Origin of the sequence: Paraburkholderia sp. (assembly GCF_050742655.1) — a bacterium.
Lineage (GTDB): Bacteria > Pseudomonadota > Gammaproteobacteria > Burkholderiales > Burkholderiaceae > Paraburkholderia.
On record NZ_JBOIGG010000002.1, the window covers coordinates 516115 to 573785 of the forward strand.

The 57671-nt window shown below is 62.5% G+C and carries 50 protein-coding genes (2 of these 50 only partly in view); 34 read left to right on the forward strand and 16 right to left on the reverse strand.

Going from position 1 to position 57671, the window contains the following annotated elements; translation table 11 throughout:
* The 5 genes in view from nirB to ACREXZ_RS04915 are tightly spaced (at most 26 nt apart) and all read left to right on the forward strand, a layout consistent with a single transcriptional unit that may run on beyond the window.
* On the forward strand, nucleotides 1–326 hold the end of the coding sequence (gene nirB, locus ACREXZ_RS04895; protein WP_431762904.1) for a nitrite reductase large subunit NirB. The gene continues 2107 nt to the left of window position 1, outside the view; 326 of the gene's 2433 nt are visible here — the last part of the coding sequence; the start codon falls outside the window, past its left edge; it ends in the stop codon at nucleotides 324–326.
* Nucleotides 323–682 carry a nitrite reductase small subunit NirD gene (gene nirD, locus ACREXZ_RS04900; RefSeq protein WP_431762905.1) on the forward strand — a complete coding sequence of 120 codons (360 nt, stop codon included), beginning with the start codon at nucleotides 323–325 and terminating at the stop codon, nucleotides 680–682. The genes nirB and nirD overlap by 4 nt, the downstream gene beginning before the upstream one ends.
* 20 nt (nucleotides 683–702) lie before the next feature.
* Nucleotides 703–3393, forward strand: a complete 2691-nt coding sequence (locus ACREXZ_RS04905) for a molybdopterin-dependent oxidoreductase (RefSeq protein ID WP_431762906.1) — start codon at nucleotides 703–705, stop codon at nucleotides 3391–3393.
* Nucleotides 3394–3419: 26 nt separating this feature from the next.
* Entirely contained in the window at nucleotides 3420–3992 is a 573-nt protein-coding gene (locus ACREXZ_RS04910; protein WP_431762907.1) for an ANTAR domain-containing response regulator, read from the forward strand.
* Between the two features lie 13 nt (nucleotides 3993–4005).
* Nucleotides 4006–5112, forward strand: coding sequence for a CmpA/NrtA family ABC transporter substrate-binding protein (locus ACREXZ_RS04915; protein ID WP_431762908.1), 1107 nt, complete (start codon nucleotides 4006–4008; stop codon nucleotides 5110–5112).
* Here the strand turns inward: ACREXZ_RS04915 and ACREXZ_RS04920 are convergent.
* Together ACREXZ_RS04920 and ACREXZ_RS04925 are read right to left on the reverse strand one after the other, a co-directional pair.
* On the reverse strand, nucleotides 5078–6484 hold the full coding sequence (locus tag ACREXZ_RS04920; protein ID WP_431762909.1) for a sensor histidine kinase N-terminal domain-containing protein: 1407 nt from the start codon (nucleotides 6482–6484) through the stop codon (nucleotides 5078–5080). The two genes, ACREXZ_RS04915 and ACREXZ_RS04920, sit on opposite strands and share 35 nt — an antisense overlap.
* Nucleotides 6481–7152 (reverse strand): response regulator, encoded by a 672-nt coding sequence (locus ACREXZ_RS04925; RefSeq protein ID WP_431762910.1) that lies wholly within the window; start codon nucleotides 7150–7152, stop codon nucleotides 6481–6483. The genes ACREXZ_RS04920 and ACREXZ_RS04925 overlap by 4 nt, the downstream gene beginning before the upstream one ends.
* Before the next feature lie 137 nt (nucleotides 7153–7289).
* Here ACREXZ_RS04925 and ACREXZ_RS04930 point away from each other — a divergent pair, with 137 nt between their 5' ends.
* The 4 genes from ACREXZ_RS04930 (at nucleotide 7290) to ACREXZ_RS04945 (ending at nucleotide 12520) form a co-directional block, all read left to right on the forward strand.
* The gene (locus ACREXZ_RS04930) at nucleotides 7290–8387 is read left to right on the forward strand and encodes an ABC transporter substrate-binding protein (RefSeq protein ID WP_431762911.1); all 1098 of its coding nucleotides are present in this window, start codon (nucleotides 7290–7292) and stop codon (nucleotides 8385–8387) included.
* 118 nt (nucleotides 8388–8505) lie between these two features.
* A complete protein-coding gene (locus ACREXZ_RS04935; protein ID WP_431762912.1) occupies nucleotides 8506–10290 on the forward strand; it encodes an ABC transporter permease in 1785 nt (594 codons plus the stop codon).
* Nucleotides 10283–11350 (forward strand): ABC transporter ATP-binding protein, encoded by a 1068-nt coding sequence (locus ACREXZ_RS04940; protein ID WP_431762913.1) that lies wholly within the window; start codon nucleotides 10283–10285, stop codon nucleotides 11348–11350. The genes ACREXZ_RS04935 and ACREXZ_RS04940 overlap by 8 nt, the downstream gene beginning before the upstream one ends.
* A gap of 93 nt (nucleotides 11351–11443) precedes the next feature.
* A complete protein-coding gene (locus ACREXZ_RS04945) occupies nucleotides 11444–12520 on the forward strand; it encodes a porin (RefSeq protein WP_431762914.1) in 1077 nt (358 codons plus the stop codon).
* Between the two features lie 30 nt (nucleotides 12521–12550).
* Here ACREXZ_RS04945 and ACREXZ_RS04950 read toward each other — a convergent pair whose 3' ends face one another.
* The 7 genes from ACREXZ_RS04950 to ACREXZ_RS04980 all read right to left on the reverse strand — a co-directional run bounded on the left by ACREXZ_RS04950 (nucleotide 12551) and on the right by ACREXZ_RS04980 (nucleotide 18855).
* Nucleotides 12551–12820 (reverse strand): Txe/YoeB family addiction module toxin, encoded by a 270-nt coding sequence (locus ACREXZ_RS04950; RefSeq protein ID WP_431762915.1) that lies wholly within the window; start codon nucleotides 12818–12820, stop codon nucleotides 12551–12553.
* A complete protein-coding gene (locus tag ACREXZ_RS04955) occupies nucleotides 12817–13077 on the reverse strand; it encodes a type II toxin-antitoxin system Phd/YefM family antitoxin (RefSeq protein ID WP_431762916.1) in 261 nt (86 codons plus the stop codon). Before ACREXZ_RS04955 ends, ACREXZ_RS04950 begins: the two co-directional genes overlap by 4 nt.
* A 197-nt stretch (nucleotides 13078–13274) precedes the next feature.
* Complete coding sequence (locus ACREXZ_RS04960) at nucleotides 13275–14216, reverse strand: choline ABC transporter substrate-binding protein (protein ID WP_431762917.1); 942 nt, start codon at nucleotides 14214–14216, stop codon at nucleotides 13275–13277.
* Between the two features lie 23 nt (nucleotides 14217–14239).
* Nucleotides 14240–15229: a GlxA family transcriptional regulator gene (locus ACREXZ_RS04965; protein ID WP_431762918.1), complete on the reverse strand. Its 990-nt coding sequence runs from the start codon at nucleotides 15227–15229 to the stop codon at nucleotides 14240–14242.
* A gap of 105 nt (nucleotides 15230–15334) precedes the next feature.
* Complete coding sequence (choW, locus tag ACREXZ_RS04970; RefSeq protein WP_431762919.1) at nucleotides 15335–16237, reverse strand: choline ABC transporter permease subunit; 903 nt, start codon at nucleotides 16235–16237, stop codon at nucleotides 15335–15337.
* Nucleotides 16230–17399: a quaternary amine ABC transporter ATP-binding protein gene (locus tag ACREXZ_RS04975; protein WP_431762920.1), complete on the reverse strand. Its 1170-nt coding sequence runs from the start codon at nucleotides 17397–17399 to the stop codon at nucleotides 16230–16232. The genes choW and ACREXZ_RS04975 overlap by 8 nt, the downstream gene beginning before the upstream one ends.
* Before the next feature lie 430 nt (nucleotides 17400–17829).
* Nucleotides 17830–18855, reverse strand: a complete 1026-nt coding sequence (locus tag ACREXZ_RS04980) for a succinylglutamate desuccinylase/aspartoacylase family protein (protein WP_431762921.1) — start codon at nucleotides 18853–18855, stop codon at nucleotides 17830–17832.
* 417 nt (nucleotides 18856–19272) lie between these two features.
* Between ACREXZ_RS04980 and ACREXZ_RS04985 the strand changes: the two genes are divergently transcribed.
* The 5 genes from ACREXZ_RS04985 to ACREXZ_RS05005 all read left to right on the forward strand — a co-directional run bounded on the left by ACREXZ_RS04985 (nucleotide 19273) and on the right by ACREXZ_RS05005 (nucleotide 24257).
* The gene (locus ACREXZ_RS04985; RefSeq protein WP_431762922.1) at nucleotides 19273–19968 is read left to right on the forward strand and encodes an NADPH-dependent FMN reductase; all 696 of its coding nucleotides are present in this window, start codon (nucleotides 19273–19275) and stop codon (nucleotides 19966–19968) included.
* Nucleotides 19969–20305: 337 nt separating this feature from the next.
* Nucleotides 20306–20521 carry a transcriptional regulator gene (locus tag ACREXZ_RS04990; protein WP_431762923.1) on the forward strand — a complete coding sequence of 72 codons (216 nt, stop codon included), beginning with the start codon at nucleotides 20306–20308 and terminating at the stop codon, nucleotides 20519–20521.
* 267 nt (nucleotides 20522–20788) lie between these two features.
* Entirely contained in the window at nucleotides 20789–22243 is a 1455-nt protein-coding gene (iaaH, locus tag ACREXZ_RS04995) for an indoleacetamide hydrolase (protein ID WP_431762924.1), read from the forward strand.
* Nucleotides 22244–22246: 3 nt separating this feature from the next.
* Nucleotides 22247–23062, forward strand: coding sequence for a CDP-diacylglycerol diphosphatase (locus ACREXZ_RS05000; protein ID WP_431762925.1), 816 nt, complete (start codon nucleotides 22247–22249; stop codon nucleotides 23060–23062).
* Nucleotides 23063–23249: 187 nt separating this feature from the next.
* Nucleotides 23250–24257, forward strand: a complete 1008-nt coding sequence (locus ACREXZ_RS05005) for a fatty acid desaturase (RefSeq protein WP_431762926.1) — start codon at nucleotides 23250–23252, stop codon at nucleotides 24255–24257.
* Between the two features lie 18 nt (nucleotides 24258–24275).
* Here the strand turns inward: ACREXZ_RS05005 and ACREXZ_RS05010 are convergent, their stop codons facing one another.
* The gene (locus ACREXZ_RS05010) at nucleotides 24276–24623 is read right to left on the reverse strand and encodes a hypothetical protein (RefSeq protein ID WP_431762927.1); all 348 of its coding nucleotides are present in this window, start codon (nucleotides 24621–24623) and stop codon (nucleotides 24276–24278) included.
* A 246-nt stretch (nucleotides 24624–24869) separates the two neighbouring features.
* Between ACREXZ_RS05010 and ACREXZ_RS05015 the strand changes: the two genes are divergently transcribed.
* The 13 genes from ACREXZ_RS05015 (at nucleotide 24870) to ACREXZ_RS05075 (ending at nucleotide 42650) form a co-directional block, all read left to right on the forward strand.
* Entirely contained in the window at nucleotides 24870–26501 is a 1632-nt protein-coding gene (locus tag ACREXZ_RS05015; protein ID WP_431762928.1) for an ATP-dependent acyl-CoA ligase, read from the forward strand.
* 75 nt (nucleotides 26502–26576) lie between these two features.
* Nucleotides 26577–27911, forward strand: a complete 1335-nt coding sequence (locus ACREXZ_RS05020; RefSeq protein ID WP_431762929.1) for an MFS transporter — start codon at nucleotides 26577–26579, stop codon at nucleotides 27909–27911.
* A gap of 2 nt (nucleotides 27912–27913) precedes the next feature.
* Nucleotides 27914–29083 carry a thiolase family protein gene (locus tag ACREXZ_RS05025; RefSeq protein ID WP_431762970.1) on the forward strand — a complete coding sequence of 390 codons (1170 nt, stop codon included), beginning with the start codon at nucleotides 27914–27916 and terminating at the stop codon, nucleotides 29081–29083.
* Nucleotides 29080–29388 (forward strand): Zn-ribbon domain-containing OB-fold protein, encoded by a 309-nt coding sequence (locus ACREXZ_RS05030; protein ID WP_431762930.1) that lies wholly within the window; start codon nucleotides 29080–29082, stop codon nucleotides 29386–29388. Before ACREXZ_RS05025 ends, ACREXZ_RS05030 begins: the two co-directional genes overlap by 4 nt.
* Before the next feature lie 47 nt (nucleotides 29389–29435).
* The gene (locus ACREXZ_RS05035) at nucleotides 29436–30554 is read left to right on the forward strand and encodes a porin (protein WP_431762931.1); all 1119 of its coding nucleotides are present in this window, start codon (nucleotides 29436–29438) and stop codon (nucleotides 30552–30554) included.
* A 67-nt stretch (nucleotides 30555–30621) separates the two neighbouring features.
* Nucleotides 30622–31530, forward strand: a complete 909-nt coding sequence (locus tag ACREXZ_RS05040) for a LysR family transcriptional regulator (RefSeq protein ID WP_431762932.1) — start codon at nucleotides 30622–30624, stop codon at nucleotides 31528–31530.
* Between the two features lie 134 nt (nucleotides 31531–31664).
* On the forward strand, nucleotides 31665–33845 hold the full coding sequence (locus tag ACREXZ_RS05045; protein WP_431762933.1) for a thiamine pyrophosphate-dependent enzyme: 2181 nt from the start codon (nucleotides 31665–31667) through the stop codon (nucleotides 33843–33845).
* A 14-nt stretch (nucleotides 33846–33859) separates the two neighbouring features.
* A complete protein-coding gene (locus tag ACREXZ_RS05050; protein WP_431762934.1) occupies nucleotides 33860–35404 on the forward strand; it encodes an indolepyruvate oxidoreductase subunit beta family protein in 1545 nt (514 codons plus the stop codon).
* 102 nt (nucleotides 35405–35506) lie between these two features.
* On the forward strand, nucleotides 35507–36286 hold the full coding sequence (locus ACREXZ_RS05055) for a cyclase family protein (protein ID WP_431762935.1): 780 nt from the start codon (nucleotides 35507–35509) through the stop codon (nucleotides 36284–36286).
* Nucleotides 36287–36524: 238 nt separating this feature from the next.
* Nucleotides 36525–37085, forward strand: coding sequence for a transposase (locus tag ACREXZ_RS05060; RefSeq protein ID WP_431762936.1), 561 nt, complete (start codon nucleotides 36525–36527; stop codon nucleotides 37083–37085).
* Nucleotides 37086–37478: 393 nt separating this feature from the next.
* Complete coding sequence (locus ACREXZ_RS05065; protein WP_431762937.1) at nucleotides 37479–38942, forward strand: hypothetical protein; 1464 nt, start codon at nucleotides 37479–37481, stop codon at nucleotides 38940–38942.
* A gap of 582 nt (nucleotides 38943–39524) precedes the next feature.
* Nucleotides 39525–41144, forward strand: a complete 1620-nt coding sequence (locus ACREXZ_RS05070; RefSeq protein WP_431762938.1) for an LVIVD repeat-containing protein — start codon at nucleotides 39525–39527, stop codon at nucleotides 41142–41144.
* A gap of 69 nt (nucleotides 41145–41213) precedes the next feature.
* The gene (locus tag ACREXZ_RS05075; protein ID WP_431762939.1) at nucleotides 41214–42650 is read left to right on the forward strand and encodes a hypothetical protein; all 1437 of its coding nucleotides are present in this window, start codon (nucleotides 41214–41216) and stop codon (nucleotides 42648–42650) included.
* Between the two features lie 398 nt (nucleotides 42651–43048).
* On the opposite strand, the gene ACREXZ_RS05080 is transcribed toward ACREXZ_RS05075, so the two are convergent.
* Nucleotides 43049–43885, reverse strand: coding sequence for a helix-turn-helix transcriptional regulator (locus ACREXZ_RS05080; RefSeq protein ID WP_431762940.1), 837 nt, complete (start codon nucleotides 43883–43885; stop codon nucleotides 43049–43051).
* 99 nt (nucleotides 43886–43984) lie between these two features.
* Between ACREXZ_RS05080 and ACREXZ_RS05085 the strand changes: the two genes are divergently transcribed.
* Nucleotides 43985–44875, forward strand: coding sequence for an SDR family oxidoreductase (locus ACREXZ_RS05085; RefSeq protein WP_431762971.1), 891 nt, complete (start codon nucleotides 43985–43987; stop codon nucleotides 44873–44875).
* Nucleotides 44876–44926: 51 nt separating this feature from the next.
* On the opposite strand, the gene ACREXZ_RS05090 is transcribed toward ACREXZ_RS05085, so the two are convergent.
* Nucleotides 44927–46162 (reverse strand): LysR family transcriptional regulator, encoded by a 1236-nt coding sequence (locus ACREXZ_RS05090; protein ID WP_431762941.1) that lies wholly within the window; start codon nucleotides 46160–46162, stop codon nucleotides 44927–44929.
* 143 nt (nucleotides 46163–46305) lie between these two features.
* On the opposite strand from ACREXZ_RS05090, the gene ACREXZ_RS05095 reads away from it, so the two are divergent.
* The 5 genes from ACREXZ_RS05095 to ACREXZ_RS05115 all read left to right on the forward strand — a co-directional run bounded on the left by ACREXZ_RS05095 (nucleotide 46306) and on the right by ACREXZ_RS05115 (nucleotide 51595).
* On the forward strand, nucleotides 46306–47160 hold the full coding sequence (locus tag ACREXZ_RS05095) for an amidohydrolase family protein (RefSeq protein ID WP_431762942.1): 855 nt from the start codon (nucleotides 46306–46308) through the stop codon (nucleotides 47158–47160).
* A gap of 23 nt (nucleotides 47161–47183) precedes the next feature.
* On the forward strand, nucleotides 47184–48095 hold the full coding sequence (locus ACREXZ_RS05100) for a hypothetical protein (RefSeq protein WP_431762943.1): 912 nt from the start codon (nucleotides 47184–47186) through the stop codon (nucleotides 48093–48095).
* Nucleotides 48096–48170: 75 nt separating this feature from the next.
* The gene (dctA, locus tag ACREXZ_RS05105) at nucleotides 48171–49529 is read left to right on the forward strand and encodes a C4-dicarboxylate transporter DctA (RefSeq protein WP_431762944.1); all 1359 of its coding nucleotides are present in this window, start codon (nucleotides 48171–48173) and stop codon (nucleotides 49527–49529) included.
* A gap of 187 nt (nucleotides 49530–49716) precedes the next feature.
* Nucleotides 49717–50754, forward strand: a complete 1038-nt coding sequence (locus ACREXZ_RS05110) for a porin (RefSeq protein ID WP_431762945.1) — start codon at nucleotides 49717–49719, stop codon at nucleotides 50752–50754.
* A 40-nt stretch (nucleotides 50755–50794) separates the two neighbouring features.
* Nucleotides 50795–51595 (forward strand): phosphate/phosphite/phosphonate ABC transporter substrate-binding protein, encoded by an 801-nt coding sequence (locus ACREXZ_RS05115; protein ID WP_431762946.1) that lies wholly within the window; start codon nucleotides 50795–50797, stop codon nucleotides 51593–51595.
* Between the two features lie 12 nt (nucleotides 51596–51607).
* Here the strand turns inward: ACREXZ_RS05115 and ACREXZ_RS05120 are convergent, their stop codons facing one another.
* From ACREXZ_RS05120 to ACREXZ_RS05135, 4 genes are all read right to left on the reverse strand, one after another.
* Nucleotides 51608–53629, reverse strand: a complete 2022-nt coding sequence (locus tag ACREXZ_RS05120) for an acetyl/propionyl/methylcrotonyl-CoA carboxylase subunit alpha (protein ID WP_431762947.1) — start codon at nucleotides 53627–53629, stop codon at nucleotides 51608–51610.
* 21 nt (nucleotides 53630–53650) lie between these two features.
* A complete protein-coding gene (locus ACREXZ_RS05125) occupies nucleotides 53651–54451 on the reverse strand; it encodes an enoyl-CoA hydratase/isomerase family protein (RefSeq protein ID WP_431762948.1) in 801 nt (266 codons plus the stop codon).
* Nucleotides 54452–54483: 32 nt separating this feature from the next.
* Nucleotides 54484–56091 carry a carboxyl transferase domain-containing protein gene (locus ACREXZ_RS05130; protein ID WP_431762949.1) on the reverse strand — a complete coding sequence of 536 codons (1608 nt, stop codon included), beginning with the start codon at nucleotides 56089–56091 and terminating at the stop codon, nucleotides 54484–54486.
* A 110-nt stretch (nucleotides 56092–56201) separates the two neighbouring features.
* Nucleotides 56202–57383, reverse strand: a complete 1182-nt coding sequence (locus tag ACREXZ_RS05135; protein WP_431762950.1) for an isovaleryl-CoA dehydrogenase — start codon at nucleotides 57381–57383, stop codon at nucleotides 56202–56204.
* A 271-nt stretch (nucleotides 57384–57654) separates the two neighbouring features.
* Here ACREXZ_RS05135 and ACREXZ_RS05140 point away from each other — a divergent pair, with 271 nt between their 5' ends.
* Nucleotides 57655–57671, forward strand: partial view of a TetR/AcrR family transcriptional regulator gene (locus ACREXZ_RS05140; protein WP_431762951.1) — the 5' end (the start) only. Its footprint extends 787 nt past the window's final position; 17 of the gene's 804 nt are visible here — the first part of the coding sequence; its start codon is at nucleotides 57655–57657; the stop codon falls past the right edge of the window.

Genomic DNA, 57671 nt, shown 5'->3' on the forward strand with positions numbered 1-57671 from the left:
AACTGTACGTCGGCGGCAACGGCGGCATCAAGACGGAAGTCGCGCAGTTTCTCGTCAAGGTGAAGACGTCCGACGAAGTGAAGGAGTACACCGGCGCGTTCCTGCAGCTCTATCGCGAGGAAGCGTATTACCTCGACCGCACCGTGCATTACATCGCGCGCGTCGGACTCGACTACGTGAAGCGGAAAGTGGTCGACGACGTGTCGAACCGCCAGGCCCTCTACGAACGTCTGCTGTACTCGCTCGAAGGACTGCCCGATCCGTGGGAAGCACGCATCGCCGGTGCGCAGCAACGCGAATACATTCCGCTGAAGGTCGTCGCATGAAGAACGCCGACATGGACCTGGCCTCTCCCCCGGACACGCTGTCGTGGACCCGCGTCTGTACGGTAGACGACATCCCGTCGCTCGGCAGCCGTGTGCTGGAGCGCGACGGCGGCAACGTCGCGCTGTTCCGCACCGCGCGGGACACGGTGTTCGCGCTGCTCGACCGTTGCCCGCACAAAGGCGGAGCACTGTCGCAAGGCATCGTGCACGGCGACAGCGTGACCTGTCCGCTGCATGCGTGGAATATCGATCTCGCGTCGGGCACGGCGAAAGCGCCCGACGAAGGCTGCGCGCGCCGCTTCCCCGTGCGGGTCGACGCGGACGGCTCGGTGTTCGTCGACCTGACGTCCGCGTGACGCGGCCCGGCGGCGACGCGATGAAGACCGTGACTCGTTCCACCTGCTGCTACTGCGGCGTCGGTTGCGGTGTGCTGATCGAGGCGGAGCATGGGCGCATCATCGGCGTAACCGGCGACCCCGAGCATCCGGCGAATTTCGGCAAGCTGTGCAGCAAGGGCCTGGCGCTCGCCGCGACCGCGCAAAGCGACACGGGCCGCGCGTTGCAACCCGAACTGCGCACGCAGCGCGATGCACCGCGCGTACCAGTCACGTGGGATACCGCGCTCCATACGGTCGCCGAACGGTTCGCACAGATCGTCGAGCAGCACGGCCCGGATGCGGTAGCGTTCTACGTGTCCGGCCAACTGCTCACCGAAGACTATTACGTCTTCAACAAGCTCGCGAAGGGATTGATCGGCACCAACAACATCGACACCAACTCGCGGCTGTGCATGTCGAGCGCGGTGAGCGCGTACAAGATGGCGCTCGGCGCCGACGGGCCGCCCACCTGCTACGACGATCTCGAACACGCGCAGACCGTGCTGTTCGCGGGCAGCAACACGGCGTGGGCGCATCCGGTGCTGTACCGGCGCCTCGAAGAAGCGAAAGCCGCGAACCCCGACGTGCGCTGGATCGTCGTCGATCCGCGCCGCACCGATACCGCCGCGATGGCCGACCTGCATCTCGCGATCCAGCCGGGCACCGACGTCGCGCTATTCAACGGCATGCTGCATCACCTGATCTGGGAAGGGCTCGTCGACCGCGCGTTTATCGACGGGCACACGGTCGGCTTCGATGCCTTGAAGGCGCTCGTGCGCGAGTTCACGCCGCGCGCCGCGGCGGAACTGTGCGGGATCGCCGAGCGCGATCTGATGCAGGCAGCCGTCTGGTTCGGCACGAGCGACGCCGCGCTGTCGCTGTACTGCATGGGCCTCAACCAGTCGAGCCACGGCACCGACAAGAACCTCGCGCTGATCAACCTGCATCTCGCGACGCGCCAGATCGGCCGGCCCGGCGCAGGCCCGTTCTCGCTGACCGGCCAGCCGAACGCGATGGGCGGCCGCGAAGTGGGCGGCATGGCGACGATGCTCGCCGCCCATCGCGACATCGGCAACCCCGAGCATCACGCGGAAATCGAAAAGCTGTGGGGCCTGACGGGCATCCGCACGCTGTCGGACCGGCCCGGTCTGCCGGCCGTCGCGCTCTTCGACGCGCTACACAGCGGCAAGGTCAAAGCTGTGTGGATCGCGTGCACGAACCCGGTCCACTCGATGCCCGATATCGCCCGCGTGCGCGAGGCGCTCGACGCCGCCGAATTCGTCGTCGTGCAGGAAGCATTCATGCAGACCGACACGGTGCCCTACGCCGACGTCGTGCTGCCTGCCGCGACGTGGGGCGAGAAATCCGGCACCGTGACGAATTCCGAGCGCCGCATCTCGCGCGTGCGCGCCGCAGTGTCACCCGCCGGCGATGCACGGCCAGACTGGTGGATCGCCGCGCAGGTCGCACAGCGGATCGAGCGGCGTTTCGGCATTCCGACCGCGATGTTCGCGCATGCATCACCGGAGGCGGTGTTCGACGAGCATCGCGAACTGACGAAGGGCCGCGATCTCGACATCGGTGGTCTCGGTTACGCGACGCTCGATGCGCACGGTCCGCAGCAATGGCCGTTTCCGCAGGGCCACGAAACCGGCCTCGCGCGCCGCTATACCGACTTCGTATTCGCGACCGCAGACGGCCGCGCGCGCTTTCATGCGGTCCGCTATCTGTCGGTCGCCGATCCGATCAACCCGCGCTATCCGTTCCGTCTGCTAACCGGACGACTACGCGACCAGTGGCACGGGATGAGCCGCACCGGACGCATCGCGAAGCTGTTCGCACACGCACCGGCGCCCGCGCTCGACATGCCGCGCGGCGATGCGGCACGGCGCGGGTTGCGCGACGGCGATCTCGTGCGCGTCGCGAGCCGCCGCGGCGAACTGATCCTGCCGCTGCAGCTGTCCGACGATCTGCAGTCGGGCACCGTGTACGCATCGATGCACTGGAACGCGCAGTTCCTCGCGAGCGGCGGCATCAACGAAACGACTATCGGCGCCGTCGATCCGCACTCGTCGCAACCCGAACTGAAACACGCGGCCGTGCGCGTCGAAGCGGTCGATCTGCCGTGGCGCGCGGTCGCCGCGCGGCGCGGCGAAGCGCTCGCGATGCAGTCGGCGCTGCAACCGCTGCTGGCCGAATGTGCATACGCGGCGCTGACAATCGAAGCCGACGACGTGATCGTGCTGCGCGCCGCCGATCGCGCGGCGCCCGCGGGCTGGCTCGAACGGGTCTATGCGGCGCTCGATCTCGCACCCGGCAACGACACGCTCGAATACCGCGACACGCGACGCGGCCTTGACAAACGCGTGGTCTGGCGCGACAACACCATCGACGGCTTCGTGCTCGCAGGCGATACGACACGCGCCGATGCACTGCTCGCCGATCTGCGCGAACGCACGCCATGGGCCGGCCCGCGTTTTACGGTTTTTTCCACGGTGCGTGGCGAAAGCGTCAAGCGAGAACGTACCATCTGCAGTTGCAAGCAGATCGGCGAGACGCAGATCGTCGCGGCAATCGCGCGCGGCGCGAACGTCGCCGATCTCAAGGCGACGCTCGGCTGCGGCACCGTCTGCGGCTCGTGCGTCCCCGAACTTCGACGGCTATGCGAAAGCACAGCCGTAGCCCATTGACCTCGTCGCCGAGCGCCCCGCATCCGATGCTGCGTGTTCTTCTCGTCACCGATACCGACAAGCCGATAGGCGATCTGCGCGACACGCTCGCGCGGCTCGGCTACGACATGCTCGCCGGCACCGCGACACCGCAGGCACTGCATCGCACAGTGGAAAGCGAGCGGCCCGACGTGATCATCATCGATACCGAATCGCCGTCGCGAGACACGCTCGAACAGCTTGCCGTGATGAACGAAACCGCACCGCGCCCGGTGCTGATGTTCAGCAACGACGCGAACCAGCAGCTGATCCGCGACGCGGTGAACGCGGGCGTCACCGCGTATCTCGTCGAAGGACTCGCGACCGAACGGCTCGCGCCGATTCTCGAAGTCGCGCTCGCGCGTTTCGCGCAGGAAGCGCAGTTGCGCAGACGGCTCGCGCAGGCCGAGGGCGAACTCGCGGAACGCAAGGTGATCGACCGCGCGAAACGTCTGCTGATGGATCGCCAGAAACTGACCGAACCGGCCGCGTACGCGGCGCTGCGCAAGCTCGCGATGGACCGCGGCATGAAGCTCGCCGAAGTCGCGCGGCAGATCGTCGCCGCGTCAGTGCTGCCCTAACGACGTACTGCCCATGAATCCACACTCCTCCCTCTCCCCAACGCCCGGCGCCGGCCGGCTCGAGAAAACGCATCTGCGACTCGGCTTCGTCGCACTGTCGGACGCGGCACCGCTCGTGGCGGCGAAGCTGCTCGAGTTCGGCCACGCGCATGGCCTTACGCTGGAACTGCAGCGGCAGCCGTCGTGGGCCGCCGTGCGCGACAAGCTGCTCGCCGGCGATCTCGACGCGGCGCACGCGCTTTACGGGCTCGTGTATGGCGTCGAGATGGGCATCGGTGGCCCGCAGACCGACATGGCCGTGCTGATGGTGCTGAACCGCAACGGTCAGGCCATCACGCTGTCGAACCGTCTCGCCGATGCGCTGGCCGAAGCTGGGTCGCTGCCTCAGGCACTCGACACGCTCGGTCGCAAGGCGGTGTTCGCGCAGACCTTTCCGACCGGCACGCATGCGATGTGGCTGTACCAGTGGCTCGCTACGCAGCGCGTGCATCCGCTGCGCGACGTCGAAAGCGTTGCGATTCCGCCGCCGCAGATGGTCGCGGCGCTCGCGGAGGACAAGCTCGACGGCTTCTGCGTCGGCGAACCGTGGAACAGCCTTGCGGAAGCGCGCGGGCTCGGCCGCACCGTCGCGTACACGAGCGAGGTCTGGCCGGATCATCCGGAGAAAGTGCTCGCGTGCCGACGCGATTTCGTGCGGCGCTACCCGAACACCGCGCGTGCGCTCGTGCAGACGATGCTCGAAGCGTGCCGCTGGCTCGACGACGCCGGGCATCGTCATGAAATCGCGGACTGGCTCGCGCGGCCGGAATATATCGGCATCGACGCGGGGCTGATAGCCGCACGGCTTGGCAATGACACCGTCGCTGCGCCTGGCTCGAACCGCCTGCCGGTGCGTTTCTTCGACCACGGCGCCGTCAACTATCCGCGCATCGACGAAGGCGCGTGGTTCCTCGCGCAATACGCACGCTGGGGAATGATCGACGCGCGCGACGACTACCTGGCGATCGCCGCGCGGGTCAACCAGACGCAGCTTTATAGCGACGCAGCGACGGCAGTTGGCGTAACCGCCCACGATAGCGCGTCGTTTAGCCCTCCTCCGCCGCCGGGAAAATCACGCTGACGATCAGGCCACCGCCCGGTGCGTCGTCGAGCACGACGCGCGCACCGAGCACGCGCGCCACTTCGCGCACGATCGAGAGACCGAGTCCGCTGCCCTCGACCGCCTGGGTCGCTTCGCTGCGGTAGAAACGCTCGAACACCGAGTCTCGCTCGGCAGCAGCAATTCCTGGACCGTTGTCGATCACCTGAAACAGCGGGCCGTCGTCATTGTTCGCGACACGCACCGTGATCACTGCGTCGTCGCCCGCGTAGCGAATCGCGTTGTCGATCAGATTGCCGGCCAGTTCTGCGAGCAGATCGGTCTGGCCGATCACGTCGACGCGCGCGTCCTGCTCGAAACCGAGATCGATACCGCGTGCCCGCGCAACCGGCGACCAGTCGAGCGTCACGCTGCGCGCGATCTTGTGCAGCGGCACCCGCGTGCGCCGGACCGGATAGCCGCTGTCGGGATCGAGCCGCGACAGCGACAGCAGTTGCTGGACGATCCGCACCGCCTGCTTCACCGCACGGTTCAGGCGGCGGAGATGCACGCCTTGCCCGCTACCGCCTTCCACCCGCTCGTCGTCGCGCAACGCGAGTTCCGCTTCGGCCTGGATCACCGCGAGCGGCGTCTTCAACTGATGCGCGGCGTCCGTGAAAAAGCGCCGCCGCGACACCTGCATCCGCTGCGTACGGGCGATGTACTGATTGATCGCATCGACGAGCGGTGCGACCTCGCGCGGCAAGCCGTGCATGTCGAGCGGCGCGGGATCGTCGTCGGCGCGCGCTGCGACTTTCGCCGACAGCCGGTTCAGTGGCCGCAGCCCGCGCCCGACGCCGAGCCAGACGATCGCCAGCGCGAGCACTACCAGCATCCCCTCCTGTTGCAGCGACCCGATCAGGATGTCCCGTGCGAGCGCCTGGCGCGGCTCGATCGTTTCGCCGACCATCACCCACACCACGCGAGTCTGCGCACTCGGCACGTCGTGCACCGGCAGACGCAGCACCGCCATCCGCAACGGCTGGCCACGGAACACGGTGTCGTAGAAGCGCACCGAATACGCATCCCGTCCGCCCGGCCCGGGCCGTTGCAGGTCGGGATAGCCGGTGATCACCGGGCCGTTGTCCTCGCGAATCTGGTAGTAGATGCTGCCGCCGCCGTTCGCCTCGAACATCTCCAGCGACAGATACGGCAGATCGACTTCGATGCGTCCGTCACGCAGCCGGATGCCGTCGCGAATCGAGCGCAGCGAGAATTCGAGCGTCCGGTCGAATGCGGTGTGCGCGGCGTTCATTGCGCGGCGATAGGTCACCCACGAATCGACCGCAAGCAGCCCGAACAGCGGCAGCAGCAGCCAGAGCGCGACGCGGACGCGCAGATTCGAACGCATCATGCCGGCTTCGCCTCGAGCAGATAACCGAGCCCGCGCAGCGTGACGATGCCGACCGAACTGCGTTCGAGTTTCTTGCGCAGCCGATGTACATAGATTTCGATCGCATCCGCGTTCACCAATTCGTCGAGCCCGAAGATTTTCTCCGACAGTGTGTCCTTGTTGATCGCGCGGCCGTTGCGCAGGATCAGCACTTCGAGCACCGCGCGCTCACGCGGCGTCAGCGCGAGCGGTTCGCCGTCGAGATGAAAACCGCGATCGACGCTGTCGTAATACAGCGTGCCGCATTGCACGCTCAGCGGCTCGTGACCGTGACTGCGGCGAATCAACGCGCGTGCCCGCGCTTCCAGTTCGGTGAGTTCGAAGGGCTTGGCGAGATAGTCGTCGGCACCGAGATCAAGACCGCGCACGCGATCCTCGACCGAACCGTGTGCGGTCAGGATCAGCACCGGCACTGTGTTGCGACGCGCGCGCAGACGGCGCAACACCTCTAGCCCATCGAGCTTCGGCAGACCCAGATCGAGGATCACCAGCGCGTAGTCCTGGGTTCGCAGAACGTGATCGGCGGCCTCGCCGTCATGCATGCAATCGACTGTTAAACGGGCGCCCGTCAACGCGTCGGTCAGCGAGCGCGACAGGATCGGATTGTCTTCGACGAGCAGCACACGCATGGCCGGCACCTGGGGAAATCCATAAGCGGAAAAGCCCATTTTCCTTCACTTTGGTCAAAAACTGAAAGCATTCGGAAAGCATTAAACCCTTACCATCCGCCTACACAAAAACCGATACCGTTTCTCTGGAGACAGATGTGCCGATCTTCCTGAAATCCTTCGCCGTCGCGTTGTCGCTCACCACCATCTGCGCGAATGCCGCGCCAGTACAGCTTCCCGCGGGTTATCCCGACAATTATCAGACCATCGTCGACGCTGCCCGGAAGGAAGGCAAGCTGATCGTCTACTCGGCAACCGATACCTCCGTGGTACGTCCAGTCATCAAGGATTTTGAAAGCCTCTACGGCATCAAGGTCGAGTACCACGACATGAACAGCACCGAGCTGTACAACCGTTTCATCAGCGAAAACGCGGCGAGCAGCACGAGCGCCGACGCGCTGTGGAGTTCGGCGATGGACCTGCAGGTGAAGCTCGTCAACGACAGTCTGATGGCGGCCTACGACTCGCCTGAAACGAAGAATCTGCCCGCGTGGGCGCAGTACCAGAAGCAGGCGTACGGCACGACGTACGAGCCGCTCGCGATCGTCTACAACAAGCGCCTCATGCCCTCAGCCGATGTTCCGCAGACGCGTGCCGACCTGATCCGTCTGCTGCAGACGCAAGGCGATCGCTTCAAGGGCAAGGTCACGACCTACGACATCGAGAAATCGGGTGTCGGCTTCAACTATCTGACGCAGGATGCGCGCGTGAACCCGCAGGTCACGTGGGATCTGGTGAAGGCAATCGGCGCGACCGGCCCGAAGCTGCAGTCGAGCACCGGCGCGATGATGGAACGCATCTCGTCGGGCGAGAACCTGATCGGCTATAACATCCTCGGCTCCTATGCATTCGCGAAGGCGAAGAAAGACCCTTCGATCGGCTATGTGTACCCGAAGGACTACACGCAGGTCGTGAGCCGTCTCGTGACGATCTCGAAGAAGGCGGAGAACCCGAACGCGGCGAAGCTGTGGGTCGACTATCTGTTGTCGCGGCGCGGCCAGACGATCCTCGCGAACCAGGCGAACCTGTTCTCGATCCGTGCGGACGTCGACGGCGAAACGTCGATGGCGGGCATCACGAAGCAACTCGGCGATTCGCTGAAACCGATCCCGATCGGCGCGGGGCTGCTGGTCTATCTCGACCAGTCCAAACGGCTCGAATTTCTCAAGCAATGGCAGCAGGCGATCAAGCGCTAGGCGACGCATGAGCAACGCCTAAGCCCGCTACCGCGTTCGCGCACGCCACCCGCGCGAACGCCTGAATCCACCATTCAATTCGATCGACATGCGGCTCGCGCGCCGCAGGGGAACACTCATGCCTTCATCTGGCGCAAGCGTGCGTCGCGACGGGTCGCTGCGATCCGGCGGCCTCGACAGCACACCCAGCGGCACGATCGGTGCGCTACCGCGCGGTGGCCTGCGCCCGTTCGCCGGACTGCTGCGCTGGCTCGTCCTCGCGGTGCTGACGGTTGCGGTCGCGTTGCCGCTCGGCTTCATCGTGTTCCAGAGTCTGCTGAACGCGCCGTTCTTCGACGCGAAACGCAGCTTCGGCATCGCCGGCTTCGAGTTCATCTTCACTGATCCCGACTTCTGGTCCGCGCTGACGAACTCGTTCACGATCGCGGCCGGCATGCTGTTCATTTCGATCCCGCTCGGCGGCGTGCTGGCGTTCCTGATGGTCCGCACCGACCTGCCCGGCCGTCGCTGGCTCGAACCGCTGCTGCTGACGCCGGTCTTCGTGTCGCCAATGGTGCTCGCGTTCGGTTACGTGGTCGCGGCCGGCCCGGTCGGCTTCTATTCGGTGTGGTGGAAGACGCTGTTCGGTGTGGCCGATGCACCGTGGAGCGTCTACTCGATTCTCGCGATCACGGTAATTGTCGGTCTCACGCATGTGCCGCACGTGTACCTGTATTCGTCGGCGGCGCTGCGCAATCTCGGCTCCGACGTCGAGGAAGCCGCGCGCATTTCCGGCGCGCGGCCGCTGCGCGTCGCACTCGACGTGAGCCTGCCGATGACGATGCCCGCACTGCTGTTCGCCGGCGTGCTGGTGTTCTTTCTCGGCTTCGAGGTATTCGGCCTGCCGCTCGTGCTCGGCGATCCCGAAGGCCATCTCGTGCTCGCGACATACCTGTACAAGCTGACCAACAAGCTCGGCGTGCCGTCGTATCACCTGATGGCCGCGGTCGCCGTATGCATCGTCGCGATCACATTCCCGCTGGTGCTGCTGCAGCGGCGTCTCCTGAAAAGCGCGAACCGCTTCGTCACCGTCAAGGGCAAGGCCGGCCGTCAGACCGTATTGCCGCTCGGCGCATGGCGTTGGATCGCACTCGCGATCGTCGCGCTGTGGCTGCTGCTGACGGTGTTCGTGCCGATCTCCGGCATCGTGCTGCGCGCGTTCGTCACGACGTGGGGCGAAGGCGTGAACCTGCTCGAGGTACTGACGCTCGCACACTTCACCGAACTGTTCGAACAGGACAACCTGGTCCGCGCAATTTTCAACACGCTCGGCATCGGCGTGATCGGCGGCGCGCTCGCGGTCGGCTTCTACACGCTGGTCGCGTTCGCCGGCCATCGGCATCACGACTGGGCGACGCGTGTACTCGACTACCTCGTGCTGCTGCCTCGCGCGGTGCCCGGCCTGCTCGCCGGCCTCGCGTTCCTGTGGATCTTCCTGTTCATCCCCGGCCTGAAGGAACTGAAGAACTCAATGTGGAGCATCTGGATCGCGTACACGGTCGTGTGGCTCGCGTACGGGATGCGGCTGATCCAGAGTGCGCTGATGCAGGTCGGTCCCGAACTGGAGGAAGCCGGCCGCAGCGTCGGCGGCACGCGTGCGCGCGTGAGCCTCGACGTAACGCTGCCGCTGGTGCGCTTCGGCCTGCTCGCCGCGTGGCTGCTGATCTTCATGATCTTCGAGCGCGAATACTCGACCGCGGTCTATCTGCTGTCGCCGGGCACCGAGGTGATCGGCTCGCTGCTGGTGTCGCTGTGGGCGGCCGGCGCGGTCGATCAGGTCGCGGCGCTTTCTGTCATCAACATCGCGATGGTCGGCGCCGGACTCGGCGTGGCGTTGCGCTTCGGAGTGAAACTGCATGGATAAACTCTCGGTCGACAATCTCCTTCTCAGCTACGGCGCGACTCCGATTCTCAAAGGCGTGTCGTTCGAACTGAAAGCGGGCGAAGTGGTGTGCCTGCTCGGCGCGTCGGGCAGCGGAAAAACCACGCTGCTGCGCGCGGTCGCTGGACTCGAACAGCCGTCGGCGGGCCGCATCCAGCTCGATTCGCAAGTGTTCTTCGACGGCGACACGCAGACCGATCTGCCGGTCGAGCAACGCTCGCTCGGCCTCGTGTTCCAGTCGTATGCGCTGTGGCCGCATCGCACTGTCGCCGAGAACGTCGGCTATGGACTGAAGCTGCGGCGCGTCTCCACTGCCGAAACAAAACAGCGCGTGCAACACGCGCTCGATCAACTCGGACTCGGCCATCTCGCCGCGCGCTATCCATATCAGCTGTCCGGTGGCCAGCAGCAGCGCGTTGCGATTGCACGCGCGTTGGTCTACAACCCGCCGGTCATCCTGCTCGACGAACCGCTATCGAATCTCGACGCGAAGCTGCGCGAGGAAGCGCGCGCGTGGCTGCGCGAGCTCATCGTGTCGCTTGGTCTGTCGGCTCTGTGCGTGACGCACGACCAGACCGAGGCGATGGCAATGTCCGATCGCATCCTGCTGCTGCGCAATGGACGCATCGAACAGGAAGGCACGCCGGCCGAACTCTACGGGGCGCCGCGTTCGCTCTATACGGCCGAATTCATGGGCAGCAACAACCGGATCGACGCGCAGGTTACGTCCGTTGACGGCGAACGCGTGACGCTTGCCGGCGACGGCTGGCAACTCGAAGCACGCGCACGCGAAAGCCTCAGTGCGGGGCAACCCGCGCAGGCGGTGATCCGGCTGGAGCGCGTACAGGTCGCCGACGCGCCCGGCGCCAATCGACTGCGCGCGGAACTCGTCACGTCGATGTATCTCGGCGATCGCTGGGAATACCTGTTCCATTGCGGCGCGCTGCGGCTGCGCGCGTTCGGTCAGGTGCCGCGCGCGGCTGGTGAGCACTGGCTCGAGTTTCCGGCCAACGATTGCTGGGCGTTCGCGCAGGCGAGCTAGACGCGGTTCGTCGAACCAGTACGTGAGAAGCAGTGCAACGAAGTGAGGCAGGAAAGCGAAAAAGCAGTTTCAACACAACTACCGGAGATCGCAATGAAGTGGAGTTTGACCAAAGTCGCATTCGGCATGTCGTGCGCGGGGATGGCGTGCATCGGCGGCGCCGCACACGCGCAGTCCAGCGTGACGTTGTACGGAATCGTCGACGCAGGCGTCGAATACGTTAATCATGCGGGCGCCGACGGCGGCGCCGCACGGCTCGTGTCGGGCGGCAAGAACACGTCGCGCTGGGGTCTGCGCGGCGTCGAGGATCTGGGTGGCGGTCTGAAGGCGGTCTTCCAGCTGGAAAGCGGCATCAATATCGCGAACGGCACGCTGGACGACAGCTCCGGCGCCCTCTTCGACCGGCGCGCGACGATCGGCCTGAAGAACCGCTTCGGCCAGTTGACCCTCGGCCGTAACTTTACCGTCACCTACGACTACATGCTGCCGTTCGACCCGATGGGTTACGCGCCGAACTACTCGTGGGCAACGTCGTCGACCGCGAGCGGCAACCGCAAGGATGGTTTGTTCTCGCGGTCGTCGAACGCGGTGCGCTACGACGGCGAATTCTCGGGCTTCAAGTTCGGCGCGATGTACGGCTTCGGCAACGTGCCGGGCAGTCTGAAATCGAGTTCGAAGTACGACTTCGCGATCGGCTACGGCAACGGTCCCTTCGCGGCCGTCGTCACGTTCGACCGTCAGAACGGCGCGAACGACAGCGTGACGCCCGCCGACACCACGAACTACATCCAGGGTATCCACGCCGGCGTCAGCTACGACTTCGGCGCGGCGAAGGCGATGGCCGGCTACCGTAACTACCGGCGCACGTTCAATACGGCGAGCGCCACGTTGCGCAGCGACATGTACTGGATCGGTGGTCTGTATGAATTCACGCCGTACTTCACGCTGTACGGCGCCGTCTACCACCAGGACATCAAGGACGGTAACGACGCCGACCCGACCTTGTTCTCGCTGCGCGCGCAGTACGCATTGTCGAAGCGCACGGTGCTGTACGTGTCAGGCGGTTATGCGATGGCACGGCACGACCAGAAGGTCAGTCTGTCGCGCGATCTGACCGGCGCATCGGATACGCAGACTGGTGTGACCGCGGGGGTGCAGCACCGCTTCTGATCGCTATGGTGGGCTACGCGGCACTCCCCATCAAGCCTGATAGTGGTACCGGCACGAGATGATACTGATCTGGTCGTCATCCGCCTCGTACACGAGGCGGTTCGTATCGTCGATACGGCGGGACCAGAAACCTGAAAGATTCTCCTTCAGCGGCTCGGGTTTGCCGATGCCTTCAAACGGCGTGCGCTGCGCGTCGCGAATGAGCTGGTTGATGCGTTTGAGGGTCTTGCGATCCTGTCCCTGCCAGTAGACGTAATCCTCCCACGCGTCGGGCGTAAACAGCACACGGCGCGCTGTCATTCATCGTCCTCAGCCAGCTTGCGCTCCTTCGCCTTGCCTTTGCGCAACTGCGCGATCGAACGTTCGAGGTGCGCAACGTTCGCCGGTGAGCGCAGCAGGTGAACGGTTTCCATCAGGCTGTCGTAAAAATCCTGCGACATGATGACGGCATTTGGCGCATCGCGGCGCGTGATGAGCGTCACGTCGGCATCGTCGACGACCTGGTCGATCACGGTTTTCAGGCTGCCACGCGCGTCGGAAAAATGAACGGTACGCATTGGAGTGCTCCATATGTACTTTAGCCTGTACAAGTTTAGCGCAGGTCGGTTGACATGTACAGCATTCCGTACATGTCAGCACGACTCCCGCATCCCGTGGCCAAAAAAACAAAAGGGCGTAAAACGCAGCCTTCCGGCCCGCTTCACGCCCCTTCGACCGGCGCATCGCAACGACACGCCGCACGCACACCGTCACATCAATGCGCCGCGATATACGCCTTCACCGCCGGCAGGCCGGCCTTGCCGTCGAGCGTCGTCACACCCGCAAGCCACTGATCGAGCACCTGCGGATTCGTCTTCAGCCAGTCGAGCGCGGCCTTGTTCGGGTCAGTCTTGTTCATGATCGGCACCATCACGTGGTTTTCGATCGCGGTCGTGAAACGCAGATTCGACACGAGCTTCGCCGCGTTCGGGCAGCGTGCCGCGTAGTCGGGCGGCGTCGCGGTGAACACCTTCGCTTCGCCATAGTTAGGCCCGAACACGTCGTCGCCGCCGCTCAGATAATCGATCTTCATCTGCACGTTCATCGGATGCGGTTCCCAGCCGAGGAACACGATCCACTGCTTTTCGCGGATCGAGCGGTTCACCTCGACCAGCATGCCCGCCTCGCTCGACTCGACCATCTTGAACTTGCCGAGTCCGAACTGGTTCGCGTCGATCATCTTCTTGATCAGCGCGTTGCCGTCGTTGCCCGGCTCGATCCCATAGATCTTGCCGTTCAGCTTGTCCGCGTACTTCTGGATGTCGGCGAACGTTTTCAGGCCGCCGTTGTACACGTAGTCGGGCACCGCGAGCGTGTATTTCGCGCCGGTCAGATTCGGCGTCGCCAGTACCTTGATCGTGCCGGCCTTCACGAACGGCGAGATGATCGGGTCCATCGTCGGCGCCCAGTAGCCGAGGAACACGTCGATCTGCTTGCTCTTGATCCCGGCAAACGTGATCGGCACCGACGCAATGGTTTTCGTCGGGTGGTAGCCCAGCCCTTCGAACACCGTCGACGCGAGCCCGGTGGTCGCGGCGATGTCGGTCCATCCGACGTCCGCGAACCGTACGTCGCGGCACACCGCGGGATCGGCCGCGTGAGCGGACATGGCGGCAAGTCCAAGCGTACAGGCAGCGACCAGCAATTTCTGTTTCATGGTTTCTCCTCGAGTTTTTCTTGCTAGTGGGGTTGGCGCCGCTCGACGCTCGGCGCATGCCCGAATTGCGCGCGATACGCCTTGCTGAAATGGCAGGGGGAATGGAATCCGCACACCGCGGTGACGCGCGCGATCGACGCGTCGGTCGTGCGCAGCAGGTCACGCGCGCGGCGCAGCCGCAGCGACAGGTAGTAATGCGTCGGCGATACGCTCAGATAGACCTTGAACATGCGCTGCAGATGCCGCTGCGACAGTTGCACGAGCCGCGCGAGTTCTTCGAGCGACAACGGCTCTTCGATATTCGCTTCCATCAGGCGCACCACTTCGATCAGCTCGGCACGCGAAAATCCGACCCGCGCGTCGACGGGAATCGGCTGCGGATCGCTCGCGCTGCGAATGCGCTCGAGGATGAACTGCTCGGACACCTGTGCGGCGAGATTCTGCCCAAGACGGTTGCTCACCACATGCAGCATCAGATCGAGCGGCGCGGTGCCGCCAGTGCAGGTCAGGCGGTCGCGATCGATCACGAACAGTTCGTCCGCGAAGTGCACGCGCGGAAATTCCTTGTGCAGCGCGGACAGATCCTCCCAATGCACCGTGCAGCGATAGTCGTCGAGCAGCCCCGCGGACATCAGCGCGTACGCGCCCGTGCAGATGCCGCCAAGCGGCACGCCCTGCTGCGCGACGTCGCCGAGCAACGTCTTGATGTTCGCATCGACCGCGCTGCGGATCTGCGTGCCGCCGCAGACGATCAGCACGTCCGGCATACCCGCTTCTTCGAGCGTGCGCGTCGGCCGCACCGCCATGCCGTTGCTCGCGCGCACGGGGGCGCCGTCCGGTGTGAGGACGGACCACCGGTAATGCTGTGCGCGGCCGACGTAGTTCGCCATGCGCAGCACTTCGATCGCGCTCGTAAACGCGATCATCGAAAAACTCGGCAGCGTGAGAAACCCGAAATGCGCAAGACCCGACAACGGCGATTCAGTCGTGGCGGACGTCACGTCGCTCTCCATGATGCACACGGTATGTTTTTGGCACGAAGACCGAGGCCTTCGCGTAACCTGGTGAAACCGCTGGCGCTCCGCGTGCATGGAAACCGCGGAAGCGCTGCGGCAAAATCAGCTTTGCGTGGCCGGTTCAGCGCGACGCACGCGCATCACGTTACGCAGGCCAGCGAAACGCGGTGCGTTCGCGGTGCCTGGTGTCCGGCCGAAGCTCTCGGTAATACGGTCCAGAATGATCGCGAGCAGCACGACCGACAGGCCGCTTTCGAAGCCGAGCCCGATGTCGAGACGCTGGATGCTGGCGAGCACATCGTTGCCCAGACCGCCCGCGCCGACCATCGACGCGATGATCACCATCGACAGCGCCATCATGATGGTCTGGTTGACGCCCTGCATGATCGACGGCAGCGCGTTCGGGAACTGCACCTTGTAGAGCAGCTGCCACGGCGTGCAGCCGAATGCCTGCCCCGCTTCGACGATCTCGCGATTCACGTGGCGGATGCCGAGGCTCGTCAGACGCACGGCCGGCGGCATCGCGAAGATCACCGTCGACAGGATGCCCGGCACGCGGCCAAGGCCGAACAGCATCGCGGCCGGAATCAGGTAGACGAACGCGGGCATGGTCTGCATCAGGTCGAGAATCGGTCGCACGATCATCGACACATGTTTGTTCTTCGCGGTCCAGATGCCGAGCGGAATACCGAGCACGAGGCTGATCAGCGTCGACGAGAACGTGAGGCCGAGCGTGATCACCGTCTGGTCCCAGAACCCGGTCGCGTAGATCAGCAGCAGCGACAGCGTCGCGAAGAGTGCAAAGCGCCAGCCCACCCGCCAGAGTCCGATGCCGATGAAGAACGCCATCAGCGCCCACATCGGGATCGCCTGCAGGCTGTGCTCGATCAGCGCGGCGAAGCTCTCGATCGCCTTGCCGATCGCATCGAACGTGCTCGCGTCGTGATCGAGCAGGTAGTGAACGGAATCGTCGACCCAACGGCCAAGTGGAATGATCTCAGACATGGGAACCTCGACTGCGCGTGAGAACCTTAAGGACGACGGCGCGATCGACCGAGCCGCAGTAGCAGCCGTCGTCGTCGACGACCGGCAGCGCGGTCGCGCTCGCGCACACACGCGACACCACGTGATCGAGCGACGCCCCGAGCGAGATGCATTCGATCTTGCGCAGATCCGGCGTCTCGTTGCCGATCGTGTCGCGCGTCACGAAACCGCGAATGCGGCGCTCCGCGTCGAGCACGAACGCACATTCGGCGCTGCCGTTCAGCGACTCCGCGACACTCGACGCATCGAGATTGCGCACGAGCGGCACTTCGTTGGTCTGCATCATGTCGCCGGCCGTCAGATAGCGGCTCGTATCGACGCCTTCGAAAAACGCGCGGACGTAATCGTCGGCGGGGTTGGCGATGATGTCCTGCGGCGTACCGATCTGCACGACGCGGCCACCTTCCATGATCGCGATGCGGTTGCCGATGCGCAGCGCCTCCTCGAGATCGTGCGACACGAACATGATCGTGCGCCGCTGGTTCTTCTGCAGTTCCAGCAGCACGTTCTGCATTTCCTTGCGCTTGAGCGGATCGAGTGCGGAAAACGCCTCGTCCATGATCATCAGCGACGGGTTCACCGCAAGTGCGCGCGCAAGACCGACGCGCTGCTGCATGCCGCCCGACAGTTCCGCGGGCAGCTTCTGCGCGAACGGTGCGAGGCCGACCTGCTCGAGCACGTCGAGCGCGCGTTTCTCGCGTGCCTTGCGGCCCATGCCGGCCACTTCGAGACCGAACGCCGCGTTCGACAGTACCGTACGCTGCGGCATCAGTGCGAACGACTGGAACACCATACTCATGTCGGTGCGGCGCAGCGCGGTCAGCTCGGAGCGACGCACGGCGGCAACGTCGCGGCCGTCGATGAGTACCTTGCCCGCGGTCGGTTCGACAAGCCGGTTGATCAGACGGATCAACGTCGATTTGCCGGAGCCCGACAGGCCCATCAGCACGAAGATTTCGCCTTCCTGCACCTCGAAGGACACGTCGTGGACGCCGACCACGTGACCGGTCTTTGCAAACACCTCGTCCTTGGTGGAGCCACCCGCCAGCATGTCGAGCGCGAGCCGGGGATTGGCTCCAAATACCTTACATAATCCTTCGACCACGACCTTAGGGGAATTCATTGACTCCATCTCCTCGTGGTGCAGGCGCCGGCCCGCACAGTGTGCATACATGGTTGCCAGAAAAAACCCCGACTAGCCGACTAATTCCGACAGACGCTTGCGAAAATGCGACACGGGTAGAAAAGCGCGGACGTTAGCGGAAGACGCAGAGCCTTGCAGCATAAGGCTCGACGGCGATGGTGCAGTGCACTGCGACGCGACGGCGATGTCGCGTATGGAAAGATCGGCGTCCAATTGGGCGGATCGGTGTGCGGGGCGGCTGGGTTGCCAGCCGGAGAGGCAGTACCCGTATGGCTTTGGTGGCAAACGCGATGGATCGCCGGCTACCCCGACCGTGCCTTTCGAGCGGGGGCGCGCATTCGATGATCCATCGACGAGCAGCCGATTCAGGCGCGACTCATGCGCACCGCGAAGACCAGGTGACGCAGTTTCAGCGATAGCGAGGGTCGTCCTCAGCGAGGTGGAACACACAGTCGCCGCGCCGCACCGAGGCCTGGACGCGCCGGCAAGCCACTTCGCCATCGCCGTCGAAGTACAGGGTAACGGGTTCGCGCAGCGGCGTATCGGGGAAGTGAATGCGCGCCGCCGCCTGCCCTTTGACCACGCGCTCGCCGAGTTCGACGAGCGGCTCGACCACGCCTTCGTCGTACGCGTAGACGTAGTGATGCGGTCCCTCGACACGCATGAACCGCGTTTGCGCAGGCGGCTGCGCAGGCACGATCGAACCGTGCAGCACGCCGACGAAGCCGAGAAAATGCAGCAACCCGTCGCGCCCGTCACGAATCAGCTTCGCGTTCGACATCCCCGCGCCGCCCAGTTCGGTCACGATCGAAATCGCGCCCTGCCTGCGCGCGGCGGCCGAACCGGTCACCGGGTTCAGCGGATGCAGGAATGCCTTCGGCAAACCGAACGCCGAGAGCAGTGCCTTCACGCGCACGGCCTCTTCGGCATCGCGCGGCTCGATCGCGAGCATGTTCGCGCCGTCGTACAGCAGCGAACTGCCACCCGAATGCAGATCGACCAGATAGTCCGCGCGCGCGAGCAGCGTGTTCTCGATGTAGTCGGCGATCACCTGGGTCGGCGTGCCTGCGGAATCGCCGGGGAAGCTGCGATTCAGGTTGCCTTCGTCGAGTGGCGAAGTACGCGTGCCCGCTGCGGCCGCCGGGAAATTCGCCATCGGCAGCAGGATCAGCTGGCCGCTCACGTGCTGCACGTCGATCTCGCGAATCAGCTGCGATACGATAATCTGCCCTTCGTATTCGTCGCCGTGATTGCCGGCCATCACGAGCACGACCAGACCGTCGCCGTTGCGGATCGACGCGACCGGCAGCGGAATCCAGCCGTATGCCGAGCGGTGCACGGAATGCGGCAGCCGCAGATAGCCGGTGTGCTTGCCCTGTGCGTCGAGATCGATTTCGCTGCGGATCGGATTGGTGGCCGGGCGGGGAGTCGTCATGTCGTTGCCTGTGGTTGCCTGCGGTTGCGCAGGAAAGGCCCCTATCGTAACGACTCGTAGCGACGAATGCACGGGACAGGAAGAGAAGGCATTGCAAACGCAAAGCACAAAAAAGAGCCCCGGTATCGCCGATGCCGGGGCTCAATCCCATGTCAAGGAGTTGTCATGGAGGAGACGGTTCGATCATAGCGGTGCGACCGGCTGTGCTTCAACGAATCCTTTCCGATAAGCATATCGAAGCATCGGTGCGCAGCATCGTGCATCGCCATCGCCCAGCGCGATAACCCTCCTTGCGTATATCGTTATCAGAATAAGTCGGTTCCGGCTGCTACCATCGGTCACTAAGATGGCGGTTCAATGGCAGTTCCGCGCACAGCCCTGCGCGCCGCTGGCCGCCGCTCACGAAGGAGCATTCAGTTGACCAGTTTCGATCATCATCGCCGGCCACACGTGCCACTTGTTATCGGTATCGGCGGTACGACGCGCGCCGCGTCGTCGACCGAGCGTGCCCTCGGTTTCGCGTTGCGCGGCGCCCAGGAAGCCGGCGCGCGCACGCGCCTGTTCGGCGGCGAATTCCTGCACAGCCTGCCGCACTACGCACCCGAAAGCACACAGCGCACCGCCGGACAGCTGGAGCTGATCGAAGCGGTCCGCGAAGCCGACGCACTGATCATCGCGACGCCCGGTTATCACGGCGGCGTTTCGGGTCTCGTGAAAAATGCGCTCGACATGCTGGAAGAACTGCGCGCCGACGAACGTCCGTATCTCGACGGCCGCGCGGTCGGCTGTATCGTCACCGCGTATGGCTGGCAGGCGGCGGGCTCGGTGCTCACGTCGCTGCGCTCGATCGTGCACGCACTGCGCGGCTGGCCCACGCCGTTCGGCGCCGGCATCAATACGCTCGAAACCCGCTTCGACAGTGTGGACACCTGCTCCGATCCGAAGGTCGTCGAACAGCTCGCGACGGTAGGCCGCCAGGCTGCCGAGTTCTCGCTCGTGTTCGGTAAGCACCGGCAGTCGGGACAGAGCGCCACCCAGGGCGCGACGGGCTCTGCCGATGCGTCGGCGGCTACTGATTCACGCCCGGCACGCCTGCTGTCGCTCGCCAGCTAACCAGCAACGAGAGCCCAACGAGCGGCCCACGCCGCTCCACTGCAGCACCCTTCCCGCCAGCCTGCCACCGGCAACGGTCCGCCTTCGGGCGAACCCCTCGCGTCGCGTACGCCAGCCAACAGACCGCCCGAGGTCTGCGACGGATAGTCGACCCAATGCATCCCGCAGCATCACTGCCGAATCCGTGAAGACCGTTCCTGGCCGCACGTGATTTGCTTGCGACGAAAGATTGGTTCACCCGGCACGCACCACCTTCTACGCTGGTGCCTGCCCGCTTACTCTCCGATCGTCGACATGCGTGTTCCTACGCAACGCGGGCACGATCATCGCGACGACCATGAATCGACACATCCATTACAAGGGCTATGAAGTCGCCCCGGCGGCACAGCGGCTGCCGAACGGTCTCTTCGCCGCCAACCTGACTATCGAGAAGGCCACGGCAAACCCGGGCCACGCGTATTCGTTCGACGCACTCGACTACTTCTTCGACGAAGAACACGCGCTCGCGTACGCGTCCCGCTGGGGACGCATGTGGATCGACAACCGGCAATAACGCACGCCGGAACGGCGTGGCCGGTTGCTGCGACCGCGACGACGGGTTGTGACAGAATAGGCGCGGTATCCAGATCGCCTTTTTTGTCCGCCATGTCCGACACATTCACAGACATCGCAGAACGCATTCAGATCGGTTCCGACGCGCACAGGCAGAGGTTCTGCCGCATGCTGCCCGACATCCATCATCCCTCATAATCGACTGGCCGGCGCTGATCCGCTTCGCGCCTCACGCCACGCTTCATGAAGAAATAACGGAACCCCGCTCATGGCCCTGACCGTCGACGAACAGCTCGCCCTCACCGCAACCGAAGCGGTCGCGGCCATTCACGCGGGCCGTCTGCTGGCCACCGACTACGTCGCCACGCTACTCGCGCGCGCGGCCGCACTCGAACAGCTCAACGCGCTGACCGCCCTCGCGATGGAAGGTGCGCTCGAACAGGCACGGCGCATCGACGCGCTGACGCCCGACGAGCGCTTGCGTCTGCCGCTCGCGGGCTTGCCCGTCGTCATCAAGGACAACATCAATACGCGCGGTCTGTTGACCTCCGCCGGTACGCCCGCACTCGACGGCTTCATCCCCGAGCGCGATGCACCGTCGGTGCAGAAGCTGCTCGACGCGGGCGCGATCGTGCTCGGCAAGGCGAACATGCACGAACTCGCGCTCGGCATCACCAGCACGAATTTCGCGCCGCACGCCGGCCCTGTGCGCAATCCGTACGACCCGAGCCTGATCCCGGGCGGTTCGTCGGGTGGCACTGCGGCGGCCGTGGCTGCGCGCATCGTGCCCGCCGGCCTCGGCACCGACACCGGTGGCTCGACGCGGATTCCGGCCGCGCTGACCGGGATCGCGGGCTTCCGTCCGTCGGTCGGCGACGGCGGAGCCGAGCGCCGCTATCACGACCCCAACGCCGTCGTACCGATCGCCCACACGCGCGACACGGTCGGTCCGATGGCGCGCACCGTCGAGGACGTCGCGCTGCTCGACGGCGTGATCACCAGCGACACCACGTTGCCCACGATCGATCTCGCGCAGTTGCGGATCGGTCTGCCGGCACCGCTGTGGGAAGGTCTCGCGAAGTCGGTCGAAGCGGTCGCGCGCGACGCGGTGACGCGGCTCGAAGCGGCCGGCGTCACGTTCGTTGCGGTCGATATGCCGCAACTGCTGCCGCTCAACGCGCAGGTCGGCACGGCAATCGCATTGCATGAGCCGCGCGAGGATCTGAGGGCGTGGCTCGTCGCGAACCGCGCGCCGGTGCAGACCGTCGAGGAAGTCGCCGCCCTCATCGCGAGCCCGGACGTCCGCGGTGCATACGACCTGATCGTCACCGACCGCTTCGGCCCGCTGTATCACAACGCACTCACCGTCTCGCGGCCGCAGCTTCAGCAGCACTATGCGCAGACGTTCGCCGCGCACCGGCTCGACGCGCTGCTGTTTCCGACCACCTGCCTCGCCGCCGTACCGCTCGACGAAATCAACGGGTCGTCCACCGTGTCGATCGACGGCGGCCCACCTATCGATGAAATGAACGCGTACCTGCGCAATACCGATCCGGCCAGCAATGCGGGTATCCCTGGCCTGTCGCTGCCTGCCGGTATGACGCGCGAGCATCTGCCGGTCGGTATCGAACTCGATGGGCCTGCGGGCAGCGACCGCCGTCTGCTCGCAATCGGCATCGCGTTCGAGCGGCTACTCGGCTCACTGCCCGCGCCGGTGCTCTGACCGATGCGCGCCATCCTCACGAAGCACCTTTCTTCTCTATTGAACCCGGGTCGTCGTAGCGGTCCCGCATGGGCCGCGGCACTCGGCTGTGCATTCGCAATCGTCGCGGCGGTTGCGGGCTGTGCGAAGCTCGCTGGCGTCGACCACGACGCGCTGTGGAAGATCGTCGATCTGCAATGCGTGCCTGCCGCGCAGGCCGGCACCGGCAGCCAGTGCGCGCAGGTCGATCTGCAGCGCCACTACGCGATCCTGAAGGACATCTCGGGCAAGGCGCAGCATCTGCTGATCCCAACGGACCGCGTGACCGGCATCGAAAGCCCGGCGATCCTCTCTGCGAATCTGCTGCCGTACTGGAGCGATGCGTGGACGTCGCGACGCTTCGTCGAGATCTCGGTTAAACAATCGCTCGCCGACAATCAACTCGGTATCGAGATCAACTCGCAGTTCCGGCGTTCGCAGGATCAGTTGCACATTCATATCGACTGCATGCGCGCCGACGTGACCGATGCGCTCGCGCGGCATCGCGACGATACGCCCGGCACCTGGCGCTGGGACACGGTCGATGGAAAGCGCTACCGCATCATGCGGGTGACGTCGCTCGATGGCGTGGACGATCCGTTCCGGATCGTCGCGCGCGATCACGATACGACGCAGGCGATGGCGATCCAGACCATCCTCGTGACCGGCGCGGGCACGTCAGCCGCACGCGATGGCTGGTTGATCGTCAACAGCGATCTCGCTCTCGATCAAGGCACCGGTACGGCCGAAGGTCTGCTCGATCATGCGTGCCGGGTCGCTCGTCCTGCCGCGGTGTCGTAGAGAAAACCGCGCCGCCGCGGCTTTCCATACAGCCGCACAAGCATTGCTCAACAAATTGGTTCTGCGCCGCGCGGTCAGTCGATAGGATCGGTCCTGTTGCGCGTCCGGGCTTTGCCCGTGTGTTCCCTGAACTGCCTGAACGATCTGCCGTTACGCCACCGGCATCCGGGCCTGACCGATCAAGCCGATGGCGATCTACCTCGACGACAACCAGCGCAGCGCACTCGACCGTCTTCGTTCCAGCTGGACCTGGCGCACCGAGTGGCCCACGTGGCTGTTGATCGTCGCGATCTACGGCGGATGGTTCGGCATCGCGACGCATGCGCGCACACTCGGATTGCCGCTGACGGTCGCCTTGCTCGCGGTGTTCAGCACGTGGTACCTGTCGCTGCAGCATGAGCTGCTGCACGGTCATCCCACCCGTTCACGACTAATCAATGGCCTGCTCGGCTTCGCACCGCTCGGCGTGTGGTTTCCGTACGGCATCTATCGCGAAGCGCATCTTCGGCATCACGACGATACGCACCTGACGCATCCCGAACTCGATCCCGAAAGCTATTTCGTCGGCGGTGAAACGTGGCAAAACGCCGGCACTCCGTTGCGCGCGTTGCTGCTCGCGCGCAATACGTTCGTGGGACGCCTGCTGCTCGGGCCGGTCTTCTCGATCGCCGCGACCACGACGGATGCGCTGCGCAAGATCGCCGCCGGCGATCTGCGCGACGTGCCGGTGTGGCTCGCGCACGGCGTGGCGCTCGCCGCGCTGATGATGTGGCTCGATCGCTTCTGCGGCATTTCGGCGTGGCTGTTCGTCATCGGCGTCGGCTATCCGTCGCTCGCAATCGCGTCGGTGCGATCGTTTCACGAGCATCGCATTGCGCATACGCGCGAACATCGGACGGTGATCAACGAAGCGGGTGTGCTGTGGCGGTTACTGTTTCTGAACAACAACTACCATCTGGTTCACCACGACTTGCCGCATGTCCCGTGGTTTGCGCTGCGGGGTGTCTATGCAGCCTCGCGACAGCAATACATCGAGCGCTCTGGAGGGTTTCTGGTGAACGGCTATAGCGAATGGGCAAGGTTCTACACCGTTGCTCCGGTTGCCCATCCGGTGCATGACTATCGGCCCGTCGAAGCTCACTCACCCGCTACGGCTAAACGTGAAGCCGAAAGCCAAACCCTGCAAGCTCCATGAGCATGCGATCGGCGACAGTCAATTCGCCGCGGGGACTTTCGCGCTTTCGGCACGGCATGCGCTTTTCATGCGCGCATAGAGCTGTTGCGCCGTGACCTGGCTCCCGTACGTGGTATCGATGCTCTCGTGCAGACTCTCCTTGTAATCGTCGGGAGCGCGCATCGGCGTAATGACGGCGTCCAGCCGTGCATGCGCTTCGTTGACGGGAACATGATCGTCACGCCATTGCGCGGCGGCCGACTCGGTCTGGGCCACGAGATAGCATTTTTGCTGCTGCGACATTAACGACAGCGCGGGTCCCATGCTGTCGTACTGGTATTTCTGGGTCGCACACCCCGTCAGGAGCATTGCGCCGGCAAGCACCACACTGAATCCTCTATGCATTGTGACTCCCCGAAATGCGGTCAACCCGCTTGATTGTCTGATGTGTAGCATACCGTAAGCGCATCTGTTACTGCCTGCCGTCAAAGAAGCCCTCCAGACCCCCACAACCCGGGCCAGCACCTCCGCCGAAACATCCGCGACGCTGATGAAGCGGATAAATTTGATGAATTTGACAGATATTCGACGCAAAACCTAGACTGGCCCGAATGAATCTGAAGTGGGGACCAGATGGACACCGTCCATACGCAGGGTGCGCTCGATATCGCCACGCGGTCGCATGACGCGACCGCAAAGACGTTGCCGGCACTACTCGCCGCACGTGTTGCACGCGATGCCGACGGCCCGCTGTTCTCCGATCGCATGACGAGCTGGAGTGCCGCACAGGCAATCGACATCGCCGCACGTCGTGCAGGTGCGCTCGCGGCCCACGGCGTACAGCGCGGCGATCGCGTCGTCCTCCTTTGCACCAACCGCTGCGAGTTCATCGAGACGCTGCTCGGCTGCGCGTGGCTCGGTGCCATCGTCGTGCCGGTCAATACGGCTTCACGCGGGCTTCAACTCGAACACATCCTGCGCAATTCCGGCGCGCGGCTGGCGATCGCGGAGACGCATCTCGCCGATGCGCTGCTGCGTACCGAAGATCGCACGTTGCCGCTGCAAACGATCTGGCTCGTTGGTGATGCCGACGCCAACGTGCTAACACCCTCGCACATAAACTGCATGCAGATGCCCGAACGGGCAGCCGAACCGTTACCGGCCGCCCCGCTAACGGACGGCGATCCGCTTGCGATCCTCTATACGTCCGGCACCTCTGGGTTATCGAAAGGCGTGGTGTGCCCGCACGCGCAGTTCTACTGGTGGGGTGTGCACACGGCGAACAATCTCGACGTGAAAGCAGGTGACGTGCTCTATACGTGCCTGCCGCTGTTTCACACCAATGCGATGAACAGCTTCTTTCAGGCGCTGATTCGCGATGCGCAACTCGTGGCCGATCGCCGTTTCTCGGCGAGCGGTTTCTTCGACGCGCTGATCGCGACGCGAGCCACGGTGACCTTCGTGCTCGGCGCGATGGTGCCGATCATGCTCGGCCGTCCGGTGTCGTCGCAGGAGCGCGCGCATCGGGTGCGGATCGCGCTCGCGCCCGGCGTACCCGCCGAGGCACAACAGGAGTTCACCGCACGCTGCGGGATCGCGCTGCTCGACGGCTATGGCTCGACCGAAACGAACTTCGTGATCGGCGGAGGCATCGATACGCAACGCCCCGGCTACATGGGCAAGCTCGCGAGCGGTTTCGATGCGCGCGTGGTCGATGAAAACGATCAGCCGGTACCCGACGGCGTCGCAGGCGAACTGATCCTGCGCGCCGACGAGCACGATGCATTCTCGAGCGGCTACTTCGGGATGCCCGACAAAACCGTCGAAGCGTGGCGCAGTCAATGGTTTCACACCGGCGATCGGATCGTGCGCGAAAGCGACGGCTACTTCCGCTTCGTCGACCGGCTGAAGGATGCGATCCGCCGTCGCGGCGAAAATATTTCGTCGTATGAGGTCGAACAGGTGCTGCTCAGTCATCCGGCCGTCGAGACCGCCGCGGTCTTCGCAGTGCGCTCGGAACTCGCTGAAGACGAAGTCATGGCCGCGCTCGTATTGCGCGCAGGCGAGGCTCTCGAGCCGCTCGACCTGATCCGTTACTGCGAACCACGGCTGCCGTACTTCGCGGTGCCTCGCTACCTCGACTTCGTCAGCGATCTGCCGCGCACCGAGAACGGCAAGATCCAGAAATACAAACTACGCGAGGCCGGTGTGACGACCACGGCGTGGGATCTGGAAACATCCGGTTATCGACTCGCGCGCGCCTGATCTCACTGCTCGACCGCGTCGATTCTTTTGCATCACCTCATTTCGGTGCCGCGTCCCCGGCACTCAGGAGGCAGCATGGCAAGCACGCATCCCCTTCCGGTCGCCAGCGCGGCTGCGCCGCCAGTCGATCGCAAGGCGTTGCGCCGCGTGGTCGCAGCATCTGTCGCCGGCAACGCGCTCGAGTGGTATGACTTCTTTCTGTACAGCACGGCCGCCGCGCTGGTGTTCGGCGAGCTGTTCTTTCCGAAGGGCACGAGTCCGCTGCTCGGTACGCTCGCTGCCTTCGCCGGCTTCGCGGTCGGCTTCGCCGCGCGGCCGATCGGCGGCGTGCTGTTCGGCCATCTCGGCGACCGCTACGGCCGCAAGGGCGCGCTTGTCTGGACCCTGTCGATCATGGGCGGCGCGACCTTCCTGATCGGTCTGCTGCCGACCTACGCGCAGGCCGGCCTGTGGTCGCCGCTGCTGTTGCTCGTGCTGCGCGTGTTGCAGGGCGTGGCCTCCGGCGGCGAATGGGGCGGCGGTGTGCTGATGATCAGCGAGTCGGCGCCGCCCGAGCAACGCGGCTTCTACGCGTCGTGGAGTCAGATCGGTGTCGGCGGCGGCTTCGTGTTGTCGGCCGCGGTGTTCTTCATCGTGCAGATGCTGCCGCACGCGGAGTTCATGGCCTGGGGTTGGCGTGTGCCCTTCCTGCTGTCGATCGGGATCTTCGGTATTGGCGTCTATATCCGCTCGACGCTGCCTGAAAGCAATGACTTCGCGAAAGCCGAGGCAGCGGGCAGGACAACACGGATGCCCGTGCTCGAAGTGATCCGTACGCATCCGAAAGCGATTCTGATCGCGATGGGTCTGCGTGTCGCGGAGAATGGCGGTTCGTACATCTTCCTCGCGTTCTCGCTGGTTTACGGCCGGTTCATCGGCATTTCCAGCTCGATCATGCTGGCGGGCGTGATGGTGTCGATGACCGTCGAACTGGCGATGATGCTGTTCTGGGGACGTCTGTCGGACAAGATCGGCCGCAAGCCCGTCTACATGATCGGCGCGGTCGGCTTGATTCTGGTCGCGTTCCCGTTCTTCATGCTGCTCGACACGAAAGCGCCCGCGCTAATCTGGCTCGCGTTCCTGCTCGGCAATCCGGTCTGCCACGGCGCGATGATCGGTACGCAGCCGAGTCTGATGGGCGAGCTGTTCAGCACGGAGGTTCGCTATTCCGGCATGGCGCTCGGCCACGAGATTGCATCGGTGTTCGCCGGCGGTTTGTCGCCGCTCGTCGCAACTGCGCTGCTCGCGAAATATCACGCGCCTTGGCCGGTCGCGTTGATGTTGATCGCGATGGGTATGATCACCGTGATCGCGTTGCTGTGCGCACGCGAAACGTCGCCGCACGCGGCACGTGAACGTCCGGGAGCGTGATGATGCAACCCAGTGGATTCGATGGCGTGTCGATCTGCGGCGGCGTGGAAGTGCCCTACCGTCGCCAGGCGCCGGCCGGCACGACCGGCGATCTGCTCGCTCAGGCTTATATCGCCGCGCTCGAGCAATCCGGCTTCGCGCCGCGGGAGGTCGACGGGCTCGGCGTTGCGTCGTTCACGCTCGCGCCGGATCATGCGATCGACGTGGCGTGGCGCCTTGGCTTGTCGCCGCGCTGGTGTATGGACGACTGTCACGGTGGCGCGAGCGCGCTGAATCTGTTGCAGCATGCCGCGCGTGCGATTCAGTGCGGCGACGCGAACGTGATCGTGCTGGTGTCCGGCGACCGCTTCGAGCCCGCCGATTTCCGTCAGCTCGTCGATCACTACAACCTGACCACCCGAACGTGGCTGAGGCCGCTCGAAAGCGGCGGTCCGAATGCGTTGTTCGCGATGCACACGCAGCAGCACATGCAGCGCCACGGACTCACGCGCGCGGACTACGGCGCGTTGTGCTGCGCGCAGCGCGAATGGGCTTCGCGCAATCCGCAGGCGGTCTACCGTTCGCCGCTCACACTCGACGACTATCTCGACGCCCCGCTGATCGCCGATCCGCTCGGCCGCTTCGACTGCGTGCCGGTTGTCAGCGGCGCGAACGCCGTGGTGCTCGCTCGCGCCGACCTCGTGAAGGAGCGCCAGCGGGCTGTTGCAATCCGCGCATTGCGCTGCGGCTACAACCCCGACCATCAACAGGGCGATGGCCTGCAGACGTCGCTCGGGACGCTGGCGCCGGCGCTCTGGCGGGACGCGGCTACGACGCCAGAAGCGATGGATCTGGTTTCGGTCTACGACGACTATCCGGTGATGGTCCTCGTGCAGCTCGCCGACCTCGGCTTTGCGCCGGACGGCGATCTGCGCGCGCTGATCGCGAGGATCGCGTCGGGTGCGCTGCCGGTGAATACGTCGGGTGGACAGTTGTCGGCGGGCCAGGCAGGCGCGGCCGGCGGCATGCACGGGCTCGTCGAAGCGATCACGCAGCTACGCGGCGCCGCCGGCGAGCGGCAGGTTGCGAACGCGCGACGTGCGCTGGTCAGCGGCTATGGGATGGTCGAGTATTGCTACGGGATGTGCGCGAATGCGGTGGTACTCGAAGCAACCGAAGGGGCTCCGCAATGAACCTCACCGTCTTCGAATGCACGCATTGCGGAACGACGTTGTTCCCTGCGCGCTATCTGTGTCCGTCATGCGGCGGCACGCAGTGGACCGAACGTATCGCCCGGCACGGCAAGATCGTGGCGGCAACGACGGTGCACCACCGGATCGCCGCGGCACAGCCAGGTCCGCTCTATCTGGCGAGCGTCGCGACCGACGCCGGCCCGATCGTGATCGCCCGTACCGAATCCGGCGTCCAGGTGGGCGATGCGGTAAGCGTCGTGCTCGACACACTACAGCGGATCGTTGCACACCGCGAGAGCAAGTAAGACAAAGTCTTAACCACCAACGCAAAGAACGCCCTCCGGGAGAAATCATGAGAAAAATTTCAATAGCTTTCTTTGGATTACTAATCAATATATCAGCGCATGCACAGAGCAACGTGACGATTTACGGCATCATCGACGACGGCCTCACCTGGTCGAGCAACCAGGGCGGACACAGCGCATGGCAGATGCAGAGCAGCATCTCGCAGGGCAATCGTTGGGGGATGCGCGGCGTCGAGGACCTGGGCGGCGGCACGTCCGCGATATTCCGGCTCGAGAATGGCTTTAACGTCAATACCGGCGCGTTGAGTCAGGGCGGACGTCTGTTCGGGCGGCTTGCCTACGTGGGGTTGGCCAACGACCGTTATGGCACGGTGACGCTCGGCCGGCAGGGCGAGGGAATCGGCGACTATATCGGTACGTTGTCGGCGAACGGCTCGCTGCCGGGCGGCATTCTGTTTCCGCACCCGGGCGATCTCGACAACAACGGCATCGATTTTCATTTGCAGAACGCGATCCGCTATGTGTCTCCGACCTTCGCGGGCTTAAGCGGAATGGCGATGTACAGTTTCGGCGGTATGGCTGGCGATTTCGCGCGCGACAGCGCGAAATCGTTCGCGTTGCAGTATCTCGCCGCCAATCTGCAGCTGGTCGGTGCGTACACGGAGATCGATCATCCGGCGACCGCCGTGACGGAAGGCGTCTGGACTCCGACGAACACGGTCGACGGCAACTACGGGCTCGCGGCCGGCAATTATCGCGTGTTCGGCCTCGGCGGCGCGTATACGTTCGGCAAGCTAAGGCTTAGCGCGGACTGGACCCACACGCAGTTCGGCGATCTCGATCCGGCGGTCGGCGCGAAAATCGGTGGCGCGGTTACGTTCAACATCGGCGAAATCGTCGCGAGCTATATGCTGACGCCCGCGTTGCAACTCGGCGTCGCGTACAGCTACACCATTGCTCACGTGGCGGAGACCGGCCAGGCACCGCATTATCATGAGATGGATGCGAGCGCCGACTACTTCCTGTCGAAGACGACCGACGTCTACGCAAGCGCAACTTATATGCGCGCGGGTGGCGGCGCAGTCGCGGACCTCGCACCGGTGCTCGCCGCGTCCAGTACGGCGAATCAGATCGCGCTGCGCATCGGCATTCGCAAGAAATTCTGACGGGCCGGCCGTGAGCCTTGCCGATCCCCACGCCTATAATGAGCCGACTCTTCGAACGGAGCCGGACTTGCTGGACTTCAACGACGTCGATCTCAATCTGCTGCGCGTGTTTCAGGCGATCCTCGAGGAACGCAGCCTCACGCGCGCCGGTCAACGCCTCGGGCTTTCTCAACCGGCAGTCAGCTATTCGCTCGGCCGGCTGAGGGCACTGTTCGACGACCCGCTGTTCGTCCGCACGACGGGCAGCATGTTGCCCACGCCCACCGCGTCGCAACTCGCGACGCCAGTCAATCGGGCGCTCGCGTCGATCCGCGAAGTCCTGCGGCACGGCAATCATTTCGATCCGGCCGCGAGTTCGCGCGAGTTTCATCTGTCGATGTCGGACCTCGGAGAACTGGTGTTCCTGCCGCTGCTGTGCGAGCGGCTGCAACGCTCGGCGCCCGGCGTGAGGATGACCGCACAACAGGTGCCGCTTGCCGACGTCGAAGACAAGCTGCGGCTCGGGCAACTCGACTTCGCGATCGGCAATATGCCGGCGCTGAAGGCAGCGACGCATCACGCGGTGCTCTTTCATGAGCCGTATGTATGCCTCACCCGCAAGCGCCCCAAACTCCCCAAAGGTACCCTGACGCGCGACGCGTTCCTCGCGATGCGACACGTGCAGGTCGAATCGAGCGAGAGCAGTCACCGCAACATCGAGCCTTCTCTTCAGGCCGCGGGGCTTTACCGTGACATCGCGTTGCGCGTCCCGCACTTCACCGTCGTGCCGCAGATCATCCAGCGTACCGACTGGATGGTCACGGTCCCTCAGCGCGTCGCAAAGCTGTTCAACGAGCGGGGCGATTTCGCGATCTACAGGATACCCGCCGACGTTCCCGAGGTCGAGGTCACCGTCCATTGGCACGAGACGTTCGATACCGACGAAGGCAATCGCTGGTTCCGCGCGCTGATCATCGATACGTTGCGCGAGGACTAAGCACACGCAGCCCCCCATCGCCATAAGGCCGGCTGATGAGCGGTCGCGAATTTGATTGATTCGATGAATGGACGTGCGTTCCCTATACTGATCCGAACAGGGTGCGTGGTGTGCATCGGAACATCGAGGAACTTATGGCGGAGCGCTCGTTTGTCGAGGAAGTGAAGAAGCTGCGGCTGGGTGCAGGCGAAGTGTTCAACGGCGAAGGCATTCTGGCGGTGACGAAGGCGCTGCTCGAATCCGGTATCGCTTACGTGACGGGTTATCAAGGCGCGCCGATTTCGCATCTGATGGATGTGCTCGCGGATGCACAAGACATTCTGAGCGAACATGGCATTCGCTTCGAGAACAGTGCAAGCGAAGCGAGCGCGGCGGCGGCGCTGTCGGCATCGGTCAACTATCCACTGCGCGGCGCCGTCGTGTTCAAGGCAACGGTCGGCACCAACGTCGCATCCGATGCGCTGGCGAATCTCGCGTCGGGCGGCGTGACCGGCGGCGCGCTCGTGATCGTCGGCGAAGACTACGGCGAAGGTTCGTCGATCATGCAGGAGCGTAGCCACGCGTTCGCGATGAAATCGCAGATCTGGCTACTCGATCCTCGCCCTAACCTGCCGTGCATCGTGCAGGCCGTGAAGGATGGCTTCGAACTATCGGAGGCGAGCCATACGCCGGTGATGATGCAGTTGCGCATTCGCGCCTGCCACCTTCATGGCCAGTTCGTCGCAGCGGACAATCGCCGCTCCGCTTTCTCGATTCGCGATGCGCTCGAACAGCCGCGTCGCGATGTGAGCCGGATCGTGCTGCCGCCCGCGAGCTTCCTGCATGAGCGCGAGAAGGTCGAGGAGCGCTGGCCCGCAGCAATCCGCTTCATCGAACAGCGCGGGCTCAACGAATTCTTTTCCACCGACACAGGCAACGTGGACGACGTCGGCATCGTCGTGCAAGGCGGTTCGTACAACACGGTATTGCGTGCGCTCGAGCGGTTGGGTCTCGCGGACGTGTACGGTGAAACGAAGATCCCGCTGTACGTAATGAACGTCGCCTATCCGCTGATCGACAGCGAATGGGAACGCTTCTGCACAGGCAAGCGCGCGGTACTCGTGATCGAGGAAGGACAACCGAACTTCATCGAGCAGAACGCGTCAGCGATCCTGCGTCAGTGCGGTTCCGGCACGGCACTGCATGGCAAGGACATGCTGCCGCTCGCGGGCGAATACAACGCGGCGGTGATGACGAAGGGGTTGCGCGCGTTTCTCGAGCGCTATGGCGTTGTCAAGCCGCAGCCTGCTCGCAGTAAAGTGATCCCGGTAGTCCCGGTAAGCGCGGAACAGGAGCACGACGCAACAGCGGCTCCGCCCCTCGACGAACACGTACACGCACGCCCCCCAGGCTTTTGCACCGGCTGTCCCGAGCGCCCTATCTTCACGGCGATGAAACTCGTCGAGCGCGAGCTCGGCCCTCACCATGTGAGCGCCGACATCGGCTGCCATCTGTTTTCGATCCTGCCGCCGTTCAACCTCGGCGCAACAACGATGGGCTATGGACTCGGCGGTGCCAGCGCAGCCGCGCTGAATGCACCGGACAGCAAACGCGCGATCGCCGTGATGGGCGACGGCGGCTTCTGGCACAACGGCCTGACGAGCGGCATTGCGAACTCAGTCTTCAACCGCAGCGACAACCTGACGATCGTCGTCGATAACAGCTACACGTCGGCGACGGGTGGGCAGGACATCCTTTCATCGACCGCGCGCAATGCGTCGCGCAGTACCGGCCATGAAATCGAAAAGGCCGTACGCGGTGTCGGCGTCGACTGGGTGAAGACCGTACGCCGCACCTACGATCTGAAGACGATGCAGGCCACGCTCAAGGAAGCGTTGACCACCCGCACGCCAGGCCCAAAGGTTTTGATCGCGCAAAGCGAATGCATGCTCAACCTGCAGCGGCGCGAACGCCCGAAGCAGCGTGCGGCGATCGCGGCAGGTCAGCGGGTCGTACGCGAACGCTTCGGCGTCGATTCCGATACGTGTACCGGCGATCACTCGTGCATCCGGCTGTCGGGTTGCCCGTCGCTGACGATCCGTCCGAACCCCGATCCGCTGCGTACCGATCCGGTCGCGAGCGTCATGGATAGCTGCGTCGGCTGTGGACTCTGCGGCGAAGTCTCGCACGCAGCAGTTCTGTGCCCGTCGTTCTATCGCGCGGAGATCGTCAGCAACCCGACCTGGTTCGACCGGCTGCGCGAGCGGATGCGTCACGCGGTGATCGGCTGGCTGCAGCAGCGCGACACGCGTCGTCGCGCGCGCTTCGCGTTCTGAATCGAGAGCGAACGATGAACGAACCGCAACCGATCAAGATCGCAATCCTGGCCATGGGCGGCGAAGGCGGCGGCGTCCTCGCCGACTGGATCGTCGATCTGGGCGAATACAACGGCTATCACGCGCAGACGACCTCCGTGCCAGGCGTCGCACAGCGGACCGGCGCAACGATCTACTACGTCGAGCTGTTTCCGCGCGAGCAGCGCACGGATGGTGGCCGCACGCCGATACTCGCGCTGATGCCCACGCCCGGCGACGTCGACGTCGTGCTCGCGTCCGAATTGATGGAAGCTGGGCGCGCCGTGCAGCGCGGACTCGTGACCTCGGAGCGCACCACGCTGATCGCGTCAACGCACCGGGTCTTTTCGATCAGCGAAAAGGCCGCGATGGGCGACGGCCGCGTCGACGAATCGGTGCTGATCGCGCATGCGGCACGTGCCAGCCGGCGTTTCGTGCACCTGGATATGGCGCGCGTGGCCGAGCAGACGGGCAGCGTGATCAGCGCGGTGCTCTTCGGTGCGCTTGCTGGGATCGGCGTGTTGCCGTTCAGCCGCCGTCAATTCGAGGAGACGATCGAACGCGGCGGTGTCGGAGTAAAAGCGAGCCTGCAGGCATTCGACCGCGCGTATGCGCGCGTGGGCGTCGAAGAACCTGCTGACGACGCCGGAACGGCCAAAGCTGCGGAGACGTCGACGGATGAAGGAACAACAGCAGCGCCGCGTCATCCGATCGTGGCGCATCTGCTCGAACGTGTGCGCGACGAACTGCCGGTGGAAGCGCAGACGCTCGCTCGTGAAGGCGTGCGCCGGTTGATCGACTACCAGGACACGGCGTACGCCGCGTTCTATCTGGACCGGCTCGATCGCCTGCGCGCCGCGCTCGATGCCGGAAGCCCGGCGACGCATGCCGAAGCGGCCACGCTGCTCTCCGAAGCCGCCCGACACCTGGCGTTGTGGATGTCGTTCGAGGACACGATCCGCGTCGCCGATCTGAAGATACGGGACACGCGCTTTGCACGCGTGCGCGACGAGGTTCGCGCGAAACCGGATCAACTGCTCCAGATCAACGAGTTCCTGCACCCACGCGTTCATGAGATCTGCGACACGCTGCCGGCGCCGCTCGGTCGATGGCTCGCACGGCCGCATTGGGCGCACCGAGTCGTCGATCGCCTGACGAGTCGCGGACGGGTTGTCTCGACCACGTCGTTGAGCGGCTATCTGCTGCTCTATGCAGTGGCGCGGCTGCGCGCGATTCGTCGCAGCACGCTGCGTTACGCGGTCGAGAGCGCAAAGATCGACGACTGGCTCGCGCAGATCGTCGTACTGATCACGGAACGCCCGGCGCTTGCGATCGAGCTTGCCCGTTGCCAGCGGCTCGTCAAGGGCTATGGCGACACCTATACGCGTGGATTCGCGAACTATCAGACCGTCATGGCCGCACTCGTGCGTGCCGGCGGACAGCTTGCGCCGGCGACGCTTCGCGAACTGCGCGATGCGGCGCTGGCGGATGAACACGGCGATGCGCTGCGGGCGGCATTGAGCCGGCACGCGCTTGGCTAAATCCCCAATAGGGGTCGACGCCGGAGTAAGCGCTTTAGCGCTTACTCCGACATGGGACCGCAGTAGGCGCTGAAGCGCCAACTGCGGTCGACAGGAATTCAAATGACCACAGTCCTCGACGAACTGGTACACGGCCTCGCGCACGGCGACCTGCGCGTGATCGATCTGACGCAAACCCTGTCGCCGGATTTTCCGGCGCTGCAACTGCCGCCGCAGTTCGGTCAGGTGTGGGCGTTCAAGATGGAAACGATCAGCCAGTACGACGAGAACGGACCAGGCTGGTACTGGAACAACTTCTCGTGCGGCGAACATACGGGCACACACTTCGACGCGCCGGTGCACTGGGTCACCGGCAAGGACCATTCGCACAATTCGGTCGATACGATCGACGCGCAGAACTTCATCGCACCCGCCGTCGTCGTCGATGCGAGCGCCGAGGTCGCAAAGAATCCCGACTGGCTGCTGACGCCGGAGTATCTCGTCGACTGGGAAGCGCGCCACGGCCAGATTCCGTCGGGCGCGTGGGTCCTGTTTCGCACCGACTGGTCGAAACGCACCGACCCGGCCGCGTTCCTGAACCTGCATGACGACGGCGCACACACGCCCGGACCGACCCAGGCCGCCGTCGAGTGGATGATCCACTCGCGCAATGTGCACGGTTTCGGCGTCGAGACGATCAACACCGATGCAGGCCAGGCTTACGGATGGCCCATACCGTATCCGTGTCACACGCTGATGCACGGCTCGAACCGCTATGGCCTGCAATGCCTGACGAACCTCGACCAGCTTCCGCCTACCGGTTCGCTGATCGTGTCGGCCCCGCTGAAGATCCGCAACGGATCCGGTAGTCCGCTGCGCGTGCTGGCGCTCGTCGGTGGTTGAGTGGCGGGTAGCAGGGCAATGCTCTCAACTTAAGCGCGCAAGGGCTCGTAAACGCGGCATTGCCCCTGTAGGCTTCATCGCATCACTCACTGATAAATCAACGATATGAACTCAAATACCAGCGTCCTCGCGGCTTCTGGCTGAGTTCTCCGCTTTCCTGTTCGATCCGGCGCTCGCCGATCGTATGCGTCGTTCTCCTACTGCCTTTACCCGTCATCGCACACTGAGCTTGCCGCGCATGGCCGCGCTGATGATGTCGGGCATGTGCGCCAGCGTGCAGGCCGAACTCGATGTGCTGTTCGGCGCACTGGGCGAGCGCGGCGCACGCAATCGCGCCGTCAGTGCGCAGGCGTTCAGCAAGGCCCGGCGTGGACTGTCAGCCGAACTGTTCGAGCTGGCCCGCGCCCACCTGATTTCGCTGGCTCAACCCCATATCGATTCGATGCGCTGGCACGGCCTGAGACTGGTCGCCGCTGACGGCAGCCACCTGCGTGTGGGCACGCGTCGCGGCCATGAACTGCGCGCCGATCACTACGCGTTCGCGCTGTTCCTGCCGGGCCCGGAGCTGACCCTGCACGCCGCGCTCCATCCCGCCGACGGCGCCGAGCGGCAGATGCTGTTCGAGGCACTGGATGTGCTGCAACCGCGTACCGATCTGCTACTGCTCGATCGCGGCTATATCGGCAACACGACGGTGGCCGCACTGACGCAGCGCGAGATCCCGTTCTGCATGCGCGTCGATGCACGGCCACCCAGAAAAGCCAGGCCCCGCTTCCATCTCGCGTACAAACTCGCTTGATCCTGTGGGGCTTAAGTTGAGAGCATTGCGTCGTGCAGGGGCACTTACGGGCCGACACCGGTCATTTACCAGAAGCAATGACCAAGTCCGAGGCTCTTATGCACTGCCGCACGAACAGATCTCGCCTTCTGGGAACCCTCACCTTCCTCGTGACAACGAGTCTGATCCGAATTGCCTAGCACCAAGCCTTGTGCTTTTGTCTGGCGTCGGATCTGCATTGCCGCCAACACACGGTCTTGGTTTGATGCAAAGGGAACTCCCGAGCAAGGAAAGTCCCCATACGTTGCGTAAGTTTGCAGTCAGTATTTGGGAATACAACGAAAGTCGGTATCGCACAAACAAAACTAGTCACCGTCCGCGCTTAGGCGGTTGGTATGACACTAGGAGACAGGAATGGACCTTCGTGCATCCGCGCGTGCATGCTTTTCGACTTCCATCGTTGCCTTTTCCGGGTCGGCTTATGCACACGCCTTTGCAGCTCCCTATGCATTGCCTGTTCCGTTGCGCCTTTATACATATGGTACGACGGCTGCGCTGATTATTTCTTTTATCGGCTTTGTCGCGTTTGCTTCAAATACACGCACGGTTGATACGCGCAATCAAATCTCCGATGAATCGCGGCAGCTTACCATTCGCACTAAGTTAGGAAGATACCGTTCTTTGTTTCGATTCATAAATGCATTTATCTTGCTGACCGTCATTTTAGGTGGCATTTTGGGTACTCAAAATGCGATGTTGAATTTCGATATGACGTGGTTCTGGATGATTTTTTATCTCGCCGCCTACTACGCAGCAGCGTTGATAGGCGATTTCTATTCGTACGGTAATCCATGGTTAGGGTGCTGTGATTTTATAGAAAAATTAACAAAAATCTCATTCAATGGAAGGCGCGTGTATCCGAATCAATTCGGATGCTGGCCGGCATTGGCCTGTTATATATGCCTTATCAGCATGGAGCTTTTTGGGAGCGCAAACCCACGTCAACTAAGTGAGTTTCTAATAATTTACACACTCATTAGTATTGTTGGCGCATGGTGGTTCGGTAAGTTGGCATGGTTCAAATTTTGCGATTTGTTTTCTATTTTGTTTCATCTTGCTGGCTTGATTGCTCCAATAAACGTCTTCTTTTCGAAAAGAAACGAGATGAAATTGTCGTTCCGAATCCCGACTTCTGGATTGCGCGACATGTCGGATTGGGGTCCAAGTCTCATGGTGTTTGTACTATTTATGCTTTCCTCCACGGCGTTTGACGGAATACACGACACAATTTGGTGGAATCGAGTTTATTGGGGCGGCTTTTATCCGCTTATCGAGCCTTCTGTAAAAGCACACTTCACTGACGCGTACGCAGTTTCGTCAACGATTTATCGTGTCAGCCAATGGATTTTGTTAGTAATATCCCCAGCAATTTATCTTATTGCATATTTGGCAGCACTCGATTTCGGCCGACGACTGATTAAGACGTCTATTTCGCTTAAGCAACTTGCCAGTGATTTTTCGTTAACGCTTGTACCCATTGCTTTCTTTTACAGCGTAACGCACTATTATACGGTTTTATTTAGCCAGGGCCCGCAAATCATCCTGCTGATTTCTGATCCGCTTGGTTTGCATTGGAATATCTTCGGAACGGCGAATTTTTCAGTGACGAGCCCTGTCATTGACGCTGGCACTATATGGCTGAGCCAAGTCGCACTAATTCTTATCGGCCACATAGCGAGCGTATATCTAGCGCATGTGAAATCGTTGCAAGTATTCAGCAATCGACACGAGGCGGTCTTGAGCCAAATTCCGATGGTCGGATTGATGATTTTTCTTACCGCAAGCGGTTTGTGGATTTTATCTCTTCCACTCGCATAGAGCGAAGATTATAGGTCAAAAGTGCAGTCATCAATTTTGCATAGGGGGTTTAACGTGACCGATCACACTAAATTGGCAATGCCGATGTTACGAAAAATCAGGTTTAGCGTAGTAGCTTTAATTGCGATCGCTTCGGCTCTTATTTTTTTGTCTTTCACAGTTTAGCCCCTGAGGCGGACCAGGCAATTCCACACAACACGCATCCGGTGTTTCACGTCGTGCTCCGCGAAAGACAGCCAGGCGAACTGCTACCTGTCTTTCAACTAGTGTCGGGCGATTATGCAACGATCCTCGTCTCCTCCAACCGGGAGGGAATGTTAATGGTCCACGGCTTTCCCGATATGCCTGACGTCGGACCTGGTCAGGACGCGAAGTTTCATTTACTAGCAAATCAAACCGGACGCTTTTCTATGCATATCCACACGCGAAATGGCGAACAACTTGAGTTGGCAACTATAGAAATAAGGCCGGCACGCTAACCTAAAATGGAATTGAGTAGCAATCCACTAGATGCTTTGACGAAGTGATACCTGCAAAGTCCCGATGGATCAAAACGGCGGAATGTATTAATTGGGAGAAGACATGATTTCATTTTTACAAAAATCGAGTGTGACCATTGGTGTTGCTCTCGTATTGACGGCATGTGGGGGCGGCAACAACAATACGCCGACAGAGCCAAGTGCGGCATCAATAGCGGCGTATGTCGTGCCACGAGCGACTTGCGGGGTGGGTGACAAGCCCGAAACAGCACTTCAGGGGCAGGTACCGGCTTCAATGCGAAATTCTTTCGCCGGTAACAGCTGTAATCTACAATTGGTCGGGCAATTGCAGGGCGAAGGAGCAAGCTGGTCTTCGGCAACGTACACCGACTCCAGCGGGCATACGTGTGCATATCACGCGACAATGTCTAATACGGATTCAAATGGTGTCTCCCGTGGCCGAATTAATCCCGGCGTCCCCGTTATAGATATCACCGACCCGACGAAGCCGGTCCGCGTTAGGTCACTTACCTCTACCGCCATGATGGACCCTTGGGAATCGTTGCGTGTTAACGTCGCACGCGGATTGCTCGTGGCAGACAATGGCGCGAACGGAGGCGGTGGTCCAGAGCTCGATGTGTACGACATTTCTTCGAATTGTCTTAATCCACAGTTACTCGCAAGCGCTAATATATCTGATGGACTTAATGGTGGTGTTATACCGTCTGTCCCAGTGATTGGCCATGAAGGCGGCATTTCGCCAGACGGGTTAACTTATTACATCGGATCGCTTGCTTCGAACGCTTACTATGCGGTCGATATAACTGTTCCTTCTAAACCAAAACTTATTGCGTCCCTTTCGATTAGTGGACTGCCATTAGGAGGGGTCACTCATGGTGTATCTATCAGCACTGACGGGAACAACGCATACCTGGCGTCAATTGGAGCCAGTCAGGTTTTGAATACGGTACCGGCACCGCTGGCAGATCCAAACGCAAAAGTGCAAAACGGATTTTATATTGCCGACACTAGTGAAGTTCAAGCCCGCAAACCCGGCGCTGCTATCAAAATAGTGTCTTCCGTTCCTGTTCGTGACGGGTCTGTCTCTCAAACTACCATACCGGTTATAATAAAAGGAAAACATTATGTAATATATACAGATGAAGGAGGTGCAGGTGGGATACCCGATCCCGCTACTGCCACGGAGAAGGCGGCGTGTGCGGCGAATCTTGCACCGTTTCCTATGGCCCATATATTTGATATTTCAGATTCAGCCAATCCAAAACAAGTATCGGAGTTGCGTTTGGAGACTCATGTTGCTGCGAACTGTGACAAAGTGCTCCCAGACGTGACCGGTTTGTCATTTTTTACCTACGGAAGTCACTACTGCAGCGTCGATAACCGCGAAAACGCAACCGCCTTGGCGTGCAGTTATTTCAACTCAGGCATTCGTGTGTTCGATATACGAAATCCTGCAGCACCTAAAGAGATTGCGTATTTTAATCCAGCAGGCACACAAACAAATGCGACGGGCTCGCCCCATTTCGATTTTGCTCAGTGGCATCCCGGCTCTCCAGACTGGTGCTCATCGAGGATAGACTTTGACTTCGACAAACATAGACTTACTACTGCTTGTCAGGACAATGGATTGTTAGTTATGAACTTCGAAAATAACGTGTGGCCAATGTCTGACAGCGTCAAAGCGGCGGACGAGGGCAATTAATAAACAGGCTACGGTATCTACGGCGGGTGTCGTCGTGGATACGGACGACCTTTAAATAGCGGTGGACTGATGCAGCAGACCGATTTTCGTTGGCTGGCCAAAGGTTTTCGACGCTATGTGCCATCGAGCCCGCCTTTCGTGAAAATTTGTGGGATATTTTTATTTTTTTGGGCGTCGTTATTTTCTGTCGCAGCGCAATCGTTTGAGTCGGACGTCCATTTTGGGCTCACCAAATGGCTTGCCGAAAAGGCCGGTTTTACCGAGGAAGAATCGGACGCGATTGCGCTTGGAGATCAACGGGTTGACGGGGGACTCATGGAAAATATGAAGTCCCAGTTGCAGTATGCCTGTCTTTCATCATTTACAGACGATGCACTGGAGGTGCAGTCCCTGCATTATCCAAGCGCGACAATGGTCCCTGCAAGGCCTGAGATGCGTAGGGTAGACGCTGGAGGCGCGGCTGCAAGGACACAAGCTGAAAAAATCATCAAAACTAGCGCTGCAGAGGCGGCGTTCATGTTGCAACTTTTCGGACGCGCGTTGCATAGCCTGCAAGACTCATGGTCCCACCAAGGCGTCTCCAGTGAATTCCGGGACAAAGACGTTGGACTCGCCTGCAACCAGGATCTTGCTCTCAATCCGCCTGCAAAACGAGGAGATCCACGATCGCACCGGTCGGAACTTACCCAATTCTGGCCTGATGACGTTAAAGCAATGGCTTCAGCTACGTACGCCTACCTGTTGAAGTATCCGGACATCGATAAGCGAAAGCGTCATCCGGCTGACTGGAATGCCGTCTCCAGCGAGATGGACTCTTTTAGCTACGCAGACACTAAATCAGCAAAAGCCACCTGGTTCAAACAGCACAGTATTGATGACATATCTTTTCTAGATGCAATTAGCTTGCCAGATGGGGCAAGGTGGACACCTGTCCGCTGGCGCGGAGCAAAACTACCGGCGTTGACAACGAATGTTTCGACGCAAGCGGGAGTCTCCCAAGAGGCTTTAGATTTTTATAACGCGTTTTTCACTGTGTGGCTTACTGCGAAACCGGGGACATACGCTTGGGAAAAATACATTCAAACTTCAAAAAATCAGCATAGAGGGCTTACGAATGTCGATAAATCAATAGCGAGCGACACGACTTTGCAGTTGCGATTGTGGCGCCTGCGCGATCACGGCAGCGCGTTGCCTTTTACCTGTTCGACTAAAGGTGAGGGACTAGCAGGCCAAAAAGCAGCAATGAGGCTTATAAAAAAGCCGGGGAGCATTGCACAATATGCAAACATTGCGGAAGCCTTATTTCCTTTGCTTTTGGAAGGGGTGGCGCCGTCACCCCTGCTACCATTTGTAGTCTATGCGCTAAAGCCGTCCCAAGACGGCGACGCCCGCTCTATCGCGTTAGTCAAATTGCGCGATGCTCCTTACGACACATTGGGGCTTGTCGCCAAGCAAACGAAGGGGAGCTGGCATATCGTTCAGCTTATCTCTACCCCCGATTATTAAATGCGAAGCTCGCTATAAGGGGTGCCCTCAAGATTCGGATTTTCTCGTGCGGTAAGGGTTTCCCGTTGAGCACAAGATCAATCACGGTTTCTGTCGTTGACTAACTGCATCGCTTCCACGGCGACGTGAGAAGGTGAAGGACTGCGGTAATACAAGCGGTCATGTTGGGCTGATTGCCCAGACCCAAATTTAGTTGAAGACGCACGCGAGGATTTCAACAGGAAAGCGGAGAACTCAGCCAGAAGCCGCGAGGACGCTGGTATTTGAGTTCATATCGTTGATTTATCAGTGAGTGATGCGATGAAGCCTACAGGGGCAATGCCGCGTTTACAAGCCCTTGCGCGCTTAAGTTGAGAGCATTGAGTAGCAGGGTACCAGCCGCGGCCCAACGATAAAAATCAAGCCGACTGCGCGGCAAGCACCTTGATTCGCTGCGCGACTTCGCTGTCGAGCGGCGCGTAGACGATCATGGCCAGGTCCGGTCGGCCATCGACGGAAAATGCCGAGTATTCCAGCGCGATCGGACCCAGCACGGGATGCTGCAGGTGCTTTACGCCATCTCCGCCCCCGTCTCCGTGACGCAGCACCTCGTTGTCCCGCCAGAGCGCGTCGAACTCGGAGCTGACGCTACACAGCTCGCTCACGAGTTCACCCACTTCGGACGCCAGCCCAGCGCGCGCCACATCCGCTCTGAACGCACCCACCACGAAGCGGGCGATGCTGTCCCAGTCGTGCTGCTTTGCCTTGACGGCGGGATTGCGAAACAGAAACTGGAGGATGTTGCGCTGACCGGGCGGCAGCGCGCCATAGTCGGTCAGCACGATGGCCGCGGCACGATTCCACGCGACGACATCCCAGGTGGCAGTCTTGATGATCGCCGGGCTCGCCTCGAGCGAGTCGAGCAGCCGCTGCAACCGGGGACTGACGCCGTCGACCGACTTGTAGCGAACTTCTGGAGGACGCCCCAGCCCGAGCATGAACAGGTGCTCGCGCTCCGCATCGGTCAGCATCAGCGCGCTGCAAATCCGCTCCAGCACTTCGGCCGAAGCCGCGCCGCCACGTCCCTGCTCGAGCCACGTGTACCACGTCGCGCTGATGTGGGCGCGCTGGGCGACCTCTTCCCGGCGCAGTCCTGGCGTGCGCCTGCGTCCGGAAAAACCGAAGCTCGCCGGATCGAGACGCGTCCGGCGACTTCTCAGGAAATCTCCAAGCGATATAGCCGTATCGGCCGGCATGATGACCCTGTTAGTCGTTTTACCATGATGAGATCACTACTTTAACGGGATACCAAAAAATCGGATAGTGACTCCGTGACGACCCCAGGAGATTTCACCATGCGTATTTTTCTAACCGGCGCGACCGGTTTCATCGGCACGGCCCTCGTTCCCGAACTCATCGCGGCCGGGCATCAGGTAGTGGGCATGACCCGTTCGGACACGGGAGCGCAAGCGCTGATCGACGCGGGTGCCGAGGTGCATCGCGGCACCCTGGAGGATCCCGAAAGCTTGAGCCGCGGCACCGCGAAAGCCGACGCAGTCATCCACCTGGCCTTCGACCACGATTTCTCGAGATTCGTCGAGAACTGCGAGAAGGACAAGCGTGCGATCGCTGCGCTCGGTTCCGCACTCGCCGGCTCCGACCGGCCCCTTGTCATCACCTCGGGGACCGGAATGGGCAGCGCCCAGCATGGCGAGCCGGCGACCGAAGACGTCGTCAATTTCACTCATCCCAATCCGCGCGTGGCGTCCGAACTGGCAGGCAATGCGCAGCTCGATGCAGGGATCAACGTCTCGGTGGTGCGACTGCCGCAGGTTCACAATCCGTTCAGGCAAGGGCTCATCTCGCCGCTCATCGAGATTGCCCGCCAGAAAGGCGTGCTCGCCTATGTGGGCGAGGGCCGTAACCGCTGGCCGGCTGGCCATCTTTCCGATGTCGCACGCCTCTATCGGCTCGCCGTGGAAGCGGGCGAACGAGGCGCGCGTTTTCACGGAGTCGGCGAAGAAGGTGTCAGCAGTCGCGAGATTGTCGAAGCGCTCGGTCGAGGCCTGAAATTGCCGGTCGTTTCGATCGCCCCGGAAGAAGCAGCGGCGCATTTCGGATGGATGGGCATGTTCGTCGGTCTGGATATGCCGGCCTCCAGCGCATGGACCCAGACGCGGTTGGGATGGCATCCGACTGGCCCCACGCTGATCGCCGATCTCGACGAAGCGCGTTACGCCGAATAGTCCTCTCCGGCGATGTGAGATTGCGCGCACGACCTTCGCGATAGTCGACGGTCAGACGCGAATCTCACATTCCCGGCGCAGGTGTTCGACGAATGCTTGCTGTAACGCGGTGCCCAGCCAGTCGGTGCGCACGGTGAATCCGACTGCCCGGCTGGCCTCGGGCGTCTCCAGTTCCAGCGCGACCATCTCGCTACCCGAACTAGCTTCGCGAATCTGCGAGCGCGACAGCAGTGTGATGCAGTCGCTTTCGACGAGCATCGCCATCATCATCGCGAGCGAACTCGTCTCGACCACCACCAGCGGTTTGACCGGCAGCCGGGCGAAGATCGAATCGATCACCGCGCGTCGCGGCACGTTGCGCTGTGGCACGACCCAGTCGTAATCGGCCAGGTCGCGTGCGGCAACGGATTGCTTTCTGGCAAGCCGATGGTCCTTGCGTACCGCGACTACGTACGGATCCGCGAACAGTTCGGTCTCTTGCACGGACCCGGCGAGCCGCGGTTCGCGCAGCCCGCCGACGATGATGTCGATCGCGCCCATCCGCAGTTCGCGCAGCAGGCGTGCGTGCGAACCTTCATCGACCGTGATGCGTGCGGCAGGATAGCGTTCGCGCAACCGCTGGATCGCGCGCGCGACGAGGCGCGGCGGCATCAGCGGCAGGACGCCGATCGCGACTTTCCCGGTGAGCTGTCCGCGGGCGTAGGCGAGATCTTCGCTCGCCTGCGCGATCTCGTAGAGCGCGAGGCTCAGACAACGCGCGAACTCGACGCCCGCCGGATTCGCCGACACACTATGCACGCGTCGGCGGTACAGCGACACACCGACATTCTGCTCGATCTGCCGCGCCGCCCGATGCACCGCGGGCTGCGAAATGCCGAGCGACTGGGCCGCCTCCGCCGCCGACCCCGCATTCGCAATCGCGATATGACAGCGCACCTGTGTGTCGGTCAAATGCCGGCAAATCTTTGCAGGGTTCGTCGTTCCTGAACCGGCATGTCCCGTTACGTTTGCGACGGCCCGCTCCATCTGGTCCAGCATCCGACGGACACGTCGTTGCAGGATCACGCCCTCTTCCGTCAGCTCGCTGCCGCCGAAACCGCGCTCGAACAGCCGGCCACCAAAACTCTCTTCCAGCTTGCCGATGGCGAGACTCACCGCGGGCTGCGTGCGTCCCGCGCGGGCAGCCGCCTGCCCGATCCCGCCTGCCTCGCAAACCGCATCGAACAGAAACAGGCGCCTCAATCGCGTCAGGTCGTCATCTGGTGTCGCGCGCTCGCTGTCGGCCATCGAATCTCCGAAATGGCTATGTGAAAACCCTTAGCTTAACGAGAATTTATGCCCTGCGACGCACTTCATATTGAGGCTTTCGACAGCATCCCACTTAAAGTTACGTCCATCCGATCAAAAAGCTTTCCGTCAGGAGCCTGACTATGTCCGTCGTTGTCGACACGCACACTCATGCAATTTCCGCAGATACGCAGCGTTATCCACTGGCTCCTGTTGGTGGACATCAGTCGGAATGGTCGGCGAAGCGCCCGGTCAGTTTCGAAGGTCTGCTTGCATCGATGGATGAAGCCGGTATCGATCGTGCGGTGGTCGTGCAAGCGTCGACGGTCTATGGAAACGATAATAGTTATGTGGTCGCAGCCGTGCGCAGTCATCCCGACCGCTTCGCGGGCGTGTTCTCGGTCGACGTGCTGGCGAGCGACGCGGTCACGCAGATGCAACGCTGGCTCGATGCGGGTCTCTCGGGCTTGCGCCTCTTTACGACCGGCAGCACGATGCCCGGTCAGGCGGGCTGGCTCGACGACGAGCGCTCGTTCCCGGTGTGGGAATACGCGCAGCGTCACCACGTGTCGATCTGTCTGCAGATGACGACACAAGGTATTCCCGCGCTGCTGAACATGCTCGCGCGCTTTCCTGGCGTATGCGTGCTGCTCGATCACCTCGCCCGTCCCGAACTCGCCGGCGGTCCGCCGTACGAAGCGGCCGCGCCGCTGTTCAGTCTCGCGTCGCACGAGGGCGTGTACCTGAAGCTCACGAACCGCACGATCGCCGAAGCGGCGCGCGGTGCGTCGACGCCGGCAGCTTTTTTCCCGCGCGTGCTGGACGCGTTCGGTGCGCATCGTATTGCATGGGGCTCGAATTTCCCGGCCGCCGAAGGGACGCTCCCGCAACTGCTGGCCGACGCGCGTGAGAGTCTGTCGATGCTGCCTGCCGATGCGCGCGAAGCGATCTTCGGCGGTACTGCGCGCACGATTTATCCGGCGCTCGCCGCTGCTTGACGCGCATGAAGGAACACACGACCGTGAACACCGCTACGCAGCCGCTGAAGTTGAAGACCGCGCTGAAAACCTACCCGCACACCCGGGCGCTGAAAGCCGGCGAACTCACCGACCTTGCCATCGAACTCGCATTCGAGGACGTCGAGCCGATTCATCGCGCGTTCGCACCGATGGCGCGCCACCAGGCGTACGACGTCAGCGAATTGGCGATCGTCACCTATCTGCAGGCGAAAGCCTGTGGCAAACCCGTCGTGCTGCTGCCTGCGGTCGTGGCTGCGCGCTTCCAGCAGGGCTGCATTATTTACGATGCCCGCAACGGAACACTCGATGTCAGCAGTCTCGCGGGCAAGAAGGTCGGCGTACGCGCCTATTCGCAGACTACGGGCATGTGGGTACGCGCGATCCTCGAGAAAACTTACGGCGTGCCGCTCGACCAGATCGAATGGATCACGATCGAAGGCGCGCATCTCGAGGAGTATCGCGACCCGCCTTTCGTGCGCCGCGTCGAACCCGGCAAGCAGCTGGTGTCGATGCTGCGCGCGGGCGAAATCGATGCCGCGATCCTCGGCAACGATCTGCCGGACGAGCCCGGGCTCGAGCCGCTGATCGACGATGCAGCCGCCGCCGACCGCGCGTGGTATGCGCTGCATCGCTACGTGCCGATCAATCACGTCGTCGTGGTGACGAAGACGCTGGCCGACACGCATCCGCATGCGGTGCGTGCGGTCTACGACCTGCTATGCCGCGGCAAGGCATCGGTTGCCGCGGAGAATGCCGGCAAGCCGGACAAGCTACTCTTCGGCTACGACGCGCTGCGCGGACCGCTCGAGGAAACCCTTGCGTTCTGCGAGCAACAGCAGTTACTGCCGCGCAAGCTAAGCGTCGACGAAATTCTCGCGGACAGTATCGGCATCCTGGGCGAGGCTGGGCGTTAGCGTGCACTCGTCGTGCGTTTGTCCGTTTCACGATTCTTGAGCGAACCCGAGTTCGCCGCCGACAAAGGAGACATCATGAGCTTGCCCGGCCAGTCCGCCGCCACGAAACCCAAAGGACGTCAGCCGTTCTATCGCGACCTGTCTTTCCAGGTCCTGGCCGGCATGGCGCTGGGTATCGTCACGGGCTACCTCTTCCCGAAGTTCGGCGTCAATCTGCAGCCCGTCGGCGACGCCTTTATCCGCATCATCCAGATGCTGATCGGGCCGATCATCTTCTGCACCGTGTGCAGCGGCATCGCCGGCGTCAACGACTTCAAGAAGGTTGGCCGCGTGGCGATCAAGGCGCTCTTCTATTTTGAAGTGGTGACGTCGCTGGCTCTCGTGCTCGGTCTCGTGGTTATCAACCTGCTCAAGCCCGGTGTCGGCATGAACGTGGACATGCACAGCGTGCACTCCGCCGCGGTCGACGTCTATGTCGCGAAAGCGCAGCACGCCGTCACGACCAGCGAATTCCTGCTGAACGTGATTCCGCACACCGCGATCAGCGCTTTCGCCGGCGGCGACGTGCTGCAGGTGCTGTTCTTCTCGGTGCTGTTCGCGTTTGGTCTCGCCGCCATCGGCGAGCGCGCAAAGCCCGCGTTGAACCTGATCGACGCGGTGTCGGGCTCGCTCTTCTGGGTCATTGGCCTGACGATGAAGATCGCGCCGCTCGCCGCATTCGGCGCAATCGCGTTCACGGTCAGCAAATTTGGCTTCGGCACGCTGCTCTCTCTCGGCAAACTCGTACTCGAGTTCTATCTGACCTGCGCGCTCTTCATCCTGCTGATCCTCTGGCCAATCGCCAAAGCCAATGGCTTTAGCCTCCTGCGTCTGATGCGCTATATCGGCGCGGAGTTGTTGCTCGTAATCGGCACGAGCTCGTCGGAAACGGTTTTTCCGCAACTGATCGACAAACTCGAGCGGCTCGGCTGTGAAAAATCGGTGGTGGGTCTGGTCCTGCCGACTGCGTACACGTTCAATCACGACGGCACGTGCCTGTATTTCGCCGCGGCCGCCGTGTTTCTCGCGCAGGCTACCAACACGCCGATGGACTGGCACGCCCAGCTGGTGCTGCTGGCCGTGCTGCTGCTGACGTCGAAGGGCGCGGCGGGCGTTTCCGGCGCGGCGATTGCCGTGCTGGCGGCGACCCTCGCCGCATCGAACACGATTCCGGTGGAATCGATCGCGCTGATTCTCGGCATTCATAAGGCGATGTCGAGTGCATTCGTGTTCGTCAACATCGTCGGCAATAGCGTGGCGACGATCGTGGTCGCGAACTGGGAAAAGGCGCTCGACCGCGTCGCGCTACGCAATGAACTAAAGACCGGCTTCCAGCCAGTCGACGCACCGCCGAATCGCCTGCACCGGACAAACCAGGCGCAGGCGCGCAATTAGCGACAGTCGTCACAAGGGCAGCAACGCCTGCGACAGGGCAAACAACCGTTGCAGGCCGGAAAGGAAGTGAGCGATTCGCCCCGGAAGTATGGATATTAATTAGTCATACGAATGATGAGGCGAATTGGGCGAATCAGAACCATCGCCATGCGTTCCACAACATAAAACATTAAATCGGAGACCCGCTATGAAGAAGACGGTTTGGAGAACCATTGGATGCACACTATCAGCCGCAGCCGGCACGCTGGGCACGCCCGCACACGCGCAGTCGAGCGTCCAGCTATACGGTACGGTAGACGGCGGCGTACGCTACCAGACGAACGCGGTGAAAGGCGGCGGCACCGTGGTCACGATGAATTCGAATGGCTATTACAGTTCGAACAAACTCGATTTCGCCGCAAAGGAAGACCTGGGCGGCGGCTGGAGCGCTCACTTCCTGCTGGAGAGCGGTTTCAACCTCGGTAACGGCCAGTTCGACAATACGACCGGAACGGAATTCAACCGGCAGGCCTTCGTCGGCATCGGTAACGAGAAATATGGTTCGCTGGATCTGGGCCATCAGTACACGATCGCCCACGACATCATCAGCATTTACGATCCGTATGCGTTCCACTTCACTCCGATCATTCCATTGACGACTGCGTCGGACGGCACGCGCAACAACAACGACGCGAAGTACAAAAACAACTTTGGTCCGTTGCTGTTCGAAGCGGACAACTCGTTCGGCGGCGTCGCGGGCGATTTCAGCAGCGGATCCACCCGCGCAGTCGGGATGAGCTACAGCGCGGGGCCGGTCGACGTTGGTGGCGTGTACGGGCATCGCAACATCCTGACCGGTACGAACTACATCGGCGACAGCTACTACATGGTCGGTGCCGGGTACCGCATCGGCCCGGTGCGTCTGTCAGGCGGCTTCATGGCCGAGGATCTGCAGAATCCCGCCGCGGCGCATCAGGTGACGAATAACGGCTTCGGCGGCATCTCGTGGACCATCATGCCGTTCCTGGTCTTTCGTGGCGCGTACTACCAGACCAATGTCTCGAACGACAAGGCGAGCCGTCGCAGCCTGTCCGTGCTCTCGCTCGCCTATCTGCTGTCCAAACGCACCACGCTCTACAGTGAATTCGACTACACGTCGTATAAACACGCAGTGGTCAGTACGCTGAACCCGGCGGGCGCGTCCAGTCAGACAGCGGTCACAGTCGGTATCGACGTGCTGTTCTAGCGCATCCGCCGGTGCGCACTCTTATGCCACAATGGCCGGCATGAACTGGATCGCCTCGCTCCCGATGTACAACGTGACGCCCGCGCTCGCCGCGCTGTGGCGTTCGCTGCTCGACGACGCGCTGCGCGCAGTCGCGTCCGATGCGCCCGACGCACGCATCGTCGATGCACCGGACAACCTGCACGCGCTGTGGCTCCGCGACGACCTGCTGCTTGCGCAGACCTGCGGCTATCCGTTGATGCATGGTTTGCAGGACCGTGTGCAGTTGATCGCGGCACCCGAATTCGACGTGCCCGGCTGTGCCGGCATCGATTATTCGAGCGCGCTGGTCGCGCGTGCGAATGCGGGCCTCAATTCACTCGAAGCGTGCCGCGGTACACGCGCGGCGTACAACCAGGACGACTCGAACAGCGGGATGAACGTATTGCGCCACGCGGTCGCGCCGCTTGCACGCGACGGGCGTTTTTTCAGTGAGGCAATCCGCACGGGTTCGCATGTCGGATCGCTGCGTGCGCTCGCGGAAAACCGTGCGGATGTCGCGGCAATCGATTGCGTGACGATGGCTTATGTGCGAGACGCACTGCCCGAACTCGCACAGGCGGTGTGGCAAATCGGCTGGAGCGAGTCATCGCCGGGGTTGCCGTTGATCGCTGCACAGGCCGTGCCTCCCGCACTCGTTGAAGCACTACGCGACGCATTGAACGCAGCGAACGATGCGCAACCGGAACGCGCCGCGCAGTTGCGGCTCAAGCGCTTCACCAAGGTATCGTTCACCGACTACGCACGCATCGTGCAACTCGAAGACGAGGCGATCGCGGCAGGTTATCCGCGGATCGCCTGAGCAACCTCAGCGTTAAGCAGGTTTCAGCACCAGCAGTTGCGCCCCATCGGTCACCTGATCGCCGACCGCATACAGCACCTCTTCGACAATTCCCGCGGACGGCGCACCGATCGTGTGCTCCATCTTCATCGCCTCCATCACGATCAACGGCGCGCCCTTCTCGACCGTCGCACCCGTTTCGACCAGCACAGCGATCACCTTGCCCGGCATCGGCGCGGTGAGTCGCCCCTCGCCGTGCTCCGTGTCGGCTGCGTGCACGAGCAGATTCTGCCACTCGAATGCGAGCGCCGCGCCGCGCCAGAACACATGGAACGTATCGCCATCGACGAACACGCGCCCTGTCACGCGCGACTCGCCGATCGTCGCGCCGTATTCGTGCGCACCGTCGCCGCGCCACCACGTAAACGGATCGCGTGTGCCGTCGTGTTCGAGCGTCTGCACACCGCTGTCATCGCGCGTAAACGTTGCTGCAAACGCCGTCTCGTTCTCGACGTCGCGCCACGTGAACGTCTGCGTGTAGCCGCCATTCAGCCGCCAGTGCGACAGCGCATCCCATGGTGAAGTACCGTGCGCAACGCCGCCTTCGCGTGTGAGCAGCGCTGCGCACGCGAGCGCGAGCGCCTCGCGGAACGGCTTGCTCGTCGGTGCGAAAAGCGCATCGTGATGCCGCTCGATCAGGCCGGTATCGAGATCGGCGGATGCGAACGGCTCGCTCGTCACGATCCGCTGCAGGAACTCGACATTAGTATGCGGCCCGACCACCTCACAACCCTGCAGCGCGCGATGCAGGCGCGTGAGCGCTTCGTCGCGCGTCGCACCATAGACGATCAGCTTCGCGATCATCGGGTCGTAGAACGGCGTGATCGTGTCCCCTTCGCGCACGCCGCTGTCGATGCGAACCGCCGCACGGGTACCGTCGGCTGCACGTACACCGACCGTGAACTCGACGCCGTCCGGCATCCGCAGATGCTTCAACGTACCGGTCGACGGCAGGAAGCCGCGCGCAGGATGTTCGGCATACAGCCGCGCCTCGATCGCATGGCCGGTCAGCACGAGTTGCGCCTGCTGCAGCGGCAGCGGCTCGCCGGCCGCGACGCGCAGTTGCCACTCGACCAGATCGAGGCCCGTCACCATTTCAGTGACCGGATGCTCGACCTGCAGCCGCGTGTTCATCTCCATGAAGTAGAAGTCGTCGCCGGTCATGATGAACTCGACGGTACCCGCGCCGACGTAGTTCACCGCACGCGCCGCCGCGACCGCTGCCTCGCCCATCGCGCGCCGCAATTCAGCGGGTAACCCCGGCGCGGGTGCTTCTTCGAGGACCTTCTGGTGACGGCGCTGCACCGAGCAGTCGCGGTCGAACAGATACACCGTGCCGCCGTGGCGATCGGCGAACACCTGCACCTCGACGTGCCGCGGTCGCGTCAGATACTTCTCGATCAGCACGCGGTCGTTGCCGAAGCTGCTCGCCGCCTCACGCTTGCATGACGCGAGCGCAGCTGCGAAATCAGCGCTGCGTTCGACGACACGCATCCCCTTGCCGCCACCGCCCGCGCTCGCTTTCAGCAGCACCGGGTAGCCGATCGCATCGGCTTCGCGCTGCAGCAGTTGTCCGTCCTGATCGTCGCCGTGATAGCCGGGCACGAGCGGCACCGCAGCCATGTGCATCAGCGCCTTGGCTGCCGCCTTCGAGCCCATCGCCGCGATGGCTTCGACCGGCGGTCCGATGAAGACGATGCCAGCCGCTTCGCAGGCCTGCGCGAAGTCCTCGTTCTCCGACAGGAACCCGTAGCCCGGATGCACCGCCTGCGCGCCGCTCGCGCGCGCGGCCTCGACGATGCGCTCCGCGCGCAGATAGCTTTCCGCCGCGCTCGCACCGCCGATATGCACGGCTTCGTCGCATGCGGCCACGTGCTTCGCGCCGGCGTCCGCATCCGAATACACGGCGACGCTCGCGATACCGAGCCGGCGACAAGTCGCCGCGACGCGGCACGCAATCTCGCCGCGGTTCGCGATCAGGATCTTGTTGAACATGAGAGTGTCTCGCCGATGGTGTTATGCGGGATCGCCGCGCCACGCGGGCGTGCGCTTCTCGAGAAACGATGCAACGCCTTCGCGCGCTTCGGCACCCGCGCGCACGCGCGCAATGCGCAGCGCGGTGTCTTCGATCAGTGCCGCGTCCAGCTCGCGTCCCGCAAGGTCCTGCACGAGCGCCTTGCACTCGCGCACCGCGGACGGCCCATTCGCACACAGCGCGGACGCGAGCTGCTGCACGGTCGCATCGAGTTGCGCCGCGTCGACCGCTTCGGCGACGAGGCCGAGCCGATGCGCGGTCGCGCAGTCGAACACCTCGGCAGTCGTGAAGTAGCGGCGCGCGGCCTGCTCGCCGAGCGCGCGAATCACATACGGTGCGATCGTCGCGGGAATCAGGCCGAGCTTCGCTTCGGACAGACAGAAGCATGCGGTATCGACCGCGACGACGATGTCGCACGCGGCAATCAGACCCATGCCGCCCGCGTACACGTCGCCGCTGACGCGCGCGATCACCGGCTTCGGACAGCGATAAACAGCAGCCAGCATCGACGCGAGGCGCCGTGCGTCCGCGCGATTCTCGTCGTCGGAGAAGCCGGCCATCTTCTTCATCCAGTTCAGATCAGCGCCCGCGCAGAATGCCTTGCCGTTTGCGGCGAGCACGATCGCGCGCACGTCGTTGCGCGTACCGAGCGTGCCGAATGCATCGGTCAGCTCGGCGATCATCGTTTCGTTGAACGCGTTGCGCACGTCGGGGCGGTTCAGCGTCACCGTCGCGACCGATTCTGCGAATGCGACGCTCAGCGTTTCATATTGATTGGACATGGCCGTTCGCTCCTTCGTCTATTCCGCTTACATCACATCCGGAACACGCCAAAGCGCGTGTCTCCGACCGGCGCGTTCATCGCCGCCGACAGGCCGAGCCCGAGCACGTCGCGTGTCTGCGCCGGATCGATCACGCCGTCGTCCCACAGCCGCGCACTCGCGTAATACGGATGCCCCTGGTGTTCGTACTGATCGCGGATCGGTTGCTTGAAGGCTTCCTCTTCCTCAGCGGTCCACGTGCCGCCCTTCCCTTCGATGCCGTCGCGCTTCACCGTCGCGAGCACCGACGCGGCCTGGTCGCCGCCCATCACCGAGATGCGCGCGTTCGGCCACATCCACAGAAAGCGCGGCGAATACGCACGCCCGCACATCCCGTAGTTGCCCGCGCCGAACGAACCACCGATGATCACCGTGAACTTCGGTACCTTCGCCGTCGCGACCGCGGTGACCATCTTCGCGCCGTTGCGAGCGATGCCTTCGTTCTCGTACTTGCGTCCCACCATGAAGCCGGTGATGTTCTGCAGGAACACGAGCGGAATCTTGCGCTGGCAACACAGCTCGATGAAATGCGCACCCTTCAGCGCCGATTCGGAAAACAGGATGCCGTTGTTCGCGATGATGCCGACCGGGTGTCCCCAGATGTGCGCGAAACCTGTGACCAGTGTCGTGCCGTAGCGTGCCTTGAATTCGTCGAATGCGGAATCGTCGACGATGCGCGCGATCACTTCGCGGATGTCGAATGGTTTGCGCGTATCGGTGGGAATCACACCGTAGAGGCTCTTTACGTCGTAGCGTGGTGGCTTCGACGGTTGCAGTGCAATCGGTACATCCTTGCGGCGGTTCAGGTTGCCGACGATGCTGCGCGCGATCGCGAGCGCATGCGCATCGTTCTGCGCAAGATGGTCGACGACACCGGAAAGACGCGTGTGCACATCGCCGCCGCCGAGATCTTCGGCGCTGACCACTTCGCCGGTCGCAGCCTTCACGAGCGGCGGACCGCCGAGAAAAATGGTCCCCTGGTTCTTCACGATGATCGACTCGTCGCTCATCGCCGGTACGTACGCACCGCCGGCCGTGCACGAGCCCATCACGACGGCGATCTGCGGAATGCCGTCGGCGGAGAGATTCGCCTGGTTGTAGAAGATGCGACCGAAGTGATCGCGATCCGGAAACACGTCGTCCTGGTTCGGCAGGTTCGCACCGCCGGAGTCGACCAGGTACACGCAGGGCAAGCGGTTCTCGGCTGCAATTTCCTGCGCGCGCACGTGCTTCTTGACCGTCACCGGGTAGTAGGTTCCGCCCTTCACCGTTGCGTCGTTGCAGACGATCACGCATTCCTGCCCGGCGACGCGACCGATGCCGGTGATCACGCCCGCGCCCGGCGCGTCATTGTTGTACATGCCGTACGCGGCGAGCTGCGACAGTTCGAGGAACGGCGTGCCCGGATCGAGCAGTTGCGCAATCCGCTCGCGCGGCAGCAGCTTGCCGCGCGACACGTGCTTGTCGCGTGCTGCCGCACCGCCGCCGAGCGCGAGCTTCGCGACTTTCTCGCGCAGATCCGCGACCAGCGCTTCGAGCGCGGCCGTGTTCGCGCGAAAGTCGTCCGAGCGCGGATTCAGCCTGGTTTCGATGATCGGCATGGCGGGGCTCTCCTGTTCGCCGCGAGGGTTCTTATGGGTACGCTACGTTGGCTGATGCCGGGGCGATTTGCGCGGCCAGCACGGTCAACCCGTGCCGCGCGCAACCCGCATCAGGTCGTTTCGGCGAACAGTTCTCGACCGATCAGCATGCGGCGGATTTCGCTCGTGCCCGCGCCGATCTCATAGAGCTTCGCGTCGCGCCACAGCCGGCCGACCGGGTACTCGTTGATATAGCCGTTGCCGCCCAGGATCTGGATTGCCTCGCCGGCCATCCACGTCGCTTTTTCGGCGGTATAGAGAATCACACCCGCGCAATCCTTGCGCATCTGGCGCACGTGCTCCTTGCCGAGCGTGTCGAGCTGCTGGCCCACCGCATACAGGTACGCGCGGCAGGCCTGCAGCGTCGTGTAGAGATCGGCGACCTTGCCCTGGATCAGCTGGAATTCGCCGATCGACTGACCGAACTGCTTGCGGTCGTGGATATACGGCACGACCGAATCCATCACCGCGACCATGATGCCGGTCGGGCCGCCCGCGAGCACCGCGCGCTCGTAGTCGAGGCCGCTCATCAGCACCTTCACGCCGCCGTTCAGCTGGCCGAGAATGTTTTCTTCCGGTACCTCGACGTTCTCGAACACCAGTTCGCCGGTGTGCGAGCCGCGCATGCCGAGCTTGTCGAGCTTCTGCGCCACCGAAAAGCCCTTCATCCCCTTCTCGACGATGAACGCAGTAATGCCGCGCGAACCGGCTTCGAGATCCGTCTTGGCATAGACGACCAGCGTGTCGCAGTCCGGGCCGTTGGTGATCCACATCTTCGTGCCGTTCAGCACATAGCGGTCGCCCTTTTTATCCGCGCGCAGCTTCATGCTGACGACGTCGGAGCCGGCGTTCGGTTCGCTCATCGCGAGTGCGCCGACGTGCTCGCCGGACACCAGCTTCGGCAGGTACTTCTGCTTTTGCGCAGCGGTGCCGTTGCGGTGGATCTGGTTCACGCACAGGTTCGAATGCGCGCCGTACGACAACCCCACTGATGCGGACGCGCGCGAGATCTCCTCCATCGCGATCATGTGAGCCGTATAGCCCATGTTCGCACCACCATATTCCTCGGAGACCGTCATGCCGAGCACGCCGAGATCGCCGAACTTGCGCCACAGGTCCATCGGGAACTGGTCGGTACGATCGATTTCGCCGGCGCGCGGCGCAATTTCCTTCGCCGCGAACGACGCGATGCTGTCGCGCAGCATCTGGATCTCTTCACCGAGCGGGAACTGCAAGCCGGGTAGGTTGCTCATGCTGTGTCTCCTGTGTCGATCAGAGTTAGCGCTTTAGCGCTTACTCTGATCCCATGTAACGATAGTTTCGGGGCCGTACCGCTGCGCACGCCGCCGCCCGTTCAACGCGAATTTCACGCTAGATTTACGTATACGTCAATAGGAATTTTGAGTAATACTCAAATATCGCAGAATCGCCAAAATCGCTGTAATCTGCGTGTTGTAGTGCAGCTGCTCCAGGTAACGCGCTAGCTGCACCTCTACCCAATTTGAATATCACTCATATCTGACGATGAGCGTAGCGAAAAC

What these genes read in the sequence shown, in the direction of transcription:
- ACREXZ_RS05085 (WP_431762971.1), top strand. Translation starts at nt 43,985, where the DNA reads ATGCGTATTTTTCTAACCGGCGCGACCGGTTTCATCGGCACGGCCCTC.
- ACREXZ_RS04960 (WP_431762917.1), bottom strand. Translation starts at nt 14,216, where the DNA reads ATGAAACAGAAATTGCTGGTCGCTGCCTGTACGCTTGGACTTGCCGCC.
- ACREXZ_RS04925 (WP_431762910.1), bottom strand. Translation starts at nt 7,152, where the DNA reads ATGCGTGTGCTGCTCGTCGAAGACAATCCGATCCTGTCGCGCTCGCTG.
- ACREXZ_RS05045 (WP_431762933.1), top strand. Translation starts at nt 31,665, where the DNA reads ATGGCGGAGCGCTCGTTTGTCGAGGAAGTGAAGAAGCTGCGGCTGGGT.
- ACREXZ_RS05065 (WP_431762937.1), top strand. Translation starts at nt 37,479, where the DNA reads ATGGACCTTCGTGCATCCGCGCGTGCATGCTTTTCGACTTCCATCGTT.
- ACREXZ_RS04955 (WP_431762916.1), bottom strand. Translation starts at nt 13,077, where the DNA reads ATGCGTACCGTTCATTTTTCCGACGCGCGTGGCAGCCTGAAAACCGTG.
- dctA (WP_431762944.1), top strand. Translation starts at nt 48,171, where the DNA reads ATGAGCTTGCCCGGCCAGTCCGCCGCCACGAAACCCAAAGGACGTCAG.
- ACREXZ_RS04990 (WP_431762923.1), top strand. Translation starts at nt 20,306, where the DNA reads ATGAATCGACACATCCATTACAAGGGCTATGAAGTCGCCCCGGCGGCA.
- ACREXZ_RS05120 (WP_431762947.1), bottom strand. Translation starts at nt 53,629, where the DNA reads ATGTTCAACAAGATCCTGATCGCGAACCGCGGCGAGATTGCGTGCCGC.
- ACREXZ_RS05005 (WP_431762926.1), top strand. Translation starts at nt 23,250, where the DNA reads ATGGCGATCTACCTCGACGACAACCAGCGCAGCGCACTCGACCGTCTT.
- ACREXZ_RS05035 (WP_431762931.1), top strand. Translation starts at nt 29,436, where the DNA reads ATGAGAAAAATTTCAATAGCTTTCTTTGGATTACTAATCAATATATCA.
- ACREXZ_RS05070 (WP_431762938.1), top strand. Translation starts at nt 39,525, where the DNA reads ATGATTTCATTTTTACAAAAATCGAGTGTGACCATTGGTGTTGCTCTC.
- ACREXZ_RS04905 (WP_431762906.1), top strand. Translation starts at nt 703, where the DNA reads ATGAAGACCGTGACTCGTTCCACCTGCTGCTACTGCGGCGTCGGTTGC.
- ACREXZ_RS04920 (WP_431762909.1), bottom strand. Translation starts at nt 6,484, where the DNA reads ATGATGCGTTCGAATCTGCGCGTCCGCGTCGCGCTCTGGCTGCTGCTG.
- ACREXZ_RS04945 (WP_431762914.1), top strand. Translation starts at nt 11,444, where the DNA reads ATGAAGTGGAGTTTGACCAAAGTCGCATTCGGCATGTCGTGCGCGGGG.
- nirD (WP_431762905.1), top strand. Translation starts at nt 323, where the DNA reads ATGAAGAACGCCGACATGGACCTGGCCTCTCCCCCGGACACGCTGTCG.
- ACREXZ_RS05075 (WP_431762939.1), top strand. Translation starts at nt 41,214, where the DNA reads ATGCAGCAGACCGATTTTCGTTGGCTGGCCAAAGGTTTTCGACGCTAT.
- ACREXZ_RS04935 (WP_431762912.1), top strand. Translation starts at nt 8,506, where the DNA reads ATGCCTTCATCTGGCGCAAGCGTGCGTCGCGACGGGTCGCTGCGATCC.
- ACREXZ_RS04980 (WP_431762921.1), bottom strand. Translation starts at nt 18,855, where the DNA reads ATGACGACTCCCCGCCCGGCCACCAATCCGATCCGCAGCGAAATCGAT.
- ACREXZ_RS05055 (WP_431762935.1), top strand. Translation starts at nt 35,507, where the DNA reads ATGACCACAGTCCTCGACGAACTGGTACACGGCCTCGCGCACGGCGAC.
- ACREXZ_RS05030 (WP_431762930.1), top strand. Translation starts at nt 29,080, where the DNA reads ATGAACCTCACCGTCTTCGAATGCACGCATTGCGGAACGACGTTGTTC.
- choW (WP_431762919.1), bottom strand. Translation starts at nt 16,237, where the DNA reads ATGTCTGAGATCATTCCACTTGGCCGTTGGGTCGACGATTCCGTTCAC.
- ACREXZ_RS05095 (WP_431762942.1), top strand. Translation starts at nt 46,306, where the DNA reads ATGTCCGTCGTTGTCGACACGCACACTCATGCAATTTCCGCAGATACG.
- ACREXZ_RS05015 (WP_431762928.1), top strand. Translation starts at nt 24,870, where the DNA reads ATGGACACCGTCCATACGCAGGGTGCGCTCGATATCGCCACGCGGTCG.
- ACREXZ_RS05025 (WP_431762970.1), top strand. Translation starts at nt 27,914, where the DNA reads ATGCAACCCAGTGGATTCGATGGCGTGTCGATCTGCGGCGGCGTGGAA.
- ACREXZ_RS04965 (WP_431762918.1), bottom strand. Translation starts at nt 15,229, where the DNA reads ATGGAGAGCGACGTGACGTCCGCCACGACTGAATCGCCGTTGTCGGGT.
- ACREXZ_RS04975 (WP_431762920.1), bottom strand. Translation starts at nt 17,399, where the DNA reads ATGAATTCCCCTAAGGTCGTGGTCGAAGGATTATGTAAGGTATTTGGA.
- ACREXZ_RS05000 (WP_431762925.1), top strand. Translation starts at nt 22,247, where the DNA reads ATGCGCGCCATCCTCACGAAGCACCTTTCTTCTCTATTGAACCCGGGT.
- ACREXZ_RS05050 (WP_431762934.1), top strand. Translation starts at nt 33,860, where the DNA reads ATGAACGAACCGCAACCGATCAAGATCGCAATCCTGGCCATGGGCGGC.
- ACREXZ_RS05130 (WP_431762949.1), bottom strand. Translation starts at nt 56,091, where the DNA reads ATGCCGATCATCGAAACCAGGCTGAATCCGCGCTCGGACGACTTTCGC.
- ACREXZ_RS04950 (WP_431762915.1), bottom strand. Translation starts at nt 12,820, where the DNA reads ATGACAGCGCGCCGTGTGCTGTTTACGCCCGACGCGTGGGAGGATTAC.
- ACREXZ_RS05135 (WP_431762950.1), bottom strand. Translation starts at nt 57,383, where the DNA reads ATGAGCAACCTACCCGGCTTGCAGTTCCCGCTCGGTGAAGAGATCCAG.
- ACREXZ_RS05115 (WP_431762946.1), top strand. Translation starts at nt 50,795, where the DNA reads ATGAACTGGATCGCCTCGCTCCCGATGTACAACGTGACGCCCGCGCTC.
- ACREXZ_RS04915 (WP_431762908.1), top strand. Translation starts at nt 4,006, where the DNA reads ATGAATCCACACTCCTCCCTCTCCCCAACGCCCGGCGCCGGCCGGCTC.
- ACREXZ_RS05125 (WP_431762948.1), bottom strand. Translation starts at nt 54,451, where the DNA reads ATGTCCAATCAATATGAAACGCTGAGCGTCGCATTCGCAGAATCGGTC.
- ACREXZ_RS05110 (WP_431762945.1), top strand. Translation starts at nt 49,717, where the DNA reads ATGAAGAAGACGGTTTGGAGAACCATTGGATGCACACTATCAGCCGCA.
- ACREXZ_RS04910 (WP_431762907.1), top strand. Translation starts at nt 3,420, where the DNA reads ATGCTGCGTGTTCTTCTCGTCACCGATACCGACAAGCCGATAGGCGAT.
- ACREXZ_RS05020 (WP_431762929.1), top strand. Translation starts at nt 26,577, where the DNA reads ATGGCAAGCACGCATCCCCTTCCGGTCGCCAGCGCGGCTGCGCCGCCA.
- ACREXZ_RS04940 (WP_431762913.1), top strand. Translation starts at nt 10,283, where the DNA reads ATGGATAAACTCTCGGTCGACAATCTCCTTCTCAGCTACGGCGCGACT.
- ACREXZ_RS05090 (WP_431762941.1), bottom strand. Translation starts at nt 46,162, where the DNA reads ATGGCCGACAGCGAGCGCGCGACACCAGATGACGACCTGACGCGATTG.
- ACREXZ_RS05060 (WP_431762936.1), top strand. Translation starts at nt 36,525, where the DNA reads ATGGCCGCGCTGATGATGTCGGGCATGTGCGCCAGCGTGCAGGCCGAA.
- iaaH (WP_431762924.1), top strand. Translation starts at nt 20,789, where the DNA reads ATGGCCCTGACCGTCGACGAACAGCTCGCCCTCACCGCAACCGAAGCG.
- ACREXZ_RS05080 (WP_431762940.1), bottom strand. Translation starts at nt 43,885, where the DNA reads ATGCCGGCCGATACGGCTATATCGCTTGGAGATTTCCTGAGAAGTCGC.